Annotated in this window: 57 protein-coding genes and 2 tRNA genes (2 of these 59 cut by a window edge); 32 read left to right on the top strand and 27 right to left on the bottom strand. The window is 41.4% G+C overall.

Features of this window, described 5'->3' with window-relative positions:
- The 4 genes in view from EHR06_RS12220 to EHR06_RS12205 are tightly spaced (at most 31 nt apart) and all read right to left on the bottom strand, a layout consistent with a single transcriptional unit that may run on beyond the window.
- Nucleotides 1–659: the 5' portion of a M48 family metalloprotease gene (locus tag EHR06_RS12220; RefSeq protein WP_135757258.1), read on the bottom strand. Its footprint begins 205 nt before the window's first position; 659 of the gene's 864 nt are visible here — the first part of the coding sequence; it begins with the start codon at nucleotides 657–659; its stop codon lies beyond the left edge, outside the window.
- An 8-nt stretch (nucleotides 660–667) separates the two neighbouring features.
- On the bottom strand, nucleotides 668–1519 hold the full coding sequence (locus EHR06_RS12215; RefSeq protein WP_135757257.1) for a DUF2797 domain-containing protein: 852 nt from the start codon (nucleotides 1517–1519) through the stop codon (nucleotides 668–670).
- Nucleotides 1516–2115, bottom strand: coding sequence for an LIC_11883 family protein (locus EHR06_RS12210; protein ID WP_135757256.1), 600 nt, complete (start codon nucleotides 2113–2115; stop codon nucleotides 1516–1518). Before EHR06_RS12210 ends, EHR06_RS12215 begins: the two co-directional genes overlap by 4 nt.
- A gap of 31 nt (nucleotides 2116–2146) precedes the next feature.
- Complete coding sequence (locus tag EHR06_RS12205) at nucleotides 2147–3406, bottom strand: exo-beta-N-acetylmuramidase NamZ family protein (protein ID WP_135757255.1); 1260 nt, start codon at nucleotides 3404–3406, stop codon at nucleotides 2147–2149.
- 66 nt (nucleotides 3407–3472) lie between these two features.
- On the opposite strand from EHR06_RS12205, the gene EHR06_RS12200 reads away from it, so the two are divergent.
- Nucleotides 3473–4720, top strand: coding sequence for a lipoprotein LipL46 (locus EHR06_RS12200; protein ID WP_135757254.1), 1248 nt, complete (start codon nucleotides 3473–3475; stop codon nucleotides 4718–4720).
- Between the two features lie 61 nt (nucleotides 4721–4781).
- On the opposite strand, the gene EHR06_RS12195 is transcribed toward EHR06_RS12200, so the two are convergent.
- The 5 genes from EHR06_RS12195 to EHR06_RS12175 form a co-directional block, all read right to left on the bottom strand.
- Nucleotides 4782–5333 carry an SRPBCC family protein gene (locus EHR06_RS12195; RefSeq protein ID WP_135757253.1) on the bottom strand — a complete coding sequence of 184 codons (552 nt, stop codon included), beginning with the start codon at nucleotides 5331–5333 and terminating at the stop codon, nucleotides 4782–4784.
- A 2-nt stretch (nucleotides 5334–5335) separates the two neighbouring features.
- A complete protein-coding gene (locus EHR06_RS12190; RefSeq protein WP_135757252.1) occupies nucleotides 5336–5656 on the bottom strand; it encodes an ArsR/SmtB family transcription factor in 321 nt (106 codons plus the stop codon).
- A gap of 114 nt (nucleotides 5657–5770) precedes the next feature.
- Nucleotides 5771–6319, bottom strand: coding sequence for a hypothetical protein (locus EHR06_RS12185; protein ID WP_135757251.1), 549 nt, complete (start codon nucleotides 6317–6319; stop codon nucleotides 5771–5773).
- 490 nt (nucleotides 6320–6809) lie between these two features.
- Nucleotides 6810–7658 (bottom strand): flagellin N-terminal helical domain-containing protein, encoded by an 849-nt coding sequence (locus tag EHR06_RS12180; RefSeq protein WP_135757250.1) that lies wholly within the window; start codon nucleotides 7656–7658, stop codon nucleotides 6810–6812.
- A gap of 407 nt (nucleotides 7659–8065) precedes the next feature.
- Nucleotides 8066–8911 (bottom strand): flagellin N-terminal helical domain-containing protein, encoded by an 846-nt coding sequence (locus EHR06_RS12175; RefSeq protein WP_008591598.1) that lies wholly within the window; start codon nucleotides 8909–8911, stop codon nucleotides 8066–8068.
- A gap of 578 nt (nucleotides 8912–9489) precedes the next feature.
- Between EHR06_RS12175 and EHR06_RS12170 the strand changes: the two genes are divergently transcribed.
- From EHR06_RS12170 to fliG, 5 genes are all read left to right on the top strand, one after another.
- Nucleotides 9490–10626: a hypothetical protein gene (locus EHR06_RS12170; protein ID WP_135757249.1), complete on the top strand. Its 1137-nt coding sequence runs from the start codon at nucleotides 9490–9492 to the stop codon at nucleotides 10624–10626.
- Between the two features lie 205 nt (nucleotides 10627–10831).
- Nucleotides 10832–11812, top strand: coding sequence for a pyruvate dehydrogenase (acetyl-transferring) E1 component subunit alpha (gene pdhA / locus EHR06_RS12165; protein WP_135757248.1), 981 nt, complete (start codon nucleotides 10832–10834; stop codon nucleotides 11810–11812).
- A complete protein-coding gene (locus EHR06_RS12160) occupies nucleotides 11812–12786 on the top strand; it encodes a pyruvate dehydrogenase complex E1 component subunit beta (protein ID WP_135757247.1) in 975 nt (324 codons plus the stop codon). Before pdhA ends, EHR06_RS12160 begins: the two co-directional genes overlap by 1 nt.
- Nucleotides 12787–12830: 44 nt before the next feature.
- Nucleotides 12831–14150 (top strand): pyruvate dehydrogenase complex dihydrolipoamide acetyltransferase, encoded by a 1320-nt coding sequence (locus tag EHR06_RS12155; RefSeq protein WP_135757246.1) that lies wholly within the window; start codon nucleotides 12831–12833, stop codon nucleotides 14148–14150.
- Between the two features lie 22 nt (nucleotides 14151–14172).
- Nucleotides 14173–15192 (top strand): flagellar motor switch protein FliG, encoded by a 1020-nt coding sequence (fliG, locus tag EHR06_RS12150; protein ID WP_135757245.1) that lies wholly within the window; start codon nucleotides 14173–14175, stop codon nucleotides 15190–15192.
- A gap of 275 nt (nucleotides 15193–15467) precedes the next feature.
- Here the strand turns inward: fliG and EHR06_RS12145 are convergent.
- Nucleotides 15468–15541 (bottom strand) — tRNA-Asp (locus tag EHR06_RS12145).
- Nucleotides 15542–15669: 128 nt separating this feature from the next.
- On the opposite strand from EHR06_RS12145, the gene EHR06_RS12140 reads away from it, so the two are divergent.
- From EHR06_RS12140 to lysS, 4 genes are all read left to right on the top strand, one after another.
- Complete coding sequence (locus EHR06_RS12140; RefSeq protein ID WP_135757244.1) at nucleotides 15670–16341, top strand: CDP-alcohol phosphatidyltransferase family protein; 672 nt, start codon at nucleotides 15670–15672, stop codon at nucleotides 16339–16341.
- Between the two features lie 63 nt (nucleotides 16342–16404).
- A tRNA-Leu gene (locus EHR06_RS12135) sits at nucleotides 16405–16487 on the top strand.
- Between the two features lie 56 nt (nucleotides 16488–16543).
- On the top strand, nucleotides 16544–17179 hold the full coding sequence (locus EHR06_RS12130) for a hypothetical protein (protein WP_135757243.1): 636 nt from the start codon (nucleotides 16544–16546) through the stop codon (nucleotides 17177–17179).
- 1 nt (nucleotide 17180) lies between these two features.
- On the top strand, nucleotides 17181–18680 hold the full coding sequence (gene lysS / locus EHR06_RS12125; protein WP_135757242.1) for a lysine--tRNA ligase: 1500 nt from the start codon (nucleotides 17181–17183) through the stop codon (nucleotides 18678–18680).
- 104 nt (nucleotides 18681–18784) lie between these two features.
- Here lysS and EHR06_RS12120 read toward each other — a convergent pair whose 3' ends face one another.
- A complete protein-coding gene (locus tag EHR06_RS12120) occupies nucleotides 18785–19330 on the bottom strand; it encodes a hypothetical protein (RefSeq protein ID WP_135757241.1) in 546 nt (181 codons plus the stop codon).
- A 113-nt stretch (nucleotides 19331–19443) separates the two neighbouring features.
- On the opposite strand from EHR06_RS12120, the gene serA reads away from it, so the two are divergent.
- Nucleotides 19444–20667 (top strand): phosphoglycerate dehydrogenase, encoded by a 1224-nt coding sequence (serA, locus tag EHR06_RS12115; RefSeq protein ID WP_135757240.1) that lies wholly within the window; start codon nucleotides 19444–19446, stop codon nucleotides 20665–20667.
- A gap of 7 nt (nucleotides 20668–20674) precedes the next feature.
- Here serA and EHR06_RS12110 read toward each other — a convergent pair whose 3' ends face one another.
- On the bottom strand, nucleotides 20675–21073 hold the full coding sequence (locus EHR06_RS12110; protein WP_135757239.1) for a putative toxin-antitoxin system toxin component, PIN family: 399 nt from the start codon (nucleotides 21071–21073) through the stop codon (nucleotides 20675–20677).
- Nucleotides 21070–21288, bottom strand: a complete 219-nt coding sequence (locus tag EHR06_RS12105) for a ribbon-helix-helix domain-containing protein (protein WP_135757238.1) — start codon at nucleotides 21286–21288, stop codon at nucleotides 21070–21072. The genes EHR06_RS12110 and EHR06_RS12105 overlap by 4 nt, the downstream gene beginning before the upstream one ends.
- A gap of 466 nt (nucleotides 21289–21754) precedes the next feature.
- Here EHR06_RS12105 and EHR06_RS12095 point away from each other — a divergent pair, with 466 nt between their 5' ends.
- Complete coding sequence (locus EHR06_RS12095) at nucleotides 21755–22060, top strand: PilZ domain-containing protein (RefSeq protein ID WP_167492297.1); 306 nt, start codon at nucleotides 21755–21757, stop codon at nucleotides 22058–22060.
- Between the two features lie 76 nt (nucleotides 22061–22136).
- Here EHR06_RS12095 and EHR06_RS12090 read toward each other — a convergent pair whose 3' ends face one another.
- The 4 genes from EHR06_RS12090 to EHR06_RS12075 all read right to left on the bottom strand — a co-directional run bounded on the left by EHR06_RS12090 (nucleotide 22137) and on the right by EHR06_RS12075 (nucleotide 25357).
- Nucleotides 22137–22346, bottom strand: a complete 210-nt coding sequence (locus tag EHR06_RS12090; RefSeq protein WP_135757237.1) for a hypothetical protein — start codon at nucleotides 22344–22346, stop codon at nucleotides 22137–22139.
- A 168-nt stretch (nucleotides 22347–22514) separates the two neighbouring features.
- A complete protein-coding gene (locus EHR06_RS12085; protein ID WP_135757236.1) occupies nucleotides 22515–23408 on the bottom strand; it encodes an alpha/beta fold hydrolase in 894 nt (297 codons plus the stop codon).
- A gap of 4 nt (nucleotides 23409–23412) precedes the next feature.
- Nucleotides 23413–23895 carry a DUF309 domain-containing protein gene (locus EHR06_RS12080; RefSeq protein WP_135757235.1) on the bottom strand — a complete coding sequence of 161 codons (483 nt, stop codon included), beginning with the start codon at nucleotides 23893–23895 and terminating at the stop codon, nucleotides 23413–23415.
- Nucleotides 23879–25357 (bottom strand): aldo/keto reductase, encoded by a 1479-nt coding sequence (locus EHR06_RS12075; protein ID WP_135757234.1) that lies wholly within the window; start codon nucleotides 25355–25357, stop codon nucleotides 23879–23881. The genes EHR06_RS12080 and EHR06_RS12075 overlap by 17 nt, the downstream gene beginning before the upstream one ends.
- A gap of 227 nt (nucleotides 25358–25584) precedes the next feature.
- On the opposite strand from EHR06_RS12075, the gene EHR06_RS12070 reads away from it, so the two are divergent.
- From EHR06_RS12070 to EHR06_RS12060, 3 genes are read left to right on the top strand one after another with little or no spacing between them, the layout of a single operon-like run.
- Nucleotides 25585–26286, top strand: coding sequence for a succinate dehydrogenase cytochrome b subunit (locus EHR06_RS12070; RefSeq protein ID WP_135757233.1), 702 nt, complete (start codon nucleotides 25585–25587; stop codon nucleotides 26284–26286).
- On the top strand, nucleotides 26286–28202 hold the full coding sequence (locus EHR06_RS12065; protein WP_135757232.1) for a fumarate reductase/succinate dehydrogenase flavoprotein subunit: 1917 nt from the start codon (nucleotides 26286–26288) through the stop codon (nucleotides 28200–28202). Before EHR06_RS12070 ends, EHR06_RS12065 begins: the two co-directional genes overlap by 1 nt.
- A complete protein-coding gene (locus EHR06_RS12060) occupies nucleotides 28202–28933 on the top strand; it encodes a succinate dehydrogenase/fumarate reductase iron-sulfur subunit (protein WP_135757231.1) in 732 nt (243 codons plus the stop codon). The genes EHR06_RS12065 and EHR06_RS12060 overlap by 1 nt, the downstream gene beginning before the upstream one ends.
- Nucleotides 28934–29004: 71 nt before the next feature.
- On the opposite strand, the gene EHR06_RS12055 is transcribed toward EHR06_RS12060, so the two are convergent.
- From EHR06_RS12055 to EHR06_RS12035, 5 genes are all read right to left on the bottom strand, one after another.
- Nucleotides 29005–29907, bottom strand: a complete 903-nt coding sequence (locus EHR06_RS12055) for a PALP domain-containing protein (protein ID WP_135757230.1) — start codon at nucleotides 29905–29907, stop codon at nucleotides 29005–29007.
- 3 nt (nucleotides 29908–29910) lie between these two features.
- Nucleotides 29911–31716: a translation elongation factor 4 gene (gene lepA / locus EHR06_RS12050; protein ID WP_135757229.1), complete on the bottom strand. Its 1806-nt coding sequence runs from the start codon at nucleotides 31714–31716 to the stop codon at nucleotides 29911–29913.
- Nucleotides 31717–31824: 108 nt separating this feature from the next.
- Nucleotides 31825–32205: a TIGR04452 family lipoprotein gene (locus EHR06_RS12045; RefSeq protein WP_135757228.1), complete on the bottom strand. Its 381-nt coding sequence runs from the start codon at nucleotides 32203–32205 to the stop codon at nucleotides 31825–31827.
- Between the two features lie 104 nt (nucleotides 32206–32309).
- On the bottom strand, nucleotides 32310–33302 hold the full coding sequence (locus EHR06_RS12040) for a UDP-3-O-acyl-N-acetylglucosamine deacetylase (protein WP_135757227.1): 993 nt from the start codon (nucleotides 33300–33302) through the stop codon (nucleotides 32310–32312).
- A gap of 6 nt (nucleotides 33303–33308) precedes the next feature.
- Complete coding sequence (locus EHR06_RS12035) at nucleotides 33309–33992, bottom strand: DUF6989 domain-containing protein (RefSeq protein WP_135757226.1); 684 nt, start codon at nucleotides 33990–33992, stop codon at nucleotides 33309–33311.
- A 126-nt stretch (nucleotides 33993–34118) separates the two neighbouring features.
- Here EHR06_RS12035 and eno point away from each other — a divergent pair, with 126 nt between their 5' ends.
- From eno to lcpA, 7 genes are read left to right on the top strand one after another with little or no spacing between them, the layout of a single operon-like run.
- Nucleotides 34119–35417, top strand: coding sequence for a phosphopyruvate hydratase (eno, locus tag EHR06_RS12030; protein ID WP_135757225.1), 1299 nt, complete (start codon nucleotides 34119–34121; stop codon nucleotides 35415–35417).
- A 7-nt stretch (nucleotides 35418–35424) separates the two neighbouring features.
- A complete protein-coding gene (locus EHR06_RS12025; protein ID WP_207797649.1) occupies nucleotides 35425–35889 on the top strand; it encodes an FtsB family cell division protein in 465 nt (154 codons plus the stop codon).
- A 10-nt stretch (nucleotides 35890–35899) separates the two neighbouring features.
- Nucleotides 35900–36502 (top strand): ClpP family protease, encoded by a 603-nt coding sequence (locus EHR06_RS12020; RefSeq protein ID WP_135757224.1) that lies wholly within the window; start codon nucleotides 35900–35902, stop codon nucleotides 36500–36502.
- Nucleotides 36503–36513: 11 nt separating this feature from the next.
- Nucleotides 36514–36870, top strand: coding sequence for a hypothetical protein (locus EHR06_RS12015; RefSeq protein WP_135757223.1), 357 nt, complete (start codon nucleotides 36514–36516; stop codon nucleotides 36868–36870).
- A gap of 3 nt (nucleotides 36871–36873) precedes the next feature.
- Entirely contained in the window at nucleotides 36874–37875 is a 1002-nt protein-coding gene (locus EHR06_RS12010) for a YheT family hydrolase (RefSeq protein ID WP_135757222.1), read from the top strand.
- A 27-nt stretch (nucleotides 37876–37902) separates the two neighbouring features.
- A complete protein-coding gene (locus tag EHR06_RS12005; RefSeq protein ID WP_135757221.1) occupies nucleotides 37903–38448 on the top strand; it encodes a DUF4416 family protein in 546 nt (181 codons plus the stop codon).
- A complete protein-coding gene (gene lcpA, locus EHR06_RS12000; protein ID WP_135757220.1) occupies nucleotides 38423–38995 on the top strand; it encodes a complement regulator-acquiring protein LcpA in 573 nt (190 codons plus the stop codon). The genes EHR06_RS12005 and lcpA overlap by 26 nt, the downstream gene beginning before the upstream one ends.
- A 30-nt stretch (nucleotides 38996–39025) precedes the next feature.
- Here lcpA and EHR06_RS11995 read toward each other — a convergent pair whose 3' ends face one another.
- Complete coding sequence (locus EHR06_RS11995; RefSeq protein ID WP_135757219.1) at nucleotides 39026–39781, bottom strand: diacylglycerol/polyprenol kinase family protein; 756 nt, start codon at nucleotides 39779–39781, stop codon at nucleotides 39026–39028.
- A 37-nt stretch (nucleotides 39782–39818) separates the two neighbouring features.
- Nucleotides 39819–40169: an STAS domain-containing protein gene (locus tag EHR06_RS11990; protein ID WP_008590048.1), complete on the bottom strand. Its 351-nt coding sequence runs from the start codon at nucleotides 40167–40169 to the stop codon at nucleotides 39819–39821.
- A gap of 44 nt (nucleotides 40170–40213) precedes the next feature.
- Between EHR06_RS11990 and EHR06_RS11985 the strand changes: the two genes are divergently transcribed.
- The 4 genes from EHR06_RS11985 (at nucleotide 40214) to EHR06_RS11970 (ending at nucleotide 43604) form a co-directional block, all read left to right on the top strand.
- Complete coding sequence (locus EHR06_RS11985) at nucleotides 40214–40918, top strand: hypothetical protein (protein ID WP_135757218.1); 705 nt, start codon at nucleotides 40214–40216, stop codon at nucleotides 40916–40918.
- 18 nt (nucleotides 40919–40936) lie between these two features.
- On the top strand, nucleotides 40937–41284 hold the full coding sequence (locus EHR06_RS11980; protein ID WP_086448955.1) for a hypothetical protein: 348 nt from the start codon (nucleotides 40937–40939) through the stop codon (nucleotides 41282–41284).
- A 40-nt stretch (nucleotides 41285–41324) separates the two neighbouring features.
- The gene (locus EHR06_RS11975; RefSeq protein WP_135757217.1) at nucleotides 41325–42860 is read left to right on the top strand and encodes an LIC12015 family putative lipoprotein; all 1536 of its coding nucleotides are present in this window, start codon (nucleotides 41325–41327) and stop codon (nucleotides 42858–42860) included.
- Between the two features lie 336 nt (nucleotides 42861–43196).
- Nucleotides 43197–43604 carry a helix-turn-helix domain-containing protein gene (locus EHR06_RS11970; RefSeq protein ID WP_010515694.1) on the top strand — a complete coding sequence of 136 codons (408 nt, stop codon included), beginning with the start codon at nucleotides 43197–43199 and terminating at the stop codon, nucleotides 43602–43604.
- A gap of 114 nt (nucleotides 43605–43718) precedes the next feature.
- On the opposite strand, the gene clpB is transcribed toward EHR06_RS11970, so the two are convergent.
- Nucleotides 43719–46286: an ATP-dependent chaperone ClpB gene (gene clpB / locus EHR06_RS11965; protein ID WP_135757216.1), complete on the bottom strand. Its 2568-nt coding sequence runs from the start codon at nucleotides 46284–46286 to the stop codon at nucleotides 43719–43721.
- A gap of 233 nt (nucleotides 46287–46519) precedes the next feature.
- Here clpB and EHR06_RS11960 point away from each other — a divergent pair, with 233 nt between their 5' ends.
- From EHR06_RS11960 to EHR06_RS11950, 3 genes are read left to right on the top strand one after another with little or no spacing between them, the layout of a single operon-like run.
- Complete coding sequence (locus EHR06_RS11960) at nucleotides 46520–48328, top strand: sodium-dependent transporter (RefSeq protein ID WP_135757215.1); 1809 nt, start codon at nucleotides 46520–46522, stop codon at nucleotides 48326–48328.
- A gap of 4 nt (nucleotides 48329–48332) precedes the next feature.
- Entirely contained in the window at nucleotides 48333–50330 is a 1998-nt protein-coding gene (locus EHR06_RS11955; protein WP_135757214.1) for an ATP-dependent DNA helicase, read from the top strand.
- A complete protein-coding gene (locus EHR06_RS11950; protein WP_135757213.1) occupies nucleotides 50327–51190 on the top strand; it encodes a hypothetical protein in 864 nt (287 codons plus the stop codon). Before EHR06_RS11955 ends, EHR06_RS11950 begins: the two co-directional genes overlap by 4 nt.
- Here EHR06_RS11950 and EHR06_RS11945 read toward each other — a convergent pair.
- Together EHR06_RS11945 and asnS are read right to left on the bottom strand one after the other, a co-directional pair.
- Nucleotides 51159–51953, bottom strand: a complete 795-nt coding sequence (locus EHR06_RS11945) for a tetratricopeptide repeat protein (protein WP_135757212.1) — start codon at nucleotides 51951–51953, stop codon at nucleotides 51159–51161. The genes EHR06_RS11950 and EHR06_RS11945 overlap by 32 nt on opposite strands.
- 151 nt (nucleotides 51954–52104) lie before the next feature.
- Nucleotides 52105–53412, bottom strand: coding sequence for an asparagine--tRNA ligase (asnS, locus tag EHR06_RS11940; RefSeq protein WP_135757211.1), 1308 nt, complete (start codon nucleotides 53410–53412; stop codon nucleotides 52105–52107).
- 80 nt (nucleotides 53413–53492) lie between these two features.
- On the opposite strand from asnS, the gene folD reads away from it, so the two are divergent.
- The 3 genes in view from folD to cysS are tightly spaced (at most 16 nt apart) and all read left to right on the top strand, a layout consistent with a single transcriptional unit that may run on beyond the window.
- Nucleotides 53493–54347 (top strand): bifunctional methylenetetrahydrofolate dehydrogenase/methenyltetrahydrofolate cyclohydrolase FolD, encoded by an 855-nt coding sequence (folD, locus tag EHR06_RS11935; RefSeq protein ID WP_135757210.1) that lies wholly within the window; start codon nucleotides 53493–53495, stop codon nucleotides 54345–54347.
- Nucleotides 54348–54363: 16 nt separating this feature from the next.
- Entirely contained in the window at nucleotides 54364–55329 is a 966-nt protein-coding gene (locus tag EHR06_RS11930; protein ID WP_135757209.1) for an acetylxylan esterase, read from the top strand.
- Nucleotides 55326–56482, top strand: the 5' portion of a protein-coding gene (gene cysS / locus EHR06_RS11925) for a cysteine--tRNA ligase (protein WP_135757208.1). It continues 253 nt past the right edge of the window; only the first 1157 of its 1410 coding nucleotides appear in the window; the start codon lies at nucleotides 55326–55328; the stop codon falls past the right edge of the window. Before EHR06_RS11930 ends, cysS begins: the two co-directional genes overlap by 4 nt.

Below are 56482 nucleotides of genomic sequence, written 5' to 3'. Positions count from 1 at the left end.
TCCTTTTGGATATCCTTGAAAAAATCAGCGATTGCTCCCGGGTAATAAGGAGTGGATCTCATATAATCAAATCCGTATTCGTCCGCTTCTTCTTCCATGGAACGAGAATTTGCAAGTCCCAATAGATTTGTGGAAAGTCCTGCGATATCGGCAGCATGTTGAGCCAGATCCGGGCCTAAGACGTAAGAAAGCACAAAGTACAAAACAAAGTATAGAGTAAGATTGGTGGATAATTGTTTGGTAGAATGCCTTCTTTCCGCATGAGCGATCTCATGAGAAAGTATCCCCGCAAGAGTTGCCTCATTTTTTACGAAATGAAGAAGTCCAGTATATACGAAAATATAGCCGCCAGGTGCGCAGATCGCATTGATCACCTTATCGTCGTCTATTATGGTTACCTTATATTTAAATTCATCCTTGTAATGGATGGACTTGGATTTTAAGATACGATCCACAACTGACTGCAGATATTTTTCCAAAGATCTGTCTTTGTAAATTTTACCGTGACCTTCTCCTGTTACTGCAGCCTTGTAAAACTGTTCCCCTAAAAAACGGTCCACGTCCAAAGGAAAAACAAGCTCCACCATCCAGCCGCAGCCTTGCAGGCTAAAAAGTAAAAATAGGACCAGGAAATATTTGCGAATAGAAGTTTTGCTCATAGGATAACTCACTCCGAGTATAAACGGATTTCGTAGCCGCCATAGGCGCGGATATTGATTACCACATCCTCGAATAAAAGGTATTGCCCTTTGATACCGAGTAATTTGGAATCTATTTCCTTCTCCTTATCGGGGGAGAAGGATTTGGATTTTTTAGGATATTCTGAAATAGGATAACTTAATTTTGTAATATTCTGCTCATTGGACTCGGTATAAGGAACTCCTAGGTCCCAGGAATCCAGAACCTCAAGAAGCTCTTTCTTTTTAGAGATCAAATCGAATGGAACTGAATCTTCTGTTACCATCTTCTGCCATTTGGTTTTATCATCTATAACAGTGGTAAATTGTTTTTCGATAAGACCTGCATCTCTTCTGGAAGTAACTTCTAATAACGGAATTGCTTCTTGGGCACCTTGGTCCACCCAACGATTGGAGACCGGTTTTTCACGAGTGATCCCCACTTTTAATCCGCTGGTATTTGCAAGATACACAGTATGTTTTTGGAAGCAGTAACCTTCTCCCCATTCAGGTTCCCTGCAAGTTCCTAAATGAAAATGGCAGGTCTCCGGACGAAGAATACATAGATCATTCTCCGCTAATGTTTGGAAGCATTGAAAACAACTTCCTTGGTTAAAACTTTTACTTGTGACTTTTCCGCAGTTCACACAACGGATCTTTCCGGTAAATTCAAGTTTTACTCTTTTGCCAACAAGACTTCCTATCTTAAAATTTGCAGGAACAAGTTGTGCCTCTTGTTTTCCGGATTCAGAAGGATAAGAAGCTACTACCCAGATATATTCTACCGGGTCGATACCTTCGTGGTCCATCATTCTTAAAAAACCGGAAGAGAGTTCTTTCATGGGAAAAAATATTCCTTACCACCAAGCGGTCTCAATTTAGGATCCACTTTTACAGTTAGAATAGTGCTTAACTCCTGGCCTTTCCAGTCAAAAACCACTATTTTATCTTCATAAGAATAATGACTTAATCTTCCATCTGTATGATAGAATAATTTCAGATCGCTCTGACCATCTTTACCGGGAACAGAAAGAACTCCTTTACCTGCGAGTGTTCTTCCCTCATACCATTTTGCTTTTATTGGGATAGAAGGTATCGTTTTACTCGGAGTCAAACCGTTGGTTGCAGAGGCGGCACTCGGAGTTGAAGGCTGCGAATTTTCCGCTAATTTATCTTCGAAGGTAGACGTCTTAAGTAATGCACATTGGAAATTTCCTTCTAGTTTAGGAAAGTCCTCCTCACATGCAGTTTCTTTTACATACAATTCTTGGTCGAAAGATGCTCCAGTGCGAACACTTTGTGCAATCTTAGCGAACGCATAAAATTTCAAACGGCCTAAAACTTCTTTCAGCCCGTATTCTTTCCATTCTCCCCTTTCATTTTCTGCGAAAATGGAGAAGGAAGAGATCAATACTATAATAGCGAATCTAATTCTCATAATTTATCTTTCGAAATTTTAATACAAAACCTTAGTAGATCAGATATTTTTGGATGAGTTTATTTGTAGAAGATTCTGATTCCGCATATGTAGCCTTAAATTGTTCGTATGTGAGACCTGCATCCACGGACTCTCTGAATTTTTCGGTTCCCCAAAGAAAATCTATATTATGAGATCCATCCGCATACTGTCTCCATTTAAAGTCCTTATATTTCTTTTTCATAATGGTAGTCAGATTATATGCCATTCTGATAGGATCGTATTTACGATTTACAACGGTTAAACGAAGTCCTCTACAAATTTCTCCTTTAAAAGGTCCGAATGTAGGTTTGAAGAATACACTTTGGTAATAATAATCACCTTTGCTGTCTTCGTTCAATTCATTGATAATTTCTTCAGGCTCATTCATCCAAGGAGCGCCGAAATATACGAATGGAGCCTGTGTACCTCTTCCTACGGAAACATTCACTCCTTCTAATAATACTAAACCTAGATAATTCCTCGCAGAATCCAACATGGGAAGATTGGGAGAAGGTGTAGACCAAGGGATTCCTTCTCTCTCCCAATCAAATCCTCTTTTAAAGTTTTCCGGTGAAATAATATCTAGTTTCACTTTTCCACCCAGATATTCTCCATTATAAAACGCAGCGGCTTCTCCCAGGGTCATTCCTGTGAAAAATAGAGATGGAAATTCTCCTGCGAAGTTCAAAAACTTCTTCTGTATACCTTCTCCCCTTGCGCCTAAATATAGAGCCGGGTTTGGATGGTCCAAAAGAATAAACTTAGTATTTGGATCAGGCAAATTATCCATCAAACGTTTTAGAACGCTTAAGTAAGTATAACAACGCATCCCCATATCGACCACGTCGAACACAACTGCATCTGCACCTTTCAGGATTGCAGGGATCTCCGAGTTTTTAACCTTATAAATATGATAGATAGGAAGTTGAAAAGTCTCATCCATTGTGACTGGAGACTTACTGAAGTCTTCTTCCAATCCCAAAAATCCGTGTTCTAGTCCGATCAGATGTTTGATCTTAACTTTTTTATCCTTAAATTCTTTTAGGATCTTCTCAGGATGTCTTCCTATACCGGAAGGATTTGTAACGAGCACAACGGATTTACCCGCAAGACTAGGAAGTATTTGGTCGTAAAAAGAAACTTCGGCAGGGATAATTTTGGATTTAGAAATATGACTTCTGGATGACGCCTCTACGCAAGAGCCTGAGGAAATTGTCAGAAAAAAAATGAGTAAAGTTAGGTTTTTTTTGTTTCTTTCTTTGAACCGCATGTAAGATACCTTATTTGTTCAGTAAATAGACAGAATTCAATACATCAAGGAGAAAAAGGAAGCGATATGGCAAAGCTGCCCATCCTGCGGATTACCGCTCTCACACTGATTTTAGGTTTCGCTTTTGCATGCGCAACGGGTGACGGATCCCGACGCAAGAAAAAAGAAGAATTCACTAGAGAAGGAAATACAATCACCGTGATCGGAGAAGCTCCGATCTATAACGGAGATATAGCGAACGCAAAACAAAGAGCGATTAAAGACGCAAAAGTTAATGCGGTACGTAAAGTAGTTGGTGAAGAAATTTCCAACAAAAGCCAAGCTTCCGACGGAGAAAGTTTAGGCTCTAGTCTACTTTCCAAGACCGATGCATTCGTAAAATCTTACGATATCGTTGCGGAAGACCAAGGCAAGATAGATACTCAACCTATTTTAAAACTTACTGTTCGTTGTACTATCGAAGAATCTAAACTTTCCACTGCGGTAGAAGGTTTACTTGCTGATGTAGGAAATCCAAGAATTGTAGTTTTAGTTCCTTCTAAAGTAGGAGGAGCACCGGTTGCTCCTTTAAGTAATGGTAATATTGCAGAAGCTGAGATCATCAAAGGTCTTAAAAAAGCTGGAAACAAGATCGTTGATCCTGGACAGGCTTCTAAAACTGTTAAACCTTCCGGCTTGAATGCGGATGCAGTCAACTCATTGGATTCAGGAGCTGCGATACTCATCCAAGCTCAATCATCCGGAGCAGAAGTTCTGGTAGTTGGTTCGGTAGAAACTGAAGACCAAGCACCTGTAACTGCAATCGGTGGAAAAGCTCTGGATAGACCTCTATTCAATACTGCCGCTACCGGACCTTATAAAGTGATCTTACTTTGGGGAGATGGTAAAGTGGTAGCTTCCGGAAACGGAGATGCTCGCGGAGCGGATATCACTCAAAAAGTTTCCAGAGAAAAAGCGCTTGCCGGTTGGGCAGAAGACGTAACCAAAAAAGTAAACAAACAACTCAAAGAAGAATGGTTCAATCTCACTGAGAATAATACTATCATCTTAAAGTTTACCGGTTTGGATGCTGACGAATCCACTAAGTTCAAAGATGATTTGGCAGAATTAACAGCTGCAAAAGACATCAATGTTAGAACTAGCAATACAAGCGGTTCAGAGTGGGAAGTTACCTACCCTGGAAAAGATGCACTGTTTATGGACGAATTAGTCTATAAAAAAGACAGAGGATTTACATTCTTAGCTACTAAGAAAATGAATGTTAAGTCTGCTGCAAGAGGTGTGGTTACTTTGGAGTTTACTCCGAATAAATAATCGATTTACCAATCGATTGAAAAAGAAAGCCGGCGAGAACTCGTCGGCTTTTTTATTAAGATCACTTCTTAGAGATACTTTTGAGAGCCTCACCGTAAATACTTTCATGGTGAGTAAATGTTTGCCAGAACTTAGGAACTGATCCTTTATAAAGTTTAGAAGTCAGAATATCCAAATGAGTATGCCAACCTGTAGAAACCATTAGTTTACCGAATTCATCTACAAGTTTATAATGTCGGAGTGTAAGAAGAACATCTTCTCCCTTCTCCACTAATTCAAAACTAACTTCGGAATTTGGGTGCCAGGTAAAACTTAGGAAGCGAGGAGGATCGATTGCAGTGATCGTTTCCACTCCACTGATCCCATTCTCCATTTCCTTGAATCTATCAGGATATGTTTTTTCATCAGAAAGAGAAGAATGCAAAAAGTTTAATTCTACTTTTCCACCTACCCTTAACTCCATAGTTCCGGAAGCAAGCCAGGTGCCTCTTTTTTCGGAATCGGTCAGATATTCCCAAACAGTTTCGATCGGTCCGGGTAATAATCTTTGGAAACGAACTTCGGAATCCGAAGTGAAGGTTCCATACGTTTTGTTTATAGATAGATCTTTCATCACTATCTTCTCCCTTTTTTCATTTTATTCGCTCTTAATTCTTTTTCCAGAAGATCTAGTCTTCCTTCCCAGAAAGTTTTGGCTCTATCTATCCAGTCTTGGATCTCTTTCCAACCTTTATAATCCAAGGAATGGATCCTTCTTTGCCCATCCACTCTGACTTGGATCAGATTACATTCTTTCAAAACCTTAAGATGTTGAGAGATCGCAGCGGAACTTATATCAAAATGTCCCGCAATTTCTCCAGCGCCCATTTCACCATCGAATAGTAGTTCTAAAATTTTGCGTCTGGTTGGGTCCGAAATCGCATCTAAAGCCTGCATAGGCAAATATTTAAGTATAAACTTAATTAAGTCAATACTTAAATATTTAAAATAACAACCCTGCCGAAATTATTTGAAGGATTGAATTAAGCCGGGGAAAAGAAAAACTCCGATTTAACGGAGTAAAAACTGAAATGCATAAGTGTTCTTAGGATCAAGTTGTAAGGTTTTACAGAAATAAAAACGATTCTTATCCTTATCATTCAGATAATAAGCGGTCTCGGTAAGATAAGCATAGTTTTCGATCACGGATGGATGAGGACCTTGGCTTCCGTCGGTAGTCATAGTTCCTCCGAAAAGAGATAATTCCAAGTATGACTCGGCAGTTTGCCACTCCGCTCTATCCAAATAGATTGTAGCAATTTTCCACTCCACATCGTTAAAACCTAAGACTATAACTACTTCGTCTTTTTTTCGGATTCCATCCTGCACATCAATTTCATGCTGAATGCGTTTATGTAGATCCAAATAGAATGCAAGCAGCTTGTCTTCTTTTCCTCGATTTTGCAGACTCCAATACCAGGATTTGGCGTATAATTCCCGAAGACTTAAATCCTGATCATACTTAGATAGAAAAGGTTGTAATAATAACTTTACTTCGGAAAATTTTTTAGCTTGGTAATCTAAAAGTGCCTTATCCCAAATTTTTCGATTTTGACTCAAAAAGTCTGAATGGGCGCCGGAGGGCACTGAATAGTCCAAAAACCTTGTTACCGAAAAATTGCCCTTCCCCTTCATTACAGAGAAGTAATATGGACTCTTAGTGTCCGAACAATCTAAGGTAAATGATTCCTGCCCGGGCTTTTTTTCTGAATTAGTGGTCGCACAACTTAAACCGAATAGTATCGCAAAGATAAGTAAACTACGGAGCATTACATTCTACCCGAAGGAAAAGATGTCCGAGAATTTCCTCGAATCAACAAAAAGAGTCAAGCGAAATCGCCCGATTTCGAATAGATGAGCATCTCCTGCTCGAATATGAAATATTACCCGTATTTTTTATAGAAGCGGCTCTCAATTTTTTAGCATCACTCGTTTAGAAAAATCGAATTTAGACGAATAAGTAAATAGAAAGAATTCATAAAGGAATCTCGGATCATGAGATAAAAAAAGCCACCGGGAGTTTCCTTCCGGTGGCGCCTGTTCCCGAAAACTACATTTGTAGAAGTTTGAGGACCGAATTCGGTTTTAGGTTTGCTTGCACTAACATCGCCGTACCACTCTGCACGAGTATTTGTTTTGTAGTTAGAGCAACCATCTCCTCCGCCATATCAGCGTCACGAATTCTGGACTCGGAAGCCTGCATATTTTCATATGCCGCCATGAGACCTTTTGCGGAATGTTCCAGCCTATTAAAATAAGCTCCCATATCCGCCCTCTGCTTCATGATCTTTCCGAGCGCAGCATCGGCTAAGCCGATCACTTCATTCGCTTCCCCAGGAGAAGAAACCGCTATCGATTTACCGTCTGCCTTGGTAAGCTTTAAAGCTCGGGAAGTCATAGTTCCAATGAAGAACCTTTCCCTTTGGTTCTGGTTCGGTCCCATATGGAACCACATAGAAGCTCTTTTCGAACCTCTAGCGAAGTCTCCTTCGAACAATTTGAATCTATTGAACTCTGCTTGAGAGGCAATACGATCCACTTCGTCGACAAGGGCGGAAACTTCCACCTGAACCAATTGTCTGTCTTCGGGGCTGTAGATCCCATTCGAGGTTTGGATGGCCAAAACCCGGATCCTTTGGATGATATCCGAAGACTGTTGAAGGAACCCTTCCGCAGTCTGGATGAAACTCATCCCGTCTTCCGTATTTCTCTCCGCTTGCCTCAGTCCGTTGATCTGCGTTCTGAGTTTTTCGGAGACAGCCAAACCCGAAGCATCGTCACCGGCAGAATTGATCCGCATGCCGGAAGACAAAGCTTTCATGGTTTTATCCACAGCTAGCTCGTTGAACTTCAGAGAGCGGTGAGAATTCACCGCACTCAGGTTGTGATTGATAATCATCCTACACTCCTTGTAGAGAGTTTCCGGAGGATCTCCCTATCCTCCGATCGGACATGACCTGTCCGGTGCTCCGGGATGGACCCGGTCGGACCACCCGACAGGTCATTTTCTCCCGAGGAGATCTAGGATATTTTCAATCAACCGCAATAAGGCCGACTAACGTCAGCGATCTTGCAAAAGTACAATAAGCTTTAGGTTATTACTAACCCGGTTTTCGTTTCCTCGGAATTCCTCCTTGGAAAAGGAACCGGAAAAAAATTGGGGAAAGAAGAAGATTAGACCCGACGTTTTTCCTGTACCTTTTCGTTAGGTCTGTAGACAACGATAGCCGCATAAGCGGCTTCGGAGTTCTACAGAAAAGTTCCCGGTGCGGGAGCATCACTGCTCCCGCTGCCGGAAAGTCCTAATTACCTAAGTAACTGGAGGACAGACTGAGGTCTTACGTTAGCTTGTGCTAACATTGCAGTTCCTGATTGAACCAAAATTTGGTTCTTAGTGAATGCAACAGTTTCCTCTGCCATATCCGCGTCCCTGATTCTCGACTCTGAAGCTTGGATGTTCTCGTAAGCTACCATTAGGCCTTTAGATGCATGCTCTAAACGGTTATAGTAAGCTCCAAGATTTGCTCTTTGTTTGTTGATTTTCATTAAAGCATCGTCAAGAAAGCCGATTGCTTCGTTTGAAAGTTCAGCAGTAGAAAGAGTCAAAAGTGTTCCGTCAGACTTGATCAAATTCAGAGCCTTAGCGGTCATAGTTGCGATATAGACACGTTCCCTCTGGTGCTGGTTCGGTCCGATGTGGAACCACATAGAAGCGGTTCTTGATCCACGAGCGAAATCGCCTTGGAGCAATGCCATCTTGTTGAACTCTGCTTGGGAGGAAATGCGATCAATTTCGTCTATAAGCTGAGAAACTTCTACTTGGATCATCTGACGGTCTTCTGCACCGTAGATTCCGTTGGAAGATTGGATAGCAAGTACACGGACCCTCTGGATGATATCATTCGTTTCCTGCAGATATCCTTCAGTTGTTTGGATCAGGGACATGCCGTCCTCAGTGTTTCTCTCCGCTTGGCGAAGTCCTTTCACCTGAGTTCTCATTTTCTCGGAAACGGCTAGACCGGATGCATCATCACCGGCGCGGTTGATACGCATACCGGAAGAAAGTGCCTCCATGTTTTTCGCCACTTCGTTGTTCTGGAACTTCAGAACGCGGTGGGAGTTAATCGCGGCTAAGTTATGGTTAATGATCATTTGTTTCCTCCTTGAAACTGAGATCATGAGCCCGGCGTCCGTGCCGGGATCTGTGCTGGTTTGGTTTTGGTCTTTTTTCTATATGTTTAAATGAAGGCTGAGATCCGGGTAAAACCTAGAAATTCAGGGTTTCCTTCAAATATATCTTCGGTGAAGCGTAGGGCCCAGATTAATTTTAACGAATTTGAGGAAATTCGCTAATTTTAGACGTTTTTCGCTGATTTTTAGCGATTTTTGGAGAAAGGAAGAAAAAGGAATCGGAGAATTTTTCTAAAAAATTTTCCTTTTTTGGGCTCATCTAAAAGTTCGAACGAATTGGAAATTTCCATAAGCATTTTTTTAGAAATTCCTACAAGAGGACAAAAGTCAAAAGGAGCCATCGGAAGTTAGCTTGGCCGAAAATTTCGAATCATTAGATACTTTTGACAAAAATGTCGCCCTTGAAACATTGACGTTATTTGTCATTCGCCTATAATATGCTCTATTCTTGATATCTATTTTTATCATTAATTAGACAAAACTTTGGCGGTTGATGAATAACCAAACATACTCATTAAGGAATGCCCGACTTGATTCTTATGAATAAAAAAAACAACCGAATTGTGAATCTAAGTAAGCGATCTGTATCTCTCTTCTTATTAATTTTTCTCTCCTACTCCTGTGGAGGAGGAGATTCCAAGGGAGGAGGAATGGAATTCCTTCTTCTATCAAACTTACCTCATCCTGCTGCCGCAGGCGGCCCCCTTACATTAGGCACAAACGCCGATGGCTTCAAACTAGTTGCCGGCGGAGCAACCGATACTTATGAAATCGAAATTGATTCCGCTAACCAGCCATTCGCAGTGGGCCTTTCTACTGGATACGTTTGTTTTTCTGTCGCAATTCCGACAGATCCAAATATTAATGCGGTGACAGTTGACATGTACGACCAGGCACTCGCAGGGATAGCCAAACAACCTGGAACTTATCAAATCCAAATTAAAGCGACCGGAGGCTGTCCCGGTGCGGCATATGGAATACGTGGAGTAATTCCAACTATCCTACAGGCAACCTCTAGCGAGCCCTTATCAGAAAATATAGGCTCTCCTTATGAATTTGATTTTTATACGGTTACCGGACTTTCCAACACTGTCGGGGGGTATGAAATAGGATTTCGCGGCCAGAACAATTACAGACGAGTGTATATGGGAGTATACAGCTATACTTCTTCCGGCGGCTTAGTTATGAACGGCACCAATATTGGTAGTGCCCAAGAAACACTTTTCCCTTACAAAGTTGCATATAATAATTCCAATATCCCGATTCCGATCATCACCATCTATGAAGAAGATGAAGCAGCCACCGGAAGTTATAAGATTTCTACATTGAATCAGTCCGTGAATACGGCATCAAATTACAGCTGTAGCTTCTCATTTCATAGTAGCTTCTACAATAAGGATTATAGTTACTGTTTTGACTTCGATTCCCAGTGGAATGTTACGACTGCAACTGCCTACTGCAATAATTCCGGGTTTGCATCCAGTCCAGGTTCATTTAGTTCCAGTCAGAGCTGTGCTCAGGTTCATTCAAGCTCAACTATCAATCTGAATTGCTCTATCCTTCCCTACGGAGTTGGTGAGGCAGCTGGGGCTGTAACTTTACGTTCCTACAACACCTCCATCAGCAACGGAGATTGTACTAGCGATACCTTTTTTAAAGGCTTGGTCACACAGTAAATATACAAATAATATGTCTCCGGATTTCAAACCGGAGGTATATTTACTACATTCAGCCTAATTTTTCCCGATCGAAAGTTGAGGACGGGAAAAATTTTTTCCTCGATCAACTTTCCTACTTTTTTCAAAAAATTTCTGAAATTAGTTTGTATATCCTAGTTCTAAGAAGATAGTTTGCGATTGTTTTCGTATTTCCTAAAGTACTATGAGCCAACCTAAAACAAAAAAAGAAACAGAAGATCTATTAGAATTATACAGACAAATGCTTTTGATCCGCCGCTTCGAAGAAGCTTCCGCAAAAGCATATAGCATGGGCAAAATCGGCGGCTTCTGCCATTTATACATCGGTCAAGAAGCTGTGGGTGTGGGAGCAATCTCCGCTTTAGAACAAAAAGATTATATAGTTTCCACCTATAGAGATCATGGCCATGCACTCGCGAGAGGTTTGGAACCCAAGTCACTCATGGCGGAATTGTACGGCAAAAAAACCGGGATCGTTTCAGGTAACGGCGGCTCCATGCACTTCTTCGATAAGAAAAAAAACTTTATGGGAGGACATGGGATCGTAGGCGGGCATATCTCTCTCGCTGCCGGCATCGCATACGCATCCAAGTATCGCGGAGACGGCGCAGTTACATTATGTTTTTTTGGAGAAGGTGCAGCAAACATAGGATCCTTCCATGAAGGAATGAACTTGGCTGCTATTTGGAAACTTCCCCTCGTTATGATCTGCGAGAATAATCACTATGCGATGGGAACTCCTGAATATAGGGCACTCTCAGTTAAAGATGTATCCGTAAGAGCAGCTGCTTATGATATCGCAAGAGATCATATAGAAGGTGACGAGGTCCGAAAAGTAAGAGAACACGTTAGAGTCGCTGTGGAAAGAGCAAGAAGAGGAGAAGGCCCTACCCTCATGGAAATTTCCACCTATAGATTTAGAGGCCACTCCATGTCAGACCCTGCAAAGTATAGAACCAAAGAAGAATTAGATAAATATAAACAAGGCGATCCACTTATCAAAGCGGAAAAAGATCTACTCTCCTCAGGCTGGGCCCAAGAAGAATTGACTAAGATGGACGAGATCATTCTCAAAACCGTAGAGGAATCGGTAGACTTTGCAGAAAAAAGTGAAGAACCTCCTCTTGGCTGGTTATACAAGCATGTTTATGCGGAGAACGTATAATGGCAGTACTCACTTATAGAGAAGCACTCAACCGGGCCATGACGGAAGAAATGGAGAAGGATCCGAATATCTTTCTCATGGGAGAAGAAGTAGGACATTATGAAGGTGCTTATAAAGTTTCCCAAGGAATGCTCGCTAAGTTCGGAGAAAAAAGAATCATAGATACTCCAATTTCAGAGAACGGATTTGCAGGAGTTGGGATCGGAGCAGCTATGGTGGGACTAAGACCTATCATAGAATTTATGACCTGGAACTTCTCACTGGTTGCGATCGATCAGATCATCAACTCGGCAGCAAAAATGAATTATATGAGTGCGGGGCAATTTCCGATCCCGATCGTATTCAGAGGAGCCGGCGGTGCAGGCGGAAGACTTGCGGCCCAACACTCTCAGTCATTCGAAAGTTGGTATGCTCATATTCCTGGACTCAAAGTGCTCGCACCCTATACTCCCTCAGATGCTTACGGACTTTTAAAAACTTCCATCCGAGACAATAACCCGACCATCTTCATAGAAAGTGAAGTATTATACGGTTCCAAGGGAGAAGTTCCGGAAGGAGAATTTTTGATCCCGATGGGAAAATCGGATATCAAAAGAGAAGGAACACAACTCACGATCATCAGTTGGTCCAGAGCACTTATGTATGTTCTTCCGGCAGCGGAAAAACTGGCAAAAGAAGGAATTTCGGTCGAAGTTTTGGATCTAAGAAGTATAAGACCTTTAGATGAGGAAGGGATTTTGACTTCTGTCAGAAAAACAAACAAGGTCCTTATAGTGGAAGAAGGTTGGAATGTGGCTGGATTTGGGGCGCAGGTTGCTTATCTGATCCAAAAAGAAGCATTCGATTATCTTGATTCTCCGATAGAAAGGATCACCCAGGAAGATGTGCCGATGCCTTATGCGGCAAATCTGGAAAGATCCTCTCTGCCGAGCGAGGAGAAGATAATCAAAAAAGTCAGAGAAATGATTAAGTAAATCATAATATTTGAATATTATTATATTATAAACAGGAAAAATAAATGGCAAAAATTTCCGAAATGACCCAGCTTTCTCCGACAATGTCGGAAGGTGTTTTGGTAAAATGGCTAAAGAAGAAGGGTGACTCCGTCGCTCCGGGCGAAATATTAGCCGAGGTCGAAACCGACAAAGCGGTCATGGAAATGGAAGCATTCGACACCGGGGTAATTTTGGAAATTTTAGCCCAGGAAGGGGCCAAACTCCCTGTTGGGGCCCCGGTTGCAATCATAGGAAAAGCAGGAGAAGATATTACTTCCCTACTTTCAGAGGCAAAATCCAGATCCTCTGCGTCCGTTCCTTCCCCGGCAGCAGTTCCTGCAGCCTCGCCTTCTCCGGCGACTGCACCTAAAAAGACTGAAAATGTAGTATCTTCGACAATTCCAGAACCTGAGGAAGAGGAAGTTCCCGCTCCGAAAGAGAGTTCCGTTTCTAGAGGACTTTCTCCTGGGGCCTTGGAAGGAAGGATCAAGGCCTCTCCTCTGGCCAAAAGGCTCGCAGAGGAAAGTGGAATCGATCTTTCTAAGATCAGAGGAAGCGGGCCAGACGGAAGGATTATCAAACGAGATATTGAGAACGGGATCTCTTCATTTTCCTCGAGCGGAACTTCTCCATTTGCCGGAGAAATCATCCAAGAAGAGAAACTTCCAATCTCAGGAATGAGAAAGACGATCGCTTCTAGACTAGTCCATTCCAAAACCCACCAACCTCATTTCTATTTGGATATGGAAATCGATGTGGACGCACTCGTTCATTTAAGAGAAAATTTTAACTCCGATCTGAAAGAATCCGGAGAAGAGATCAAACTCAGTATAAATGATTTTATTATAAGAGCTTCTGCGCTTGCGCTCCTAAAAGTTCCTGAAGTAAATTCTTCCTGGAGAGAAGATCATATCCTAAAACATGGAAGAGTGGATATAGGTGTGGCAGTTTCTATCGAAGGTGGACTGATCACTCCGTATGTAAGAAACGCAGACAAAAGGTCTGTTTTGGAAATAGGCAGGACGGTAAAAGAGCTTGCTTCCCGTGCAAGGGAACGAAAACTCAAACCGGAAGAGTTTTCAGACGGAACCTTCACTGTTTCCAATTTGGGAATGTTCGGAGTGGATCGTTTTGCAGCGGTAATCAACGAACCAGAGGCCGCGATCCTCGCAGTTGGAAACGTGGTATCTAAACCGGTAATCAAAAACGGAAGTATAGTCCCTGGTAAAACTCTTTCAGTCTGCCTTTCCTGCGATCATAGAGTGGTAGACGGTGCGGTGGGAGCCGGTTGGTTGGAAGTGTTTCGAAATTTTCTGGAACATCCTCTTCGGTTACTTGCCTGATTTTTTAATGGGCTAAGAAGCAGTGGATCAGGATTCCAATCTTAAAATAAGAGACCAAAAAGTTAAAAAAGCAGCAATGCTACTTCTATCCTTAGACAAGGATGCTGCTGCCAAGGCGTTAGCGCAACTGGACGAGAAATTGATTGAAGAGATCGTCCAAGAAATGGCAAAGATCAAAACGATCAGCAAATCCGAAAAAGAAGAGGTTCTTTTAGATTTCCAAGGTTCACTCAAGGACTTGGCTGCAGAATCCAAAGGCGGGATCGAAACCGCAAGGGAACTTCTACAAAAGTCTTTAGGAAAAGAAAAATCGGAAAACATATTAGGAAAACTGGATAGAAAGGATACCGAAGAGGATTTTTCCTTCTTAAACGATGCAGAACCTCAAACTCTCGCTCATCTTTTAGCTCCGGAACATACCCAAACGATCGCAGTCACTCTCGCATTTTTACATCCTAAAAAAGCAGCTGAAACACTTAAGTTTTTACCCAAAGAACTCCAAAGTAAAGTAGCGCTTAGACTCGCAAATACTACTAAAACCCATCCGGATGCAATTCGTCAGATCGCAAAAGTTCTGAAGAAAAAATACGAACAAAGAGATAAATCCGAATTCAGCGAAGCAGGAGGAGCGGAAGCTCTTGCAAATATCCTTAATCATATGGATAAATCTTTGGAAGAAACAATCCTGAAAGAATTGGAAGAACAATCTCCTGAACTCGCCTCTCAGGTCCGCGAAAAATTATACACTTTCGAAGATGTACTTCTTCTTAACTCCAAAGAGATGAGACTGCTCATCAATCGTATCGCAGACGATGATCTAATCGCGATCGCGCTCAGAGGAGCTTCCGACCAGATCAAGGTCCATTTTTTCGAGGCAATGTCTAAAAACAGAGCCAACGATATTTTAGAAAGTATGGATATCCGAGGGAAAGTGACCTTAAAAGAGATCACCGATGCAAGAAATAGCGTTCTGACTGCATTGCGTGATCTGGAAGAGATCGGGGAAATTATTATTAAAAAGGACTCGGAAGAGTTTATTTGAAACATTGGATAAGCGATCTTCGATCGCTTTATGAGGATGGTCTTCCGTAGGCGCAAATTTGGAGTATGGAAATTTCTAGCGAAATTTCACGTACCGGAGCTGACGGGACTCGCCGTTACGCAGTCTCGCATCGTGCGAGACTTGGCTCCACGGCGTCTTTTGCGCTCGCTTCGACATCCATGTCTTGCGGCGCAATCGTTTACGCTCCCGATGGGTCGCTACGATTGCTTACGCGCAAAAGCTTCGAGTCGAATTTTAGAATGAAGGGAAATTTCCGGAGCTGACGGGACTCGAACCCGCGACATCCTGCGTGACAGGCAGGCACTCTAACCAGCTGAGCTACAGCTCCTTTTATGAAGAACATAATTTCTGAGCGGGCTCGGGGGTCAATTCGTTTATCTGAAAAAGGGATGAATTTTTAAGTCCCTTCCATAGCCTTTCCAATAGCGGAGTTTTTCCGACCGACGGCTTTCTTAGATGCTTCACGAAAAAAAACCAAAGGATCTACTCGAAGAGAGGGTGTTTACTCTTTCCAATTTTCTATCCGTCTCTAGAGTTTTACTTCTTCCTTTTTTTATACAATTCACCCGTAAACATATCGAGTCTCCACGTAACGGAGAATATTTGTTTTTAGCAATAGGCACCTGCGTTCTTGCAGTACTCACGGATTTTCTAGACGGGTTTCTAGCCCGCCTTCTCTCTCAAGAATCCGTCTTGGGAAAATACTTGGATCCTATCTGCGATAAATTCGTCACCATAGGCGGACTTTCGGTAATCGTTCATTATTATCAGTTTCCTCTTTGGATCCTTCTCATATATATCTTAAGAGAAATTTTAGGAGTTTGGTTGGGTGGATTCTTATATTTAAAAAGAGGGATCCAAGGAAAACCGAATTGGTGGGGTAAGATTGGAGTGGGTCTTGTTGCGGCCGCGGTTCTTTGGTATATGACCTTGCCTTTGATCGGCCCTACCTTACCTGAAAATCATTTCTTCCATCATCCTGAATATTCAGGTTATGTATTAGTCCTGATCTTAAGTATTGGAGTGGTGGCTTATTCCAAAAGATACTGGAATATAGTGTTCCATCCGGAAAGATTCATCTTAGATCCAGAAGATAAAAAGCAGAAGAAAAAGTACGAATTGGTCTAAGCTTAGCCTAGATTGAATTTCCTTGACACCGGAGCCTAGTCACCCAATCTGTCAATCGCGACCGCTCGGGTGGTGGAATTGGTAGACACGCAAGCTTGAGGTGCTTGTGCCGGTTCGGTGTAGGGGTTCGAGTCCCCTCTCGAGCAATTCGTCCTACCTAAAACTCTTTCCCCATTTCGAAAAACCAACCCTCGGTAGAACTATGGCATCGGGTGCTCTCTCCGTTAAAGATTTTTTAGACAAAGCCAAACTTGTTTCATACGGCTTTTTCGGATTATTGATCCTATTTCTGATCTTATTCTTCTCTTCTCCTTATCTTTTAGTCTCAAAAGCGGATCCTAAAAAATCGGACGCACTTGTATTAGAGGCAATCGAAACAGGTAAAAAAGATAAATTCAAACAAGCAGCCGCTTTATGGAAGAAGGGACTGGCTCCCGTAATCGTAATTCTACATTCTCCACCCAGCCAAGATTCCGATTTGGGAATTGTAGGAGATCCTACTTCTTCCTTACAAACTTATCTGGTTTCTTTGGGAGTGGATGAGACTAAAATTTTAGTTTATACCGTAGAATCCGGTCCTCAGGAATTCCCTAAAACTCTCTTAAAGATAGCATTAGATCGTCAGTGGAAAACTTTTCTTTTGATAGGAAAAGAATACGATTCTGCAACCTTGTTAAAATTATATAGAAACGTTCTGGAGCCTGCGGGAATTTATATCGCAGTCTCCAAAGTGAGCGAAGGGATCGGATCCTGGGATTGGTTCACAAAACCGAAAAGCCTGGAATCCATTTTAGGAAGACTCTCGAAACATTTATACTTGATACTATTAGGAAATTAGAATGTCCCAAGACTTAAAAGAAACAAACGAACTCATCCAACAAAGAATCGAGAAGATCAAAAATCTAAAGGAGAAGGGAATAGATCCCTACCCTGTTCGATTCTTTCCTGATTCAGATTCAGCATCTTTGATAGAGATGTATTCTAAAACTCCTACAGGTCCTGAGAAAAAGTTTTTATTAGGCGGACGTTTGCATTCCAAACGTGTAATGGGAAAGGCAAGCTTCGCTCATTTAAAAGATAAGTCGGGAGTCATCCAACTTTATGCAACCAGAGACGATCTGGGAGAAGAGAATTATACTCTTTTTAAAAGTTTGGATCTAGGAGACTTGATCGGGATAGAAGGTTATCTTTTCCAAACCCAAAAAGGAGAAACTACTCTTCATTTAACCTCGGTTACACTACTCGCAAAATGTGTTCGTCCTCTTCCGGTTGTAAAAGAGAAAGACGGAGTAGTTTACGACGCCTTCGCAGATGTGGAACAAAGATATAGAATGCGTTATGTTGACTTGGTAGTAAACGATAACGTAAGAGAGACTTTTATCACTCGCAGCAGGATCGTATCCGAGATCCGTAATTTCCTAACTTCCGAAGGATTTTTGGAAGTGGAAACTCCAATGATGCAACCGATCGCCGGGGGTGCGGCGGCTAGACCATTCGTTACTCATCATAATACATTGGACATGCAGTTATTTTTAAGGATCGCTCCCGAGTTATACCTAAAACGTCTCATAGTAGGCGGATTAGATAGAGTTTTCGAGTTAAACCGTAACTTCAGGAACGAAGGAATTTCCACCAAACATAATCCTGAATTCACCATGATGGAAGCATATATGGCTTATGGTGATATGGGAAAAATGTTGGAACTAACTGAAAAACTCATCACTACTGTTGCCCAAAAGATCTGCGGAACTCTTAAGATCAAATACGGAAACGATCTAGTAGATCTTAGCCCTCCTTGGAGAAGAGTGAAATACGTGGATATTATCAAAGAATATTCAGGAATCGATTTCTCTCAGGTAAAAACTCTGGAAGAAGCAAAAGAAAAAGCAAGTTCCGTAAAAGTAGACGCAGGCAAATGTACTTCTATCTGGAAAGTTGCGGACGAGGTATTCTCCGAAAAAGCGGAACCGAATCTGATCCAGCCGGTATTCGTGACCGATTATCCTAAGGAACTTTCTCCATTAGCGAAATCGAATCCAGAAAACCCGGGTTATGTAGAAAGATTCGAACCTTATATAGTAGGTAGAGAGATCGGAAATGCGTTCTCTGAGTTAAACGATCCATTCGATCAAAAAGAAAGATTCGAAGATCAAGTAAAACAAAGAGAAGCAGGAGACGATGAGGCATTTATGATGGACGAGGATTATATCCGGGCGCTTGAATATGGAATGCCTCCTACTGGAGGTCTTGGGATCGGGATAGATCGTTTGGTAATGTTACTCACAAATTCTCAATCTATCCGAGACACCATCTTATTCCCTCTAATGAGGCCTGAATAAAAATTTCACCTTAAAAGAAAGGCCCGGATCATCTCGATTCCGGGCTGCTACCTTCCAGGCATTACATAGATAACCCGAACCATCAAAAGTTCGGGCAGTAAATTTTAATGATTCGTAATCGTTAGTTTTGCTTGGGAATCCAGCTTTTCCTTCAAGTCTTTCAATAAAGATTTCAAACTGTCCGTATTGGAAGAACTTAAAGTGAATGTACTTGTATTATCTCGGGAAGAAAAGCTGAACTGGACTTCTTTCGCGGAAAGCAATTTGTCGGCCACATCCGTAGGAAGAATGGATACTACACGAACAGTATCCCCGTAATCCGTAGAGGTCTTTCTGAGGTTATGCCAAGTTTGGTCTAACTTCATAGAAATCCCGATCGGAAAACTTTCCTCAAAAGAGCTCATATAATATTCCAAAAAGATCGGCTTCTCCCCTGTCTTATTCACAAGGATCCCTTTAAAATTCAAGGATCCGGGTTTTCCCACGCTGCAGAAGATTGCTCCCGGGCAGATAGGGCCACTTCTAAAAAGTGTCTGCTCCACCACGGGTTCAGGAAGGACTTGGACCCGAGCCGAGCAGGAATTCAGTAAAACCGCAGAAAACGCGGTTAAGATAGAAACTTGTAAAAAAGAGAAATTAGAACGGATCATTGAAAGGTGGTCTCCTTTGTGATTTCCATTCCATTCTTCCCACGATCTCCCAAAGGTGAAGTAAAAAATCCGTTTTCAGAGAAGCCAAGGATACGTTCCATGGTAATAGAACTATGATTTCCTACCCGAAAGAAAAGATAAACGTCCTCCTCTTAGAGAATGTACACCAAGACGCATTCCAACTCTTTCAAAAAGACGGTTTTAATGTCCGCCTTCTCCCCCAAGCACTGGGCGAAGACGAACTTTCGAAAGAAATCGAGAACATTCATGTTCTGGGGATCCGAAGTAAAACCAATCTGACCGCACCTGTTTTAGCCAAGGCGAAACGACTTATGACCGTAGGCTGTTTCTGTATCGGGACAAACCAAGTGGATTTAGCGGAAGCGGAGAAGAAAGGGATCCCAGTATTCAACGCGCCTTACTCTAATACACGTTCAGTTGCAGAACTTGTAATTGCAGAAGTTGTAATGTTAGCCAGAAGGGTCCCGGATCATATCCGAAATACTCATGCAGGTATCTGGAATAAAATTTCTAAGAACTGTTTCGAGGTTCGAGGAAAAACTCTTGGGATCGTAGGTTACGGCCATATCGGAAGCCAGGTTTCCGTACTTGCGGAAGCAATGGGTTTGAAAGTGGTCTATTATGATACACAAACGGTTCTTCCTTTAGGAAATGCGACCCCTATCAATTCTTATGAAGAATTACTTTCTATTTCTGATTTTGTAACCTTCCATGTGCCTGAACTTCCTGAAACGACAAATCTTTATGCCGCTAAGGAAATCAAGGCCACTAAAAAGGGAGCTTATATAATCAATCTTTCCAGAGGAAAGGTTGTAGATCTGGAAGCTTTGGCCGAGGCAATTAAGTCTGGTCATATCGCAGGCGCCGGAGTGGATGTTTTTCCTCAAGAGCCTGAATCCAATAGTGATCCATTCATTACTCCTTTGCAAAATCTGCAAAACGTAATATTGACCCCTCATATCGGCGGTTCTACGGAAGAAGCTCAGAAAAATATCGGAACAGAAGTTGCTTCTAAACTTTTGAAATTTGTAAATAACGGTTCCACTACTTTTGCAGTGAACTTCCCGAATATAGAATTGAATCCGATCCCTCAGGGAATGTATAGAATTCTGAATGTTCACAAAAACCAACCTGGATTCTTAAAGGATATTAACAGCATGGTTTCTGAGATCGGGGCAAATATCAGCTCCCAACATTTAGGAACCAGCGCAGAAATCGGCTATCTCTCCATGGTAATCAATATGAGCGTGGGAGATGAATTGAAAGAAAGAATAGAAAGACATCCTGGTTCTATCAAAACCAGAATTCTTTACTGATTTACGCTCATACCAAAAACTTCAGTTTATATTCTCTGGGAGAAATGATTTCGATTTTCTGGAACTGTTTTAATTTCAGAAGATCGAAATCTCCACTCAAGATCCAGTCCGACTTAGAAAATTCCGCAATATGAAGAATATTATCATCATCCGGATCTGAACAAATTTTCGGAGGAGAACCTTTGGGTTGATAAACCTTTGCCCCTCCCCTAAGATGATCTAAAACTTCTCGGATCTCAATATCTTTGATCTTAAATTTGCGAGAACATACTTCTCTAAATTCTGCAAGAATCCATTCGGACAATACAATCTCGTGATTCAACCAAACATGGTCGAACACCTCTGCAGTATAACCTTGGAATAAATAACTAGAAAGAAGTACGTTTGTATCTAGAACGATCTTCAAGAGATATCTTTGTAGATATCTTCTTCGCTGAGATATCCCGCTTTTTCCGCATAACTTTTCAGGTTTTTACGGAAACGTTTTGCTTCGGTTAAGAAGAAATATTGTTTCAGTGCAGCTTGGACCACTTCACTTTTGGAAACTTTTTGTCTACGTGCGCTTTTAAGTAACATAGATTCTAATTCCTCATCTAAACTAACCGAGACCACTTTTCTCATCTCAGACCCCTGTAATACAAAGTATGACAGTAGAAAAGCAAGAAAAAGAAAGAAGGGAAAGAGGAAAAGTGATTCCGGAATAAAAAATTTCCGAGAGAGAATGGAATGCTGCCAATTCGCTTAATAAATTAGCAAAATAGAAGAATGATCTGGATTGGTGGAAATATCTGCCATGTAGTAACTTCGACAAAATAAGGAGATTCGAGTCTCGAATCCCTGCAAGATCCGGCTCCTTCTCCGCTAAACCTCACAGTATGTTCGCTATATTAGAAAGGGACTTAATATTTTAGTGCATTGCACGATTTTCTTTTTGTCCGAGGTTGAATATAGGATTACTGGTATAGAAATTGCTTTAAATAAGATAATTCGCCTATTCAGCCAATTATTTCAGGATCGTAAAAGGATCTTAATCGGAACGTAAGCGACTTAATCTAAGCTTTTTAGAAAAACCGGGAGGAAAACCGCCATGAAATACAATAGAATCCCCTCCACACTTAACGTAGGCTTTCAAGTTTTAGAAAGTTCTAAGCTGAGAATTGCTGAAAATGTGCTCGTAGGAATCGTGCATAGGACCGAGGTTCCTTTGGAGCCAGGAACCAACCTGGCCTTGCAAGTAGGAACGATCAGTGTCTCCGGTTCCATCGATATTCCTATGAAAGTGATCAAGTGCGATCGTGTTTCCGATGCGGAATATGATGTGTTCTTGAATTACACCGAAAAGGATTTTGATAAGATCAAAGAGATCGAAGAACTGATCCAAACCTTAGCTTAATTAAGGTTTTTATAAACAAACACCGGGATGTCCCGGTGTCGTTTTGATCTTTGTTAAAAGGATTTCGTCGTTTTGGTTATGCGACGAATAGATCCGCTTTTTGGATCATGGTGAGAGAAATTGTGCTAGGATTCGCTTTTTGCGGGAAATACACGATCTCTTCGCCTACGAGTCTTCTATTTTTATCCAATTCGATGATAGAACCGTCTTTTAAATGAAGAATGATGTCTATTCCTCGGTAGTTCACGTATCTTTCCATTTGCTCTTTAAATTTGCTGCTTACCATGTTCGCCCCTAACTACAAAACGTTGGAGGAAAACTATTCCGGTACTATAAAAGTACAAGTTTTTTTTGGAAATAGTCAGGAAAATTTTTTATGTCTCGGAATTTTTGGTACTAAACATGTGTGAATAAAAAATACGTTATCCGACACCGATATGTATTTAAAATCCGTTTACTTCAAATTTGTTACGTAGAATTCCTCGAGAATGTTTTCAAGGACTTCCGGACGATCGTGATGCATATTATGGCCTGCATCTTCTATTTCAATATATTTCAAATTCCTAATATGAGAAAATACTTCTTTACTATCGTCGAGTGCAAGATGTGTTTTCTGTCCGTAGACTACGAGAACATTACATGCTATTGTTTGCCAAAGATGTCGAGTGAATTGAGGACTTAAGAACACTGGAGGACCGTTTTTGTAAGAAGGATCACTCTTCCACATATATCCGCCTTCTTCTGCCGGTTTTGTTAATGTTTCCGTAATTTTGAGAAGCCTTTCTTTAGGAAGTCTTGGATAGATGGGTGCAAGCCTTGCTGCAGCATCTTCTACAGATTTGAAATTTTTTTGGCGTTTTCTATCTTTTCCCGCAAGACTTAGTTCCCAATTTTCCAACCATCCAAGGAACCTTCTTCTTTCCTTTTCAGGATCTTGGAGAGAACTAAATCCTTCCAGACATATAAGACTTTCAACTCTATCCGGATAGAGTCCTGCAATTCTAGAACCTAATCCTCCTCCCATAGAATGGCCGAGTATATGGAATTTTTCGGGAAGAAATTTTTGGATGAATGTTGTGGTGTCCACCAAAGGAAGCATGAAATGATAGAAACCTTCTCTCAACCATTCCGAATCCCCATGTCCTCTATAATCGAAACGATATAGATCGAAATGTTTGGATAAATATTCTTCCTGGAACAAAAAGGTTTGGGAGGAATCCATAAATCCATGGAGTAAAAGTAATGCTCTTCCCTTTCCATTATCTCTTTTTGTATAATGGAGTTTATATCCACCTGATTCAAAAAATCCACTTTCTTGATTTCTATTTTGAGGATCCGAAACTTCCATAGGGTCATTTTGCCGGAAAAACAGATCTTGAAAACAATTCCTTTACGTTTTCTTTCATTTCAGGTACGGAAAGTTCTTTAATTCGTTCGAGGTCCCAACTTTCTTCGCTTTGAAAATTGCTTAAAAGTTTATTTAAATAAGAGATTATGCGGCCGTTTTCGTTTTCGCCGAGTGGGGAAAGTTCTCCTGTTTCGGAAAGTTTTAAGAACTTCTCCCTGGACTTCTCGGCCTGCATTTTAGATCCGCGTATATTCGGTTTTACAAAAACTTTATTCAAGGAAATAGCAAGTTGGATCCACCCATGTAGATATAGCCTTCTTCCTCCCGTTTCCTTCTTCCATTGGAATTCGAATACTTCGTGTAATTCGAAGTATCTTCCTTTTAGATAAAGTTTTCTTCCTTCTTCCCAGGCGTAGCCGAAACTTGCGTCCGCGTCCCCTTGTTTCACTTTTTCTAATATGAAGAGTATTTCAGGATCGAATTCCATTTTCTCCCCATTCTGATCTTGGAATTTTAGGTAGTTCTTTTTTGAAGATGGGAAGAATGTCCCGTACATATTTTCTTTTTCTCATTCCTAGAAGAACCGTTCCCTTTTCCAAAAGTGAAGCCAAATGAAATACCATAAGAGAAGATAAACTTTCGGGTGCTTCTCCATTTGGATGGAATCGAGAGGCCAGGCTTTCGTATAGTCCGGATAAATTTTCAGAAGAGCGGATTCGTATTTGTTCTTCCAATAATGGAAGCGCTGTGTTCAGAACTCTTAAGTATTCTTCTGCGGATTCTTTTCCTTTTTCAGAATATACTTCGTCGATGACTGCTCTTAAGATCGGGATCCAGGATTTTTGTAGAAGGACCTGAAATTGTTCTTCGGAGCGGACCTTCTCCCCGTATGTTTGCCATAGTTTGGAAAGGGAATTCCGGTTCGGATTGAGAGAAAGTGGTTCGAGAAGAGAGGATTCGAGTTCTAGGATTTGTAGTATCTTCGACTGATCCGGGGCTTGGCTCTGAGGAGTGTAAGATAGCCTGACCATTCCTTTTCCTGCTTGGAATGAGTTAAGAGGTCGGTTGATGAGCGGAAGAAGGTCGAAGTTACTACAGATTTCGAGTAGAGTCTTGCCTTCCGACCGATTCCTCAGGAATCCATCCTCGTACCAGTTCGCTGGGAACTGGACCACTGCGAATCCGTTTTCTTTTCCTGCAATTTTCTCCGCGATTTGTAGGCACTTCGACAAAGAAGTATGTGTATATTCCCCCTCTGGCAAAGGAAATGTATTACTAGAAATTCCGTAGAATTGGATTTTTCCTTCTTTTCTTGCCTTCTCTAAAAATAGAAATGCTTCTTTGATCCTACGATAGTATTCTGCTTGGGCTTCTTCTTTCGGAACTCCATTCTTCTCGGAATGACTCAGGAAATATTCAGGATTATGCAATAAGAATGCGTCGATAGTGGAAAGTCCCAGACGCTTTCTGGATCTTTCCAATTGGTCTTCCAAAAATTCAGGAGAGATACAATGATAACAACCTGGTTGGTAGTAAGTGATTTCCGGGAATTGGTCCTTCTCCTTTTCTTTGGACTCCACGAGTTTCATATTTTTTCCCTGGATGTATCCGGCCTTAGTGACTAAAAAAATTTCCTTTCGGTGAAGATGTCTTTTTTTGAAATTTTCTTCCAGGACCTTGCCTACTAAACTTTCGGCCTCTCCATCTCCGTAATTTGCTGAGACGTCGATAACGTTCACTCCGGAATGGAGAGCAAATTGAAGTGCTTCCTTATGTTCCGGATCTTCCAGCCCGATCCTATATCCACCGAACGCGATTCGGGAAAGCCTGAGTTCCCTGAATAAAAAATAGCCGAGTCCTTCTCCCTTTTTTCCCGGGGAGAATTTTTCCTTTCTCCCCTCGTGAAGGGGCTCTCTATACAAAGTTTGAAACGGATCCTTAGAAATCATTTGCGGTTTTTTGAATTTTCGCGTCGCACTATTACACTAAATGAGACCAAGTCTAAATATTCCTCGGCAAATGTCCATTTTTTGTCTTTTAGTTTAAAAGTGCTTTTCGTCTGAACCTGATTTTTTATCCTACTTTGTAGAGGGATTCTAAATTCGATCTTTCGTTTTTGCTCCCTTCCTCAAACAAATCGATGACTTCTTCCCATGATCCTCACAGGAGATTTTGAATGGATTTTCAAGCTGGATATCTAAGGTCGTCCATCGGTAGAAAGACTATCGTTGCGATTACCGGAATCATTCTCTTCGGCTTTGTGTTCGTACACATGCTGGGGAACCTCCAGATCTTCCAAGAGCCGGATAAGATTAACACTTACGCTGAGTTCTTACACAAATTAGGCGGACTATTATGGCTGGCCCGCGGAATTCTTTTGTTAGCATTCGTATTACACGTTTACTACGCTCTGAAATTGTCGCTTGAAAACAAGAAGGCAAGACCGGTTAGTTATGTAAAAGAAAGTACGATCCAAGCTACTTTGTCTTCCCGCTATATGGCTTTGACAGGTTCCGTATTATTAGCTTTCGTAATATACCATTTGCTTCATTTTACCATAGGCAAGATCCAACCTGAAAACTTCGCACTCCAAGAAACGATCGGGGACAGCCAAAGACATGACGTCTACTCCATGGTAGTCTTAGGATTTAAGAATGTTTATGTTTCTATTTCCTATATAGTAGCGATGACCTTGCTTGCGTTTCACCTTCGTCATGGAGTTACGAGTGTTTTCCAAACCCTCGGTTTTAATACAACTTTCTGGGCGCCTAAGACGAACGCATTTGCGATCCTCTACGCTTTAACCATCTTCATCGGCAATGTTTCCATGCCGGTTGCCATTCTTCTCAACTTCGTGAAAGTTCCAGGAGCGCAATAATGAGTTTAGATTCCAAAATCCCATCGGGTCCCTTGGAAAAAAAATGGGACGATTATAAATCCCATATCAAATTAGTTAACCCGGCTAACAAAAGAAAATATACGGTTATCGTAATCGGAACCGGTCTCGCAGGCGGTTCCGCTTCTGCTACATTAGCGGAATTAGGATATAATGTTAAAACATTCTGCTTCCAAGACAGCCCACGTAGAGCTCACTCGATCGCAGCTCAAGGTGGTATCAACGCGGCGAAAAACTATCAAAACGATGGTGATTCTGTTTATCGTTTGTTCTATGATACTATCAAGGGTGGAGACTTCAGAGCGAGAGAAGCGAACGTATATCGTTTAGCTCAAGTTTCCACAAACATCATCGACCAATGCGTGGCTCAGGGTGTTCCTTTCGCAAGAGAATACGGCGGACATTTGGATAATAGATCCTTTGGTGGAGCACAAGTTTCCCGTACATTCTACGCTAAAGGTCAAACTGGACAACAGCTTCTATTAGGAGCTTATTCCGCACTTTCCAGACAGATAGGTTTAGGAAATGTGAAGATGTATCCTAGAACTGAGATGTTGGACTTAGTTGTGATCGATGGTCATGCAAAAGGTGTTGTGATCAGAGACTTAGTTACCGGTCAAATAACAGTTCACTCTGCGGACGCAGTTGTTCTTGCTTCCGGTGGATATGGTAACGTATTCTATCTTTCTACAAACGCGAAAGGTTCTAACGTCACTGCTACTTTCCGCGCTTATAAGAAGGGAGCTTTCATGGCTAACCCTTGTTACACTCAGATCCACCCTACTTGTATCCCGGTTTCAGGAGACCATCAGTCCAAATTGACTTTGATGTCCGAGTCTCTCCGAAACGACGGACGTATTTGGGTCCCTAAAAAACAGGGAGATACTCGTAACCCTGCGGATATCCCTGAGAGCGAAAGAGATTATTACTTAGAAAGAAAGTATCCAAGTTATGGAAACCTTTGTCCTCGAGATATAGCATCCCGTTCTGCAAAAGAAGTTTGTGATGCTGGATTCGGCGTAGGACCGGGAGGCCAAGGTGTATACCTGGACTTCTCCTCTGCGATCAATCGTTTGGGAGAACATACAATCGCGGAAAGATACGGTAACCTCTTCCAAATGTATGAGCAGATCACTGGAGAAAATCCTTATAAAGTTCCGATGAGAATTTACCCTGCAGTTCACTATACAATGGGCGGACTTTGGGTGGATTATAACCTGATGAGTAATCTTCCAGGTTTATTCGTGATCGGTGAAGCAAACTTCTCTGACCACGGAGCGAACAGACTTGGGGCTTCTGCATTGATGCAAGGTCTTGCGGATGGATATTTCGTTCTTCCTTACACGATCGGAAATTATCTGGCAGAAGTTGGATTCGGAAAAACTCCTAGCACTGACCATGCTGAATTCAAAAAGGCTGAGACAGACGCAAATTCTCAGATCAACAAATTCCTTTCCATCAAAGGTAAAAGAACTGTTGATTCTTTCCATAAAGAACTTGGAAAGATCATGTGGAATAATTGTGGAATGGCAAGGGATGAGAAGAGCCTAAAAGAAGCTCTCGTAAAAATCCCTCAGATCAGAGAAGAATTCTGGCAGAATGTAAACGTTCCAGGTTCCGGTGCTGAGCTAAACCAATCCTTGGAAAAAGCGGGAAGAGTTGCGGACTTTTTAGAGTTCGGAGAACTTCTATGCTTAGATGCTCTTACAAGAGAAGAATCTTGTGGAGGCCATTTCCGCACTGAACACCAGATGGATGACGGAGAAGCAAAACGTGACGATGATAAATTTTGTCATGCGACTGCTTGGGAATGGAAAGGAGTAGGTGCAAAACCTACCGAACACAGAGAAAAACTGGAATTCGAGAATATTAAACTCGCAACGAGGAGCTACAAATAATGGACCTCAAACTAAAAGTCTGGAGACAGAAAAACGCAAAAGAGAAAGGCAAAATCGTAAATTACGATGCCAAAGGGATTTCTCCCGATATGTCTTTCTTGGAAATGATAGACGTAGTTAACGAGGACCTGATCGTAAAAGGAGATGATCCGATTGCGTTCGAGCATGATTGTAGAGAAGGTATTTGCGGTTCTTGTAATATTATGATCAACGGAGAGGCTCACGGTCCTCTTCCTGGTGTGACCACCTGCCAACTTCATATGAGAAGTTTTAAAGATGGAGACACTATCTACTTGGAACCATGGAGAGCGAAAGCGTTCCCGGTAGTAAAAGACCTAGTAGTGGATCGCAGCGGTTTCGACAGGATCATCCAAGCGGGAGGATTCGTTAGTATCAATACCGGAGGAGCTCCCGATGCAAACGCTCTGCCTATTCCTAAAAAGGATGCAGACGTTGCAATGGACGCAGCGACCTGTATCGGCTGCGGTGCTTGTGTAGCTTCTTGTAAAAATGCTTCTGCTATGTTATTCGTTTCTGCAAAAGTTTCTCATCTTGCGCTACTTCCTCAGGGCCAGGTGGAGAAAAAAGAACGCGTAAAAAACATGGTAAACGCAATGGACAAAGAAGGTTTCGGAAACTGTACAAACCAGTACGAGTGCGAAGCTGCTTGTCCTAAAGATATCAAACGGGATTTCATCCGAGTTCTGAATAAGGAGTTTATTCTTTCTTAAGAATTTAGGATAAGTTTTGATTGAGAAAAAGGCCTTCGAAAGAGGGCCTTTTTTGTTTTTAGAAAAAGGAATTAAAGAATAGAAGAAGTCCCTCCTTGCAAGATTCCTCCTTGGTAAATATACAAAATCCTACCTTCCAATTCTTTTTTTTCCATCATAGATTCAATAATACTAACAGACTTAGCGGCATATATCGGCTCTAAATAGATCCCGAATCGTTTTTGGTATTCTTTAGATTTCTCTAGCCAGAAGTTTCCTTTTTTGCCGTAGGAGAAATCAGCTTCTAACTTTTCCTTTGGATCGATTAGGTTTTCGTAAGGGAGATCTAATATTGGAAGTCGAAGTGACGACAAATAAGAGCCTATCCAAGGCTCAAACTTCTCCTTTTGTATACCTAGACAAATCCCGGTAATCGGAAGTTTTCCCCATAGATTTCCGGAAATCCAAGTAAGTCCTGAACCGACGTCTAAGACCACTCGATCGTAATGAGTCGGATCTATTTCTTCCCAGAGGGAAGAGAGACCTTCTAATGCGAAGGACGTGAATAGATATTCCGGGATCAGAAATTCATTGGAAGGAAGGGATTTTGTAGTATCTTCGACAGATTTCTCCCACTCTTTCCTCGTAAGAACCAATTCCAGCTCTGAAAACCTTTTAGAAATGATAGAAGCAGGAGTAATCAGCTCGGGATCCCTGGAATATCCCAGGATTTTTGTAGGCACTTCGACAAACCGAAAGAACAAACTCCCAGCCAGGATCGCATTTGAATGCAAATTCCCTTGCAGAATGATCTTCTGGATTTCCCCGGATCGGAGTTTCGATTCTAAACTTTTATAAATCCCAAGTAGTTTTCGGATCTTAGTCCCTTGGGAAAAAAAGATCCTATCTTCTCTTTTGATAAATAATTCAGAAGAATGTACTTTGAGAACGGAATCTACTCCGGTTCTGCGGGGACGCAAAACGGAGTTTTTCAAAAATTAATCTCCGGTTTTTAAGACTGCAAGGAAGGCTTCTTGAGGGATTTCTACGTTTCCGATCTGTTTCATCCTCTTCTTTCCTTCTTTCTGCTTCTCTAAAAGTTTTTTCTTACGGGTAATATCTCCACCGTAACATTTAGCGGTTACGTTCTTACGAAGAGCGGAGATACTTTCTCTGGCGAGGATTTTTCCTCCGACCGCGGCTTGGATCGGGATCATGAACTGGTGGCGAGGAATGATCTCTTTTAGTTTTTCGATGATCTCTCTACCACGGGATTCCGCCTTGGAAGTATGAACGATCATAGAAAGTGCATCCACGGATTCTCCGTTTACCAGAATATCCATTTTCACGAGTCTCGATGCCTTATATCCGCAAGGCTCGTAATCCAAGGAAGCGTAACCTCTGGTCAGAGATTTTAGTTTATCATAAAATTCGAAAATTAGCTCGGCAAGCGGGATCTCGTAAGTCAACTGCACCTTATCCTGAGAAAGATAAACAGTGTCCAACTGGACCCCCCTTTTATCAATCGCCAAGGACATGATATTTCCTACATATTCATTCGGAGTAATGATAGAAGCTTTTACATAAGGTTCTTCCGTGGCTTCTATAAAAACCGGATCAGGAAATTTAGAAGGGTTATCTATATCGAATACTTCTCCGTTTTTCATTCGGATCGTATACTTTACGGAAGGAGCGGTAGTGATCAGATCAAGATTGAATTCCCTTTCTAATCTTTCCTGTACGATCTCCATATGAAGAAGTCCAAGATATCCAACCCGGAATCCGAATCCTAATGCTGCAGAACTTTCTTTTTCATATACAAGAGCTGCGTCGTTCAGTTTCATCTTTTCGATCGCATCTACTAGTTCTTCGAATTGTTCTCCCATAATAGGAAATAATCCTGCAAACACCATTGGTTTTGCGTCTTTATAACCTGGAACTGCTTCTGCACTTGGATTGGAATATAAGGTAACAGTATCTCCGGTCCTTGCATCGGAAACTTTTTTGATACCTGCTATGATATATCCTACTTCGCCAGCAGTGAGAGAATCCGTAGGTGTTAAACCAATTCCTTTGATACCGACTTCGTTGACTGTAAAATCCTTTTGGCTGCTCATCAAAAGGATCCTGTCTCCTTTTTTAACGGTGCCGTCAAATACTCTGATCTTGATCACAACTCCCATATAAGGATCGAAATAAGAATCATAGATTAGAGCTTTAAGAGGACCCTTAGGATCTCCCTTAGGAGGAGGAATTTGTTTTGTGATCTCTTCTAGAACTGCTTGGACATTCAGACCTGTTTTTGCGGAAATCGCCACCGCATTCTCCGCATCCAAACCTAAGCTGTCTTCGATCTGAAGTTTAGTCTTCTCCACGTCTGCCGCAGGAAGATCCACCTTATTCATAACCGGAATGATTGCTAGATCCTGCTCCATCGCAAGATACAAGTTCGCTAAGGTTTGTGCCTCTACTCCTTGGCTCGCATCCACAATAAGAAGCACACCTTCGCATGCTTTTAAGGATCTGGATACTTCGTAAGTAAAATCCACGTGGCCTGGAGTATCGATCAGGTTCATCGTATACGTATTACCGTCGGCAGCGGTATAATTAAATGTGGCGTTGTTCGCCTTGATCGTGATCCCTCTCTCCCTTTCTATATCCATGGAGTCCAGGATCTGATCTTTTTTAGTCCGGTCATCAGTGATCCTGCCTATTTCCAAAAGTCTGTCGGCTAAAGTGGACTTACCGTGGTCAATATGGGCGATAATCGAGAAATTGCGGATGAATTGTTGGCGATCGGACATTGCTAAAAACAAAGTCCAGCGAGACGGACCCCCTGAAAAGCCTTTTACTGAGGGAAATTTGTCCCCGGTCCCTTTCAGGACCGAGGAAGATTCAGATGAAAAGGAAATCTAGTTTATATTTCCATACACATTATTATCCGGCTGTAGGTTCGAACATTGTCCGAATAAAACGCCTACTGTAGGTGCAAGGCCCAAAGCACCAAATAATTTGATCTCATCCACGCATGCATTCACATCGTCCTTTGCATAGTATTCACTAGGCTTAATTCCTGCCAAAATAGGAGGAAGAACGATATTATTCACATAAGTGGTTCCTGTAAAATCGCCTGTAGAGATCGCGTATAATTGAGCAGCTACAGTCGCCGCATCTTTTATTTTATCCTTTGCCTCGCTTCCTTTATAACGATTCGTTAATCCGGTAGTGTTTAACGCTACGCAGTTTACTGCGATCATTAGAATAAATAAGAGCGGTAATATTCCGATCCGCATTGGCAACCTCTTTAAAGAAAATTTTGGACTCTGTTTTGATTTTCTAAAACGAAACCGTTTCTATTACAAGTAGTTTTAGATATTTGGAAATCATTTGCCTGAAATTAATTTCCGATCCTGATCCCGTATTTTTCTAATTGCTCCGGATCACAGGAAAACTGGGCAATATCTATCTGTTTGTGATGATCAAAAAGGAAGGTTGTCATCTTTCCGAAAAATTTTCCTTCATATTTTTCTTCTACAAAACGTAACCAGGAAATGATATCTATCAGTTCATGACAGATGAATTCGTAATTATAATCGGATCTGGGATCCTTAAATTTATCTCGAACATTATAAATTTTATCTTCATCTAAAAGTAATACGTTTTCCAATGTAAAGGGATAATCCTTTAATCCTCCAGCAAGTCCAATCTGATAAAAACTTTCAGCGTCTTTTTTGTTACGGAATGCGGTGGTCCTTGCATCTCCGAAATAAGAAAAATTTTCAGGAGTAAGTTCTGCAACGATCCTTGATTTTCCGACAGTAGTTCCAGGATATTCAACTTGGTGGTCTATCAAAAGTCCTTTCGAGTCCTTCGCTGGAGGTTCTATAACGCAGTAACCCTTTTCCCAAACTAAAGCAAATGGAGAAGATACGGAGATCATTTTTCTTTTATCCAATCTTTTCAAATTTCCTTTAGCATGGTCCATATAGACACGATCACAATAATCGAAGGTAGGAAAACTGGATTCAGCCAAAGTAAAATCAGCATACACTCCAAATGCCAACATCCAAGCGAGAGGATGTTCTATTACTTTTACTTCCCCTAATTGTATATTATGATTTCCTTTTATACATTTCAGGCTGTCCAGCTCGTATCTGACTCCGTTCCAGCTAAAACCGGATCTACCATTCTGGACGGGACCAACTTTGATCACGGATTCTTTATTCTCGAAGGTAGCCTTACCTTCTACGCTGAATTCATTTTGGATTGTATAAGAATCAGAAGGATCGATATCCACATTTTGAGAAAACTCAGGTGGAAGATTCAAAATTTCCGGATTTCGATCCGAAAGTAAGTCCTTGATTTCTGAAATTTGGGTCAGGACCTTCATTCTTTTTTAGACTTTCCAGACACCTTCTACAAATAAATAACTGAAAGAGAGCGCTCCCAAATATACGAACATGGTCGGGATCGCCCAAAGTAATTTTGTTCTAAAAGGTTTATGCTCCGTATGAAAATATGCGAATGTAGCAAATATTCCCAAAACGAACTCAGGTAACAGAACATAGATCGCAGTATGACCGATCATAGAAACATTCTGCGCATACCAAACAGGTATCAGTCTCATAAATTCTTCGGATAAGAAGAAGATCACAAATGCGCTTCCTCCAGCTAATATATATTTGCTGATCGGATTTGTATCCGGATATCTTTTCTCGAATCGAGTGGAAACATACACTATGATAAAAAGCGGGATTGTCCAAAGCCCTGCCATGTATGCGGATACAGTTCCGATCTTATAAAATCCGTCCTCAGGAAAAACTAAAACTCCGAGCACCCTGGATAAGAACCAATCCGGGACCACTTGTAGAATACTTACAGGCAAAACAAAAAGGAAAATATCCATCCAACGATCATGTTCCCAGACCTGCGCAACAATAGGCAGAGAGATATTATACACTAGGACCAGAAAGAACATTCTCCAGCCGCTGGTGGCAGGGATAGGAAGTAACAGAACTATGATACATAGTATTGTGAAGGAAATATGAAAGAATATAGAATGTTTCTCTGTGGTCTTCATCGACGGATTTCTATCTTTATAGCCGGCCGAGGCAATCTTTTTTCCTCCTTTTCCCGCTTGATTTATTTCCCCTAAACAAAAGGATTTCAGGAAAAATCTATAAGAGATAGGTATTATAAGAATCACATGTCCCAATCCTCCAAAATTTCGGCGATCCGCGCCCGCGAAATCATGGATTCCAGAGGAAATCCTACGGTAGAAGTAGATGTAAAACTGGAAGACGGCTCATTCGGTAGAGCTGCAGTCCCTTCCGGAGCCTCCACTGGAGAATACGAAGCAGTAGAGTTAAGAGACGGAGATAAATCCCGCTATTTAGGCAAAGGTGTCCTAAAAGCAGTAGAGAACGTAAATGGTAAGATCAAAGACGTTCTGATTGGAGAAGACGCTCTCGACCAAAACAGAATTGATTCCCTGATGTTGGATAAGGACGGAACCAAAAACAAATCCAAATTAGGTGCAAATGCGATCTTAGGAACTTCCCTCGCAGTAGCAAAAGCGGCAGCTTCTCATACTAGACTTCCACTTTACAGATACATAGGCGGAAACTTCGCAAAAGAACTTCCTGTTCCGATGATGAATATCATTAACGGTGGAGCCCACGCGGACAATAACGTGGACTTCCAAGAGTTTATGATCCTTCCTGTGGGAGTAAACAGCTTCCGTGAAGCTTTAAGAGTTGGGGCAGAAGTTTTCCATAGCCTCAAGTCGGTCCTGAAATCCAAAAAACTCAATACAGCGGTCGGAGATGAGGGCGGATTCGCACCTGACCTGGCAAGCAACCTAGAAGGATTAGAAGTCATTCTCCAAGCCATCGAAAAAGCGGGTTATAAGCCTGAAAAAGACGTATTATTGGGTTTGGATGCAGCTTCTTCCGAGTTTTTCGACAAAACCAAGAAAAAGTACGTTCTGGGCGGAGAAGGAAATAAAGAGTTCTCTAGCGCAGAATTAGTGGAATACTATTCAAATCTAGTCTCAAAGTATCCGATCATTACTATTGAAGACGGTCTGGATGAGAACGACTGGGAAGGTTGGAAACTTCTAAGTGAGAAATTGGGTAAGAAGATCCAACTCGTAGGTGATGATCTATTCGTTACCAATATAGAAAAACTTTCTCAGGGAATTTCCCAAAAGGTGGGTAATTCCATCCTGATCAAGGTGAACCAAATCGGAAGTTTGTCCGAAACATTGGCGTCCATCGATATGGCTAAAAAAGCCAAATATACGAATGTGATCAGCCATAGATCCGGAGAAACCGAGGACGTAACCATTTCGCATATCGCGGTGGGTACGAACGCGGGCCAGATCAAAACTGGTTCCCTTTCCAGGACCGATAGGATCGCTAAATATAACGAACTTTTAAGGATCGAAGAAGAATTAGGTTCTTCTGCGGTTTACAAAGGGAGAAATACATTCTATAATCTCTGAACTTCTTATGGGTATGAATCTGGCGAACAAACTGTTTTTACTTTTACTCTTCCTTTCCGGAATGTTTTACTTCACGGTATTGGGAGAGTCAGGTTTAGTCGTACGTTCTACCCTAGAAACCAGTCTTTCCAGTCTTCGTTTGGATGTGGAGAGACTGGAGTATGAGAATAGACAATTAGAAGAAAGGCAAAAACTCCTACGAGATGATAAGCTCGCCCTGGAGAAAGAAGCCAGAAAGTATTATCTTCTCTCCGAAAACGCACAAATTATCAAATTTAGGGAGCCAGAACCGAAAGCGGAGAATCGTCCGGTCCTCGCCTCCCGTCTAATTGCTTTAAGAGCGGACCGTGATATGCCGGTCCCTCCGATCCAGTTACTTCGCTTTTTTTACGTTTCCTTTGTAGCTTTCGTATTTATTGGAGTTTTCAGGAAATTACGGAGGAAGAAACTGGAAGAACGAACCGCTGCTTAAGGGAGCCAGAATGTCTGAGACTGAAAAAATCACCGAAGTAATCGAAGAATTAGCCGGTAGCAAAATTTCCAAAAAGTTCATCGACCATAGAAAAATTTTCTTATGGGGTGCGGTTACTGATGAATCCGCAAAAGACATCGTAGGCAAACTACTCTATCTGGAAATGGCGGATCCAGGAAAAGAAATTACATTCTATATCAATAGTCCCGGAGGAGTTGTTACTTCCGGACTTACCATCTTCGACACAATGAAGATGATCTCTTCTCCAGTTCATACTGTATGTATGGGACTTGCGGCTTCTATGGGATCCGTTCTTCTAGCTGCAGGCGTAAAAGGAAAAAGATCCATTTGGCCTAACGGTAAAGTGATGATCCACCAGCCTAGCATCGGTGGACAGATTGTAGCTCCAGCAACGGACCTGCAGATCCACGCCGAAGAGATCTTAAAGACTAGAGCAAGATTAAATCAAATACTTGCGGAAGCCTGCGGTCATCCTGTTGAAAAATTGGAAGAAGATACGGACAGAGACTATTATATGGATGCGGATGAAGCGATCAAATACGGGATCGTAGATACTCTCGCTACCAAAATAGAATTCCCTAAACAAAATTAAGGTTATATAACTTGTCTGGTCCCTCTTCCTTAGAAGAAACCGTTCGCTCCTTTCTGGAAACAATCCCGGAAGGAGCTCCTTCTTCCGAAAAAGAAATGCCTTCCCTTTTTCTGGAATTCTCTGAATTATTATTCGAGAATCCGGAACATACTTCTGAAAAAATTTTACTCTCCGATCTGGGCGGTTTCGAACTGGACGAGTTTTTGAATTTTTATCTGGAAGATATGTTCCCTGATGATTCAAAGATCAGAGAGAAAGGAAAAACCTTTCTTAAAAAATTCAGAAAGTTCTTAGATAAAAAATTCCCTTTAAAAAAAGAACAAGAAGAAGAGTGGAAAGAGTTTTTTAAAGAAAACGAGATCCGTTAATTTATGGAAGCTTCTCATTTTCGACCTAAAAGATTCGTCTCAGGAAAACACGCTCAAACGATTTATAATACTCTTTTCCCTCCTGAAAATCCTCTTAGGACCTCTTATTACTGCGAAGACATTCTACTTACTGTAAGCGGAGAATCGGGAGATAAACTTTGGTTAGAACATAATCCTCCTGTTTCTTCATATCGCAAGAGTGCAATCCCTTCCAACGGAACTTATATACTCATGATCCATGGAATGGAAGGTGATTCGGAAAGTTCTTATCTAGTTTCTCTCGCAACCTCCGCTTTGGAAAGAGGATACGGAGTCATTCGTATGAATCTGCGTAACTGCGGCAGAGGAAGAGGTTTCGCCAGAAAATCGTATTATGCCGGTCAGTCGGAAGATGTGCAGGATGTTCTGGATTATATCCATGAGTATTTAAGTAAGAAGATCTTTGTCTCCGGATTTTCTCTCTCCGCAAATTTAGTCCTAAAATTTTTCGGAGAATCCAGAAATCATAAGTCACTCGCATTTTCCGCTGTCTCCCCTCCTCTGGATCTTGCAAAAAATTGTGATTTTATAGATTCACTTTCCGGAAGATTTTATAGAAATCATTTTATCAGCAGTTTTAAGAAGAAGATCAAAGAAGGTATTTTAGATCTGACTCCTTTACAATTGGAGAATTCAAAGAAGATAAAAACATTTTTCGATTTCGACGATATGATCACCGCTCCTTCTTTCGGTTATCCTAGTGCTATGGAATATTATGAAAAGAATTCCTGTATCAATTATATTCAATCCATTACTCATCCTGGAATTTTAATCCATGCAGAGGATGATCCGGTTGTCCCGTTATTCGAGTGGAATTCTATCAACTGGTCCAGACTTCCTAATCTTAAAACCATTCTGACCAAACAAGGAGGCCATGTTGGATTTGTGACCGATCCTAATCCTGATCTTCCGGATGGTCGTTGGCTTACTAAAATTCTGCTGGATTATTTCGATTCCAAATTATAATCTGCTGCCTGAAACCAGCTTAAACAAGTGAATTCCAAACAGAGCCCTTCCAAACCCAAAAAACCTCTTCCAGCTTCTTTCTTTATAGTGGTTTCCTATGAAAATGAAGAGGCCTATTATCGTTTGAAAGAAAAAGCGGAAGACACATTTTCACAGGCATTATACGAATCCAAACCACTTCCAAAATGGACCCATCAATTCGAGAATTTTTTAGATTCTCCTATCGGAAGATTTACTCGAATCCTTTCTTTAAAAAGAAGGATTTCCAGAGAAGAACTTCCAAGTCTCCAAAAAGAATGTACTAAATTCCAAACATCTTTACGCAAATCGGATGAATCTATTCGAATATTACCTGGTTATCTTACTCCTTATAATTTGGTTTTAGCTTCCTTGGAAGAAGATTTACATAGGATCTATATGTTCCATGGAGTATTTGCGGAGATCATTTACACTTACCAGGGACAAAAATGGATCCCTCAAAGTTCCGCCTCGGAATTTTTTAAACATCCTGAAGTTCTATACTTTTTTACTAATTTACGAGAATCTTATGTTAGCTCTTTGGAAAAACGTTAAACTTATATCTTTATCTCTTCTTGTATTTGCTGCCTGCGAACCTTCCGTTCTGTCCGTCAGTAATGTCGAGCTATGCGACTATTTTACGAGAGATGGAGTGTGCAGAGAACCTTCTCCATTGAATAAAAAATATTCTGTGGATATTCCAAATGTGAAAAAGCCGAACACTTGGGAAGAATTAGGGAATTATCTGTATTTCCATGCTCGTGAAACTCCAGGTTTTGTTCTTAGAATGAACAGAAGAATGAGTCCCGAAGAAAGAAAACAGATCCAAGAAACTTATTTTGCAATGTATGAATTTGCAGGTGTAAAAGGTAAGATGGAAGGTTTCGAAATCGGAGAAGATTGGATCGGTTCTTTTAATTACCTAGGCTCTATGGTTAAGGAAAAACAGAAAAAGGAAAATCGTTTAGGCCAATATCCTTATGAGAATTCCGTCTTTCCTACCGATCTGGAATTCACCTGGTCCGCAAAAGGGATCAAAGGTAGCGCCAAAACCAGGATCGATTTTGTGTATCATATTCTTCCTGCGGAGAAAACCCAGTAATTCACTGCGCAAAAAGAAAATTCAATTTTCCTAATATGTTTCGAAGATCTGAGCTGGATTTAAGAAGATCTGGCCTATACTCAAATCCAAAGTGAAATAAGCAAAAAATCCCAAAACGACTGCGGATACGACCGGGATAAGAAGATTATCATCCACAATCCCATTCCAGTAAGTTCCGCTGTACAGCTCGGTGACAGCAGCTGCGATAACGGCAGGCAGCACTAAAATTATATTCTGCCAAAATTCTCCGGAAGAAAATTGATAGATCCCAAGCTCTTTAGAACCTGACTGGACCACATAAATAAACCAAAGACCCACGATCGTAGAAGATAGAATGAATGCCAAGATCCCTTCTTTGGATTTACCGTTAGAAAATCTGTTCTTTCCGAAATGAGTTCCTACCCAAGCGGCCATCGGATCTCCAATCACCAGAAATAATAAGGAAAGGATCGCGATATCAGGCGGGAAGAAAAACACAACTAACGTAATAGAAAGGAAATAAGGGAAGGTTCCGTTGATCCTGGACTTCTCCTCTTCCTTTAATAAAGGACCGGCGAACTTTACGAATACAGTTTGTACGATCGGAATATGGAATCTTGCCCATTCCAGTAATACTAAAAGCCCGAGACATAGAACAAGCAGGATCGTAATAATAGCACGAGTTGCATACACTAACAAAAATTGTCCATGGAATACATCGAAATAATAGAAGGCAGGAATGATGAGCCCGAGTAAATGCCAGGCCTTTCTAAAATAATTAAAGGAAGAAGTTTTTTCAGATTTCATTTTCTATTTCCGAGAGTCCGTCTTAGATCCGAGAATATCAGCGTTTAGAAGCCATCTTTAAGGCGGCCTCTTCGTCGTTAGCGATCAGGAAAAATCCGCTTAAGCCGGCCATTTTAAAAACATTGATCACTGCTTTGGAGATATTTACAAGGACGAGTTTGTTCTTACTGGAAAAACTGGATTGGCTCACTTCTTTTAAGGCCTGGACCCCGGTAGAGGATACCAAATGTACGTCTTCCATATCCATGATGACCGGTCCCTGGCGAACCGCCAAGGAAAGCACATCCTTAAATTTTTTCTCCGTAAAGGAGTTGATAGAACCCTGCAGTTTCAGAACTTGAACGCTGTCTATCTTTTCCGTTGAGATGATAATCTCGTTCAGGATCATAACGGTTCGATTCGTCAAGATACCGGAATTTCATAATAGATACAATGGTTTTTCTATTCTTCACCTCGGCTTATCTGTTTTTCAAAACCTATGGATTTCCGTTCTCAGGTTCTTTGGTTCTTTGTCTTACGATCGCATTTTCCCAATTCCATTCTTCTAAAACTCTTAGACCTAATCTCAATTTTTTAATATTTCCGGCTTCTATATGTGCTGTTTCCTTTTGGGACGGAACAGCCGCTGAATCCATTTTGGATTTAGTCTGCTTGAGTCTCGCAGGTATGATCTCTTCGGGTGGATTTTCTTTTTTAGGGAGTCGTTCTCCTGCGTTTAGGGAAACTTTAGGCGTCCTAATATTGGCAGGTTCTTGTATCCTTTCTTTTTCCAGAAGGGAACTTTCTCCATTTCTAATCCCGGCGCTTTCCTTATTTCTAATTTTATCCATTCCGAAACAGGTTCGTATTATTATTTTAGGACTTTGTGTTTTACTTTCAGGTGTTTGGATCTTATATGAGCCTGCTCATCCAGGTTTAGAACCTTCCCTATTCAAATCAGTATTGTTATTTTTAGGAATGTTTTGGGTCATTTGGAAGGGAAATAAGGATCTTCTTAGCGGTCTCTTATTTTCCACCTTCTTCTTTCTTATATGCCTATCCAAACCGGGAGAAGAGTTGATGATCCTCACCTGCGGACTCTTTTTTTCCTACTTGCAAGAAGCAGCCTGGGGCCTAGACTCAGGAACTGAAGTTTAAAGTTCCAGGTCTTATTCCATGAAAATTAAAGTGGCACATCTTTTACGCAAAACGGAAGAAATAGATCGGGACTTGACCGAACTAGGCAAGATAAAGGATAGAATTGCAGCAGACCGGGATTATTCCGAATCTTTAAAAGTATCTATTGGAGCGGAGATGGACAAGCTCTCTTCTCAAAAACAAGAGATGCTTTCTATGAAGACAAAGGAAACTCCATCCGATTGGAATTCTTCCGGCAATCCTTCAGGCGCTAGGGCAGCCGAAGGACTTTACCAAGACAACGAAAAACGCCTAACTCGCGAAATATCCGTTGAAATCCAAGGTAAGAAGCAGCAACCTGCCCGAAAGACCATCCATAAATACTAGTCTTTTCGAGATCCGAAAAGAACAGGTTATATAAAACAACATGAACAAAAAAATAATCGTACTCTCCTTCCTGGCGGCATTACTCTTTCAGTGTAATTCGGACTCGGATGTATTAGCCTCTTTCAAAGGAGGAACAGTTACCAGAAAAGAACTCAGGAACTTCTACCAATTAAATACAGGCGGCCGCAAACCGGAACCGAATCATCCGACCAAAGAAGAACAAACCCAACTTCTGGAAACTTTAGGTCTTTTCAAATTGATCTCTTTGTACAATACGGAAAAGAAACTCGTATCCGAAGATGAATTAGCAGTTTTTCTAAAATACTCCAAACCCCAGATGGCTGCTTCTTTCCTGCAAAGGAATTTAGCGGAGAAGTTGGAGCAAGTCGGTAAATTAAAATTCGCTTTCGTACGAGTGATCGCAGTTTTCTCTTTCGATCCTAAAGACGAAGAAGTTACCAGACAGAGAGCCCAAAGTATTTTCGAAGGGATCCAAAAACTTTCCGGCAAAAAAGAAATTATCCAGTACGTGGTAGATCATACGGATCAACCTGCTTACAAAGCAGTCGGCGGATTATTAGAACCGCAATGTTTGAATTGTGGAAACGATCCTAACCTCGCTTTTTACCAAGAAGCTGCAGAGAACGAAGGAAAATGGATCTTAAAAGAGATCGACGACCAACTTTCTCCGGGAGCGGATCCAAAAGCTCCTAGAAGGAAAAAATTCCTCATTTTAAGAGTAGAAAGAGTAGAGACAATCTACGCTTCCAGAGTTGGAAAGTTTTTCTCCAAAGAATTCGGAAAATTGAAAGTTCTCGCTAAAAAATATATCGAGACTCCCGACATTTCCGACCAAATCAAGGCGGAAGTAAAACGTAATTATCTAGATCTAAAAGTGGATGATATCGCTCCTCGTTACGAAGACTTCATGAAAAAGAGATTCTTGTTCAGCGCAGTCAGCGAGCAAGAAGAACAATTAGTGAAAAATGCAGGTTTCGAAAAAGCAAATATCACTCAAGATAACCTGAACACTTTCAATCATGAATCCGTTCTATTGACCAATACCAAAACCGGAGAAACCGTTAAGTTCAAAGACGTTTTGAACGAGTTGGAACAATTGGCAAAACAAAGCGGTCTTGATTCTTCCAAATTAGATGATAAGGCGAATGTGCTCCAATTTTTCAGACAACAATATATCTGGTATAAGATAGCTGATAGTTCTAAAGAATTGAAAGACGCTTTAGAGTCTAAGGATTTCCAAGATATGTTCAATGTAATGAAACTATACATTGTACAGCCTTTGGTATTCAAAAGAGAACTTCCAAGCGATGTAACCGTTTCAGAAGCGGAGATGAGAGAGCAGTACGAAGCTGCCAAAATGTTCTCTTATGCTAAGTCAAATCCGAACAATCCTCAAGACAGAACTCCTATGCCTTACGGCGAGGTTAGAGAGAGAATCAAAGAAGATTTGATCCGAGCTAAAAAACAAAACTTCGTTAGAGAGCTTACCCAAAAGCTTAAAACGGATTACCAATTCATTCTGGACTCGAGCAGATTGAAAGAAGGTAAGATCTAACAGTCAATAAATGGCACTTAAGACGCTTATAAACTTATTTCCTAAGTTATAAGAGATCAAGAGTATCCCTGTTCAGTAGTCCGAAGAGGTTATAGACCTTTATACTTCGGGCTACTGACCGTGTTCTACAATCCACAATAAGTCTAACGGCCTTTTTTTATAGAATAAGATTTCAAATGCTTGATTCTTATTCTTATCTCTCTTAGTATTAGCCCACTTTGGAAAAAATTTCTATACTTAAGTGCCTGTTGGGCATGATGGAAATTTATTCTTGAGGCAAAGTAAGGTCGTTTTAAAACGGTTAAAAAGGGGAAAAGAATGAACAACCACATCTATATGCTCCGTAAAAAACGGGGAATCAAGCAATATGATATGGCAAGGGCTCTGGGTGTATCCCCTAGCTACCTTTCCAAAATTGAAACCGGAAGCCAAGCTCCTACTGAAAAATTCAGACAGGCTTGCGCTAAATATTTGAAAACGACATTAGATAAACTATTCAACGAAAGTCCGGTAGAAGAGGTTTATCCTGAATTCAGCCAAGGACTTACCAATAAACTCTGGGCAAAACGCAGAGAATTGGGGATCAAACAATACGATATGGCTAAAAAATTAAAGGTCTCAACTCCTTTCCTTTCCAAAGTGGAGTTAGGACTATTAGAGCCGCCTGAAGATTTCAAGAGCATGGCTTCTAAAGTTTTAAAAATGAAAAAAGAGGAATTATTTCTACATAAAGTAGAATTCTAAATCGAACACGGGAGGTAAAACTCCCGTAAAGTAATACTGCACATTCTTTTTCCCTTACTATGTGCTGTACTTAGTGAAACCCCAGGTTGTGATAGACCCGGGGTTTTTTATTTCTTACTTCACAGACACAGTTCCGCCTGAATAATCTAGAACGATACTCTGCCCTTCCTTGAATTCACCCTTCAGTATAAAATTACTGAGAGCGTTCCCGATCTCTCTTTGGACTAGTCTTTTCAAAGGCCTTGCCCCGTATTCAGGGTCAAAACCGGCCTGCACGATATGTTTTTTCAATGCAGGAGTGAAACTTACGTTTAGTCCATTCTCCGCAGCTTTTTTAGCCATGATCTGCAATTGAAGTTCTGCGATCTTAGCGATCATCGCCTCATCCACCGATTTGAATAGGATCACTTCGTCCAAACGGTTTAAGAACTCAGGTTTGAAATGTTTTTTCAACCTTAGGTCCACCATTCTTTCTTTCTCTTCTTCCGAATATTCCGTAGAACCTAAAACATCGGAGCCTAGATTAGAAGTAAGAATGATGACCGTATTCTTAAAGTCCACATTCCTTCCTTTGGAATCGGTCAACCTACCCTCGTCCAATATCTGTAAGAAGATATTGAACACTTCGGGATGAGCCTTCTCCACCTCGTCGAATAAGATCACAGAATAAGGCCTGCGTCTTACCGCTTCAGTCAATTGTCCACCCTCGTCATGTCCTATATAACCCGGAGGAGCTCCTATCAGTCTGGATACGGAATGAGCTTCCATATATTCGCTCATATCTATACGAAGCATTGCGTTCACATCATCGAATAAGAACTCGGACAATGCCTTTGCAGTTTCAGTTTTACCGACACCTGTTGGTCCTAAGAATAAGAAAGTACCGATAGGACGGTTCGGATCTGCGATCCCTGCCCTGGATCTACGGATCGCTTCGGATAATAATTCCAAAGCATGGTCCTGACCGATCACCTTGATCTTCAATGAATTTTCCATTTTGAGAAGTTTCGCCTTCTCTCCTTGGAGCATTTTGGATACAGGAATTCCGGTCCAACGAGAGACTATATTTGCGATATCTTCCTCATCTACTTCTTCTTTTAAAAGTCTTCCTGAGCCTGAGATCTTTTTGAGTTCCGCGTTTGCTTTTTCCATTTCTTTGGAAAGTTCTATTAGTTTTCCATAACGAATTTCTGCGACTCTATTGATCTCTCCTCGCCTTTCTGCTTCCGCTTCAAGAACCTTGTATTTATCCGTTTCTTCTTTGATTTCCTTAATTTTGGAAATTTTGGATTTTTCCAGATCCCAACGGGCTTTTAAGTTCCGAAAAAGTTCTTCCTGTTCCGAAAGTTCTTTTGCAATATTCTCCACTCTCTGTTTGGAAGCGGGATCCGTTTCTCTTTTTAGAGCTTCCTTTTCTATCTTCAAGGATTGTATCTTTTTACTTAACTTGTCCAATTCTTCCGGCATAGAATCCATTTCTATCCTCATCTTGGAACTTGCCTCGTCTATTAGATCCACCGCCTTATCAGGAAGGAAACGATCCGCTATATAACGATTCGATAAACTAGCCGCGGCCACGATCGCGGAATCTAATATTTTAATTCCATGATGTAGTTCGTATCTATCTTTTAAACCGCGAAGAATAGTGACTGTTTCTTCCACACTTGGTTCTTTTACATGAACCGGTTGGAACCTTCTTTCTAAGGCCGCATCCTTTTCGATATACTTTTGGTATTCCTTTAAGGTGGTTGCACCTATACAACGAAGTTCTCCTCGAGCAAGCATCGGTTTTAGCATATTAGAAGCATCCATTGCTCCTTCTTGCGCGCCTGCTCCGACGAGTGTATGGATCTCATCTATGAATAGTATGATATTCCCATCGCTGTGTTTTACTTCGTCCAGGGTGGCTTTTAGTCTTTCTTCAAATTCTCCCCTGTATTTTGCACCGGCGATCATCGCACCCAGATCCAAAGCATAGATTGTCTTGGTTTTGATCCCTTCCGGAACTTCTCCTTGGATGATCTTACCTGCGAGTCCCTCTACGATCGCAGTTTTACCCACACCCGGTTCTCCGATGAGCACCGGGTTGTTTTTAGTCCTGCGGGAAAGTACTTGGATGGTCCTTCTGATCTCCTCGTCCCTTCCGATGACCGGGTCCAGCTTGCCTAGTTTAGCCAGCTCATTTAGATTTTTTGCATATTTTTTCAAGGCATCCGCCTTGTTTTCCGGAGTATCATCCATGATGGGTTGTCCTTTCCTGAGTTCTAATACTGCTTTTAATAATTTAGGATAATCGAGTCCTAATCTGGCGAATTCTTGGCGAAGTGAAGATATTCCATTCTTCAAAAATGCCAAGAGAACATGGTCTGTAGAAAGATATTCATCCTTCAGTTCTGCACGTATCTTGTCGGAAGACTGCAAGAGTGAAACGGCGGCTCTGGAAAATCCTTTGTCTTCTTGGCCTTCTACCCTTGGAAGTTTCGCGATGGATTCTTCCGTTTTACGTCGGAACTCGGACAGATTTAAACCCAGTTTAGAAAACAAAGGAGGAGCAAATCCATCTCCTTGGTTTAAGATCTGAGCAATAATATGTTCTTCTTGTATCTCCGGGTTCTTGTCATAAGAGCTTTGTGCACTTGAAAGAGCCTCATTCAATTTTAATGTGATCTTATCTAGTTTCATTTTTATCCGAATCCACTTGTATTCGAGTTAATACTTAGACTGGGCCATCAGTTAAATTTCTAAAATTTTCTGCCAGAAAGTCAGATAGGATTTTAGCTCCATTATGTCCCGTTTTTTTCCATTTCTAAATCCGAATTCGTTTTGACAAGGGGGACACTTTTACTGGGATTATAGCCATTCCCTTTTCGGACAGGTATTAAGTCCGAAATCCCTAAAAGCCGGAACAACCCTAGATGACTAAAGAACCGCCCAAGGAAAGTTGGAAATCCCGCACTGGACTCATATTAACCGTTGCCTCAGGAGCGATCGGACTCGGAAATTTCCTCCGATTTCCGGGACAAGCAGTGCAGAATGGAGGAGGAGCCTTCCTTCTCCCTTATATCATCAGTTTTATCCTGGTTGGGATCCCAGTCTGTATCACCGAATGGGTGATGGGAAGAATGGGTGGAGAACAAGGTCATAGTTTTCCGAATCTATTCCGCGCTTATCTTTCCGGTGTTCCTCTTAGACTGCTTGGGACGATCGGAGTTACCATTCCTTTATTGATATATGTCTATTACGTTTTTGTGGAAGCATGGTGTCTTGCTTATGCTTTCGATTTTGTGACAGGAAGTATCAGCCTGAATTCAGGGAACGGGGATCTGAATTCTCTCATCCAAAATTCTTCCAACCATTTCCATACTTTGGTGGGAGCAAAAGAGAACGGAAGTGCCGTCCAAGGTAAAATTTTTTACGCAACACTCGCCTGCTTTTTAATGAACTTTATTTTAGTGTATAGAGGGATCGCAAAAGGTCTGGAAGTATTCGCCAAGATCGCAGTTCCTTCTATGTTAATCTGTTCCGTAATTGTCCTTGTTAGAGTATTAACTTTAGATAATATAGAATTAGGACTCGCTCAGATGTGGAACCCGAACTGGGCCGCATTGGGAGAGGCTAAGGTTTGGATCTCCGCTGCAGGCCAGATATTTTTTACTTTATCCGCGGGTTTCGGGATCGCATTGGTATTTTCCAGTTATCTCAAAAAAGAGAACGATGTAATTCTGTCTTCCGTTTCCGCTGCTTCATTAAATGAGTTTGTAGAAGTTGCATTCGGTGGAATGATCACTATTCCTGTCGCATTTTTGTTTTTAGGAGTATCGGCAACATCCTTCGGAACATTCGGAATGGGATTTATCGCGCTTCCTTCCGTGTTTGCATTGATGCCCGGAGGTTCGTTTTTTGGAGCGATCTGGTATTTTGTCCTATTCTTAGCGGCACTCACCTCTTCCGTAACGATGCTCCAGCCTGTGATCGTATTTTTAGAAGAAGCTTTTCATATCAGAAGAAGGACCTCTAGTTTTATACTTTTTCTTTTCACGTTCGGACTTTCTTTTCCGATCTTGTATTTTAACAAAAATTTCAATGCCTTAGACCAGGCAGATTTCTGGGTAGGAACGGTTCTGATCTATATCTTGGCAACCTTACAGATCGTAATTTTCGGCTGGGTGATCGGAGCTAAAAAAGGTTTGGAAGAAGGTCATAAGGGTGCGCAGGCCCAGCTTCCTAAGTTTTTCTGGTGGGTGATCCAATACGTTACACCTGCATTTTTACTGATCGTATTTGGAATGTTTCTCTACCAAAACCTGGGATCTTATATCAATAAGATGGATGTGGATTGGGTGATCGCTAATGCAGGCGCGGGCATAAGTGCAGAAGAAGCGAAATTCCAAGCATTGATCTCCCGTTATGTATTTCTGGCAATTATAGCGGTATTCGCACTCGTTTACATTCTTGTACATTTTAGCCTAAAAGGCAAAGAAGAATCCAAGGACAAATCCACGAACAAAGTGCTACCAATCTTTTTGGGAAGTTTTATACTGATCCTGGCATTCTTTATGAATATATTTCCTTACAAGGAAACCGGGTCTATCAAGGAAGCATTCGGATCTGTTTCTCCTGAATTAACTTTGGATGGTGCACTCATCATGTGGGTTTCTTTGGGACTCGTAACCCTTCTATCCTTATATTGTGTGATCAAACTTTTCCGCACCAGGGAAGCGTAATCATTTGAGCAGAGTAGAAGAACAATTCAAAAAACTTTCCAAACTCTGGCCTGATTTCGAATCCAGATCAGGCCAGATCCAAATGGCGAATAGTGTAGAACAAGCATTTGCAAGTTCGGAACATCTGATCGTGGAAGCGGGAACAGGTGTAGGAAAATCATTGGCTTATCTTATCCCCGCCGCGATCAGCGCATTGGAAGATGAGGAGATCGTAGTCATCTCCACGGAAACAAAAGCTCTCCAAGACCAATTGATCCGAAAAGATATCCCTCTTGTTTCTCAAATTTTGGGACAAGAAGTGAAAGCGGAAATTGCAATGGGTGCTTCTAACTACGTCTGCAAAAGAAAATTGGGAAATGTTCTGACCCAGGGAACATTCGGTCCCGAGATGATGGAACATTTGAATTCTTTTAAGGACTGGGTCTCTAATTCCGGATCAGGAAGAAGGCAGGAATATGACGGATATGCCTCTCCCGATTTTTGGTCTAAGGTAACAAGGGAAGCAGATTCTTGTTTAGGAAGAAGCTGCCCTAACTTCTCCCATTCTTTTTATTTTTTAGAAAGGGCTAAATGGCAGAAGTCCAATTTGCTGATCGTAAATCATTCCTTGCTCGCAGCACATATTGCATCCGATTTTAATATTCTGCCGGACTTCAAAAAGATCGTAGTAGATGAGGCCCATAATTTTCCGGAAGTTTTAGGGAACGCATTTAGAATTGAATTATCTTCTTTAGAGATCCAAAAACTATTACAAGGTGTTTGGAATTCCCAAAAAAAATCGGGCTTAGGTGCGAGACTCAATTCTCCTAAGATAAACGATCTTACCAATCTTGCAGGAGAAAAACTTTTCCTTTGTTTTAACAAGGTGGTGGGAGAACTTCCTCTCAATTTCTACGGTTCCCAAAGAATTCGCAGGCCGTTAAAAATGGACGGAGGGGAATTAGAAGCGGCATTAGATTCTTTGCAAGAAGCTCTTCTTTTAGAATTAAAAAAATATTCTAAAGAAAGTGACGATCTGGAAGAAAAAGAGATCGCACTCGAGATCGAAATGTCTTCGGGACGGATCGGACAGATCGCAGAAGGTTTACATCTTTTCCGTACGATGGATGAGGGAGAAAGAGTGTATTGGGCGGATCCTCCGAATACTAGAACGAAGGAGATGTTCCCTAAACTTCTGACCCAACCTTTAAAATCCGAAACGATACTCAGAGAAGTTTTAGAGCCCAGAACTGAAAGTATAGTTTTCACTTCCGCTACACTTTCCACCAATAAAGGTGATCTAAGTTATTTTGCGGACCGGATCGGAAGATTACCTTCTAAATCCAAGCTTGTTGCTTCTCCTTTTCCTTATGAGAAAAATGCACTTTTGTTTTTGCCTAAGGATATAAAAGACGCAACTGAATCTGCAGAAAGAAATGCTGCGGATCTTTCTCGTTATATTTTAAAACTGATAGAACTCACAAAAGGTGGAGCATTCGTTTTATTTACTTCTAATAAATCCTTGAATGAAATTATAGAAACGATTAGACCTCTTACGGATCTACCTATCATCTCTCAACTAGAAATGGGACCGGAAGCGGCTAAAAACCGTTTTTTAGCGGAAAAGGATGCGGTACTTTTCGGAGTATCTTCCTTCTGGCAGGGAGTGGATATCAGAGGTGATAAACTCAGATCAGTGATCCTGACTAAACTTCCGTTCCAACCTCCTAACGATCCGGTGCTTGAGGCAAGAAGTGAAAAATTGAAAGAGAAAGGTGGGAATCCTTTCAAAGATCTTCAACTTCCTTATGCGACCACTGTTCTGAAACAAGGTTTTGGAAGGCTGATCCGTTCCGAAAAAGACACAGGGATCGTAAGTTTATTGGATTCTCGTATCTGGACCAAGTCGTATGGAACGGATCTGATCAATTCTCTTCCTCCTGCAAAAAGGATCACCGAGTGGAACCAATTAAAATTAGAATATTCTAAACTTCCCAATTACTCTTCCGGAGAAGCGGTATGAAACTTAAATTTCTGGCATTCTTTTTGATCTCTGGAATTTCCATTTTTGCATGGGAGTCCAAGGACAAAACGGAAACGATCATAAATTGGAGAACCGGAGAGATCAGTAAAACCGTGGAAGTAAAACTTCCTAAGATCGCATTTCATCCGGATGATCCGGATTATAATAAGATCGGGACCGCAAAAAATATCACTGAGGCCAGGAACATCGCAAAAGAAACCGCTAAAGAAGAGATTAAGAAATATTTATATAGAAGTATGGAAAATCTAAAGTTGGATTCCAATCTTCTTCTTCGCGAAAAAATAGCACAAGACGAATCTTTTAGGGAAATTTTCCAAGAGATCTACGAGAAGGAACCTATCGAGATCCATAACCGATTCAAAGGAAATCATTTGATCGCTACAGGAATTCTTTCTTTAAAAGGTAAAAAGGGAATTCTATCTCATATCACTCTTCCCTATTCTTCCGAAAATTTTCCGGAAGCTCATCCGATCCATAACCCTGCGGATCCTTATACGGGTCTTATAGTAGATGCAAGGCATTTAGACGTTGTGCCTGCATTATTTTCGGAGATCAGGGACGAAGACGGGATCGGGATCTATTCTCCGTTATTCGTTAAAAAAAGTTCCATCGTGAATTACGGATATATCCGCTATTTTTCTAAAATGCAGGACGCAATGAAGGAAGAAGTCTCCGGTTATAAACCACTTTTGACTACTGCGTTAGGTGTTTCCGGAAAATTGGGAGCTGACCTTGTGATCTCCAACGAAGATGCGGAGAAGGTCCTGGCCTCCCCTAAATCCAGGGAGGCTCTTTTGAAAGGAAGAGTTATCGTGATTCTAGGGAAACCAGAGAAGTAAAAACTTCTTCCGCTTTCTTATAAGACTCTGAGAATAGATACGCGTATCCCAGATCTAAGAGTTCCGTTCTAGAAAGTTCTTTTTTTCTAGCTTCGTATTTAGGGATATTTTTGATCCTATCTGAATACTCTGTCACCTTATCTTCATAAGAAGGGATCTCTCCCGCACCGGGAAGTTTTTCTAGAATATTACGAGCGTCTTCGAATCTTCCTATATGAACAAAACATAATCCTAAAGCTGCCAGAACATCTCTGTCTTCTTTTAAGTTCTCCGAATTTTCTTTGAAAACTTTAAGAGCTTCTTCGAATTTTCTTAAATGATACAGGGAGAAAAATTCCAGTTTGGAAAAATATCCGTCCGACCAAAGAGCCTTGTATCTCTGGATTAGATCCGCACATGCTTTGTGGGCCCCCACTTCTTCGCATGCCTTGATCCCGGTGGTTAAGATAGAATAAGATACCGGACTGGAAGATGCCTTGAAGTATTCGTGAAATAATACCGCGGCCTCTTTAGCATTTCCTTTTGCTTTATGCAGATATGCGCCGAGCAAAGGTGTAAGGACCGTTTTTCCTTCTAAAGGAAAATTATTGGCGGTATTCGTTTCCGTTTCGAATTCGCAAACCGCTCTTAAATGATTTAAGAACACGTTTTTCGGATTCTTCTCCGCTAGTTTGGATACTTCCTCGTACGCTCCCGTTTCAAAGAGTTCCCAAGCGGACTCTTCCAAGGAAAGCTGTGTGGAAAGGGCGGAACTTTTAGCCATACGATACCTCTATTTTTGGTATCGGTTGCTCTGGCTTTTTTTCTAGACTTTTTTTCTCACGCAGAGGCACAGAGACGCTGAGAGTTTTTAAATAGTACTAAAGGAATAAAAGTCCTTTCTTTGCGCCTTCGCGGCTCTGCGTGAGATCGTTTTAAGGATACAATCTTTCCATCATACGAGGGTAAGGAATACATTCCCGGACATGTTGTAGTCCGCAGATCCAGGCAATCAGCCTTTCTGTTCCGAGGCCGAATCCAGAATGAGGAACGGAGCCGTATTTTCTAAGTTCCAAATACCACTCATAGGATTCCACAGGCAAATTTTCTTCCTGGAGTCTTTTAGTGATATTTTCGTAACTTTCTTCCCTTTCGGAACCGCCTATGATCTCTCCCACTCCGTCCGGAGCGATCAGGTCCGCGTTAAGCACTGTCCTTGGGTCCTCAGGGTTGACCTTCATATAGAATGCTTTTGCTTCTCTTGGATATTTTTGGATAAAAACAGGCCCACCGAATTTTTGGCAAAGCATCTGTTCTCTTTCGGAATTGATATCATCCCCCCAGGTTATATCTTCTTTCTGGGATTGTAGATATTCCAAAGCTTCTTTATAATCTATAAGAGCGAATGGTTTGGAGATATAATCTAATAGAGGTGCCGGGTCTCTTTCCAAAACTTTTAGTTCAGGCAAACAGGAAGAAACAGTTTCTTTGATGACTGTTTTTACAAAATCCTCCTGCAATTTTAGATTTTCTGCATGTGTTAAAAATGCTGTTTCCGCTTCCACCATCCAGAATTCAGTTAAATGTCTTCTGGTTTTGCTCTTCTCCGCTCTGAATGTAGGTCCGTAACAGTACACTTTATTATGCGCGAATATCGCAGTCTCTAAGTACAATTGTCCTGTTTGTGCTAGATACGCATTTCCAAGATCGAAATATTCCGTAGAGAATAATGTTCCTGCAGATTCTCCTATGGAACCCGTTAGGATAGGTGTATCTATCAATGTGAATTGGTTGCTGTGGAAATATTTTCGGATCTGGTAAGAAAGTTCACTTCTAACCTTTATGATAGCAAGCTGCTTACTGGAACGTAACCAAAGATGTCTTTGGGAAAGTAAGAAGTCTATTCCGTGTTCTTTGGGTGTGATCGGATAATTCTCGGATTCCCCCACCTTCTTGAAAGAAGAAAGTACCAGTTCGAATCCTATGGGAGACTTTTCATTTTCCACTAATTTACCGATCACTTCTACTGAAGTTTCCTGTTTTAGGTGTTTGATCTCCGAGAACAGATCTTCTCCCAAAATTTCTTTTTCTGCGAGCACCTGTAGGATTTTTCCGGAATTTCTCAGACTTAAAAATTGTCTGGCGTTAGATCCTCTCAAACCGTGGACCCAACCTTGGATACGTACGGTTTGGTTTACATGTTCCGGCAAACGATTTAGGTCAATGGTGGAAACTTCGGACATGATCCTATTTTAAGCATTCTACCCGACTGAAAAGGATTATTTTCGGATGACATCGGGACCGGAAGCTAAATCCTGAACCCATGACTGCGATTTTACTGGATGGCAAAAAACTTTCCCAAAAGATAAAAGATTCTATCGCCGAAGAGATCAAAACTCTTACGGCTTCCGGAAAAAAACCCCCGAAACTCGCGACTATCCTGGTCGGGAGCGATCCTGCTTCTGCCACTTACGTAAATATGAAAGTCAAGTCCTGTCATGCAGTGGGAATGATCTCCGAAAAAATCGAACTTCCTGAAACTACTACTACCCAGGAATTACTTGCAGTCATCGATCGACTGAACGCGGATCCGGATACCCACGGAATTCTTTTACAACATCCTACCCCTCCTCAGATAGACGAAAGAGCAGCTTTCGATCGGATCGATTTGAAGAAGGATGTGGACGGAGTTACTACATTATCCTTCGGGAAATTGTCTATGGGTGTGGAAACTTATCTTCCTTGCACTCCGTACGGTATGGTTCTTCTTCTAAAAGAATACGGAATTGACCCAGCAGGAAAAAGAGCCGTGGTTGTAGGACGTTCTCCTATTTTGGGAAAACCTATGGCGATGCTTCTTACGGAAATGAATGCAACGGTCACCCTCTGTCATTCCAGAACCCAAAACCTACCGGAAATCGTTTCCCAAGCGGATATAGTTGTGGGTGCTGTCGGAAAACCTGAATTTATCAAATCGGATTGGATCAAACCGGGAGCGGTATTATTGGATGCCGGTTATAACGCAGGAAACCTAGGAGATATCGAAATTTCCAAGGCATGGGAAAAATCCTCTCATTATACTCCTGTTCCGGGAGGTGTAGGGCCTATGACAATTTCAGTCCTTCTTCTACAGACATTGTATTCCGCAAAAGATCACTTTACACCCCCGTTGAAATGAAAACGATGTATCTCTGATGGCTATCAGTTTCGACGAGTGCTTCCAGACTTATCCTCCCTTCTCACCTCCAGCGGATTTGGACGATTTTTGGGCGGAGTCGATCCGAGAACTCAAAGGTTTTCCGGTTAAAAACCAAACTAAGGCCCTGCTCAAAGGGACCATTTTAAAAGAAACCATCTACGATATTTCTTTCCAATCGTATGGGAACGCAACGCTTACCGGCAGTTTGGTGATCCCAAGAAAAAGAGGAGATCTACCTGTACTCGTATATTTCCACGATTATGCAAAAGATAGACCTCAAATTATTAAGGGTCTGACGGAAGCTGGAGTCGCACAACTCATCCTGGACCTCCGAGGCCATGGAACTCAGTTGATCCGTCCGGTTTTGAAAGAAGGAGAAATTCCCGATCCGGATTGGACTCCTGGATATTACAGAAAAGGATTAGAAGCCAAAGAATCCTTCTTCTTAAAAGCGAATTACTTGGATGTGATCCGCACGATCGAATTTTTAAGACTTACAGACGGGATTGACGGAGACAAGATCATCCTGGCAGGCAAAGGTATCGGAGCCTCCATGGCATTATTCGGTGCGGCGAATTCTCCCAGAGTCAAAGCGCTTATATTAGAAACTCCTAATTTTTGCCATGTGGACGATACACAATTGAAGTTAGGAACTAGCTGGTCCAAAGAAGTTTCGGAACAGATTTCCAACGCAAAATCCAAAAAAGCCCAAGTAAAAAAGAATCTTTCTTATTTTGATAGTTTACATTTTTCCAAAAAGATCAAGATCCCTACTTTAGTTTCAGTCGGGATGGAAGATAAGGTTTCTCATCCTAAGTCCGTGTTCGCATTATTCAATCATTTAGTCTGCGATAAAAGAATGCAGGTTTATCCTACGGAAGGGAACGAAGCAGGTATCGCAGGGGACAAACAAAATTTGGCCAATCTGGAATTTGCGAAAGAGATCCTGTTCCCTGAATGAAAGAGATCCGTTTTCATAATTCTCTCAGCGGAAACAAAGAAGTATTTCGTCCGGAGTTTCCGGACAGAGTCAGAGTATATTCCTGCGGCCCTACGGTTTATAACTTCGCACATTTAGGAAATTTACGCGCATTCTTATTCGTAGATCTTCTTAGGCGTGTTCTTGTCTCTTTCGGTTATAAACCGGATATGACTATGAATATCACCGATATCGACGATAAGATCATCCGTGAATCCTTGGCACAAGGTAAAGGGATCCGAGAATTTACTGAACCCTGGGTAAAAGCATTCCAAGAAGATTTAGAATCTCTGAATATTCAAAAATTAGAACATTATCCCAGAGCGACCGATTCTATTCCTTCCATGGTAGAGATCATAAAACATCTTCAAAACCAGGGACTCGTTTATGAAAAAGACGGAAGTTTGTATTATTCTATCTCTAAATTCAAAAATTACGGGAAACTTTCCAAAATCGATGTAAGCGGGATGAAAACAGGTACTCGTTATGATACCGACGAATACGAAAAAGACGATGTGAGAGACTTTGTTCTTTGGAAATTCCCGAAACAAGACGGAGAACCTTCTTGGGAGACCGAGATCGGCTCCGGAAGACCGGGATGGCATTTAGAATGTTCCGCGATGGTGCGTGACGTGTATGGCTCCGGAGTGGACATCCATACAGGAGGAGTGGACCTAACCTTCCCCCACCATGAAAATGAGATCGCTCAAAGTGAAGGTGCTTATCCGGGAGAATCCTTTGTAAAATACTGGCTGCACTCTGAACATCTTCTAGTAAACGGAGAAAAAATGGCCAAGTCCAAGGGAAACTTTTTCACCCTAAGAGATTTGGTAAAAGAAGGTGCCGAACCTAAAAATATCCGATTCCTTCTACTCTCCGCACATTATAGAAGTAAATTAAACTTCACAAAAGAAAGATTAGAAGAAGCAGCCGGATCCGTTTCTAAGATCCAAAACTGTATCGATCGATTATTAGAAGAATTATCCAAGTCGGGAAAAACATTCCAATCCCAAGGGAATTTGGAAGCCGCTTCCTGGGATGAATTTTTAGAAAGCCTCGCAGACGATCTGAATATTTCCAAATTTCTTGCTTCCGTTTTCGAATTGGTGAAAGATTCGAACCAATACTTGGATCA

Origin of the sequence: Leptospira dzoumogneensis (assembly GCF_004770895.1) — a bacterium.
GTDB lineage: Bacteria > Spirochaetota > Leptospiria > Leptospirales > Leptospiraceae > Leptospira_B > Leptospira_B dzoumogneensis.
This window is presented reverse-complemented; position numbering and strand designations above follow the sequence as displayed.

Excerpts from the sequence above, each read along its gene's own strand:
- EHR06_RS12215 (WP_135757257.1), bottom strand. The coding sequence starts at position 1,519 with ATGAAAGAACTCTCTTCCGGTTTTTTAAGAATGATGGACCACGAAGGT.
- EHR06_RS12210 (WP_135757256.1), bottom strand. The coding sequence starts at position 2,115 with ATGAGAATTAGATTCGCTATTATAGTATTGATCTCTTCCTTCTCCATT.
- EHR06_RS12205 (WP_135757255.1), bottom strand. The coding sequence starts at position 3,406 with ATGCGGTTCAAAGAAAGAAACAAAAAAAACCTAACTTTACTCATTTTT.
- EHR06_RS12200 (WP_135757254.1), top strand. The coding sequence starts at position 3,473 with ATGGCAAAGCTGCCCATCCTGCGGATTACCGCTCTCACACTGATTTTA.
- EHR06_RS12195 (WP_135757253.1), bottom strand. The coding sequence starts at position 5,333 with ATGAAAGATCTATCTATAAACAAAACGTATGGAACCTTCACTTCGGAT.
- EHR06_RS12190 (WP_135757252.1), bottom strand. The coding sequence starts at position 5,656 with ATGCAGGCTTTAGATGCGATTTCGGACCCAACCAGACGCAAAATTTTA.
- EHR06_RS12180 (WP_135757250.1), bottom strand. The coding sequence starts at position 7,658 with ATGATTATCAATCACAACCTGAGTGCGGTGAATTCTCACCGCTCTCTG.
- EHR06_RS12175 (WP_008591598.1), bottom strand. The coding sequence starts at position 8,911 with ATGATCATTAACCATAACTTAGCCGCGATTAACTCCCACCGCGTTCTG.
- EHR06_RS12170 (WP_135757249.1), top strand. The coding sequence starts at position 9,490 with ATGAATAAAAAAAACAACCGAATTGTGAATCTAAGTAAGCGATCTGTA.
- pdhA (WP_135757248.1), top strand. The coding sequence starts at position 10,832 with ATGAGCCAACCTAAAACAAAAAAAGAAACAGAAGATCTATTAGAATTA.
- EHR06_RS12160 (WP_135757247.1), top strand. The coding sequence starts at position 11,812 with ATGGCAGTACTCACTTATAGAGAAGCACTCAACCGGGCCATGACGGAA.
- EHR06_RS12155 (WP_135757246.1), top strand. The coding sequence starts at position 12,831 with ATGGCAAAAATTTCCGAAATGACCCAGCTTTCTCCGACAATGTCGGAA.
- EHR06_RS12140 (WP_135757244.1), top strand. The coding sequence starts at position 15,670 with ATGCTTCACGAAAAAAAACCAAAGGATCTACTCGAAGAGAGGGTGTTT.
- EHR06_RS12130 (WP_135757243.1), top strand. The coding sequence starts at position 16,544 with ATGGCATCGGGTGCTCTCTCCGTTAAAGATTTTTTAGACAAAGCCAAA.
- lysS (WP_135757242.1), top strand. The coding sequence starts at position 17,181 with ATGTCCCAAGACTTAAAAGAAACAAACGAACTCATCCAACAAAGAATC.
- EHR06_RS12120 (WP_135757241.1), bottom strand. The coding sequence starts at position 19,330 with ATGATCCGTTCTAATTTCTCTTTTTTACAAGTTTCTATCTTAACCGCG.
- serA (WP_135757240.1), top strand. The coding sequence starts at position 19,444 with ATGATTTCCTACCCGAAAGAAAAGATAAACGTCCTCCTCTTAGAGAAT.
- EHR06_RS12105 (WP_135757238.1), bottom strand. The coding sequence starts at position 21,288 with ATGAGAAAAGTGGTCTCGGTTAGTTTAGATGAGGAATTAGAATCTATG.
- EHR06_RS12095 (WP_167492297.1), top strand. The coding sequence starts at position 21,755 with ATGAAATACAATAGAATCCCCTCCACACTTAACGTAGGCTTTCAAGTT.
- EHR06_RS12090 (WP_135757237.1), bottom strand. The coding sequence starts at position 22,346 with ATGGTAAGCAGCAAATTTAAAGAGCAAATGGAAAGATACGTGAACTAC.
- EHR06_RS12085 (WP_135757236.1), bottom strand. The coding sequence starts at position 23,408 with ATGGAAGTTTCGGATCCTCAAAATAGAAATCAAGAAAGTGGATTTTTT.
- EHR06_RS12080 (WP_135757235.1), bottom strand. The coding sequence starts at position 23,895 with ATGGAATTCGATCCTGAAATACTCTTCATATTAGAAAAAGTGAAACAA.
- EHR06_RS12075 (WP_135757234.1), bottom strand. The coding sequence starts at position 25,357 with ATGATTTCTAAGGATCCGTTTCAAACTTTGTATAGAGAGCCCCTTCAC.
- EHR06_RS12070 (WP_135757233.1), top strand. The coding sequence starts at position 25,585 with ATGGATTTTCAAGCTGGATATCTAAGGTCGTCCATCGGTAGAAAGACT.
- EHR06_RS12065 (WP_135757232.1), top strand. The coding sequence starts at position 26,286 with ATGAGTTTAGATTCCAAAATCCCATCGGGTCCCTTGGAAAAAAAATGG.
- EHR06_RS12060 (WP_135757231.1), top strand. The coding sequence starts at position 28,202 with ATGGACCTCAAACTAAAAGTCTGGAGACAGAAAAACGCAAAAGAGAAA.
- lepA (WP_135757229.1), bottom strand. The coding sequence starts at position 31,716 with ATGTCCGATCGCCAACAATTCATCCGCAATTTCTCGATTATCGCCCAT.
- EHR06_RS12045 (WP_135757228.1), bottom strand. The coding sequence starts at position 32,205 with ATGCGGATCGGAATATTACCGCTCTTATTTATTCTAATGATCGCAGTA.
- EHR06_RS12040 (WP_135757227.1), bottom strand. The coding sequence starts at position 33,302 with ATGAAGGTCCTGACCCAAATTTCAGAAATCAAGGACTTACTTTCGGAT.
- EHR06_RS12035 (WP_135757226.1), bottom strand. The coding sequence starts at position 33,992 with ATGAAGACCACAGAGAAACATTCTATATTCTTTCATATTTCCTTCACA.
- eno (WP_135757225.1), top strand. The coding sequence starts at position 34,119 with ATGTCCCAATCCTCCAAAATTTCGGCGATCCGCGCCCGCGAAATCATG.
- EHR06_RS12025 (WP_207797649.1), top strand. The coding sequence starts at position 35,425 with ATGGGTATGAATCTGGCGAACAAACTGTTTTTACTTTTACTCTTCCTT.
- EHR06_RS12020 (WP_135757224.1), top strand. The coding sequence starts at position 35,900 with ATGTCTGAGACTGAAAAAATCACCGAAGTAATCGAAGAATTAGCCGGT.
- EHR06_RS12010 (WP_135757222.1), top strand. The coding sequence starts at position 36,874 with ATGGAAGCTTCTCATTTTCGACCTAAAAGATTCGTCTCAGGAAAACAC.
- lcpA (WP_135757220.1), top strand. The coding sequence starts at position 38,423 with ATGTTAGCTCTTTGGAAAAACGTTAAACTTATATCTTTATCTCTTCTT.
- EHR06_RS11995 (WP_135757219.1), bottom strand. The coding sequence starts at position 39,781 with ATGAAATCTGAAAAAACTTCTTCCTTTAATTATTTTAGAAAGGCCTGG.
- EHR06_RS11990 (WP_008590048.1), bottom strand. The coding sequence starts at position 40,169 with ATGATCCTGAACGAGATTATCATCTCAACGGAAAAGATAGACAGCGTT.
- EHR06_RS11985 (WP_135757218.1), top strand. The coding sequence starts at position 40,214 with ATGGTTTTTCTATTCTTCACCTCGGCTTATCTGTTTTTCAAAACCTAT.
- EHR06_RS11980 (WP_086448955.1), top strand. The coding sequence starts at position 40,937 with ATGAAAATTAAAGTGGCACATCTTTTACGCAAAACGGAAGAAATAGAT.
- EHR06_RS11975 (WP_135757217.1), top strand. The coding sequence starts at position 41,325 with ATGAACAAAAAAATAATCGTACTCTCCTTCCTGGCGGCATTACTCTTT.
- EHR06_RS11970 (WP_010515694.1), top strand. The coding sequence starts at position 43,197 with ATGCTCCGTAAAAAACGGGGAATCAAGCAATATGATATGGCAAGGGCT.
- clpB (WP_135757216.1), bottom strand. The coding sequence starts at position 46,286 with ATGAAACTAGATAAGATCACATTAAAATTGAATGAGGCTCTTTCAAGT.
- EHR06_RS11960 (WP_135757215.1), top strand. The coding sequence starts at position 46,520 with ATGACTAAAGAACCGCCCAAGGAAAGTTGGAAATCCCGCACTGGACTC.
- EHR06_RS11950 (WP_135757213.1), top strand. The coding sequence starts at position 50,327 with ATGAAACTTAAATTTCTGGCATTCTTTTTGATCTCTGGAATTTCCATT.
- EHR06_RS11945 (WP_135757212.1), bottom strand. The coding sequence starts at position 51,953 with ATGGCTAAAAGTTCCGCCCTTTCCACACAGCTTTCCTTGGAAGAGTCC.
- asnS (WP_135757211.1), bottom strand. The coding sequence starts at position 53,412 with ATGTCCGAAGTTTCCACCATTGACCTAAATCGTTTGCCGGAACATGTA.
- folD (WP_135757210.1), top strand. The coding sequence starts at position 53,493 with ATGACTGCGATTTTACTGGATGGCAAAAAACTTTCCCAAAAGATAAAA.
- EHR06_RS11930 (WP_135757209.1), top strand. The coding sequence starts at position 54,364 with ATGGCTATCAGTTTCGACGAGTGCTTCCAGACTTATCCTCCCTTCTCA.